The organism is Glutamicibacter sp. AGC84 (genome assembly GCF_053543575.1).
In genome coordinates, this window is record NZ_JBLVOC010000020.1 from 178,788 (window position 1) to 231,271 (window position 52,484).

Genomic DNA, 52,484 nt, shown 5'->3' on the forward strand with positions numbered 1-52,484 from the left:
CTTCCAGCACCAACTCCCTGGTACGTCCGCCCCCTCATGCGAGTAACCAGCTCGCGGCCGAACACCACCACCCTAAAAACTTTCAGCCCGTAACTGTGGGACCTACCAACCCAAAGACATTTACCGGCAGAGATGGAGAACCCTCATGGATAGAGTCATCGATCCAAGCGGACAAAACGCCACCATCAGCTTCGCCGACGCACTCATTCCGGTGATCTACGACCACGGCAAACCACGCATCATCATGAAGCACATCTTCACCGACCTCGGACTGGACTATTCCAGCGCACTCGCGCACTTGAAGAGCAATGCCTGGGCTGAAGTCGACCTGCACCTAGCGCGCGGCGCCGACGGACGAAAATTCCGGATGCAGACAGCCACCCCCGGCACGTTCCTAATCTGGCTCACCAGACTCACCAAGGTTCCCAAGCAGACCGAACCCCGACTCCGCCGGTACCAAGCCGAAACCATGCTCGCACTCACAGAACACGCCAACCATGCGTTCGCATCCCAGGAAAGGAAACTCCCATGACGACCCAAATCTACGGAATGCCGCCCACACCCGAAGAGACCATCAGCAAGGGAATCCGCCTCTTCGAATACTCAGGCCACGACGTCCGCACAGTAATGGTCGACGGCGAACCTTGGTTCGTGCTCAACGATTTGTGCGCAGTGCTCGAAATTTCGAACCCGCGCGACGTCGCAACCCGCATCGATCCAGTGACCGTCGGAAAAACCTACGCTGAGAATTCGCGAGGGCAACTGCGCGAAACAACGATCGTCAACGAGTCCGGCATGTACGAAGTCGTAATCCGGGCCAATGGCGAAATCGCACGCACCTTCCGCCGATGGATCACCAACGAGGTTCTCCCCGCAATCCGCAAGACCGGCACCTACAGCACCCAAGCCGCCGACGAAGACGAGTTCATGGCTCTGGCCGTCGTCAAAGCGCAAAGCATCATCGCCAGAAAAAACCTTGAGCTCGCCGCCAAAGACGAAAAGATCGCAGTCCTGGAACCAAAAGCATCCGCGTGGACTGACCTTGTCTCATCCACCGGCTCACTGTCCTTCCGGGACGCAGCCAAAGTCATCAGCGAAGAAGGCGGCGTGACGATCGGGGGAGACCGGCTGATCAAGAAACTCCTGGACTGGGGCTGGTGCTTCCGGCCCGCAGCCACGGTCGAAGAAAGATCCAAAGGCAAAGTTCGTTCGGTCCGCGCATACCAAACCCAGATTGACGCGAAAACGCTCACCGAAAAAGCCAAAACCTACACCGACCAGCAAACCGGCGAGAAGAAGCTCTCCAACAACCCGCAGACCCGCGTCACCGGCAAAGGCCTAGACCGGATCCGCACCCGCCTACTCAACGAAACGGAAAGCAACGAATGAACACCATCGAGCCAGGAATGACGTGCCGTCTCGGCAAAGCGAAGACCGCCGTCCAATGGGAAGTCATTGACTTCAAACCGCAGTCGCTGACAGTGCAGCTGTCGAAGCTGGGCGGCGACGGATACGTCAACAAGTGGAGCACTGTCCAAGAACTGATCGACCTGCAGCCCCGGCTGCTGCCGGTCACCCTGGCCAGCGTCCTCGCATGGCAGGAGAAAGTCCGTAACCTCGGGGCGAGCCTGAGCGACACCGGACGCTTCTTCGCCAACAGCGGCAAGTGCGTCGACCTGGCCAGCAAGATCAACGCGCACACCGAAGGCTTCCACAAAGCTGTTGCCGGCGACAAGGCAGGCATCCAAGAGCACTACCCACACCTCATCCAGAAGGAGAACTAAGCATGGCAGGCGAGACCGTTATCACCGTCATTGGAAACCTGACCGCGGATCCGGAACTGCGCTTCACCCCGGCCGGGGCTGCGGTTGCAAACTTCACGATCGCTTCGACCCCGCGCGAGTTTGACCGGCAGTCGAATGAGTGGAAGGACGGGGAAGCCCTGTTCCTCCGAGCTAGCGTGTGGCGCGAAGCCGCGGAGAACGTTGCCGAAACCCTCACCAAGGGCATGCGCGTCATTGCCCAGGGGCGCCTGCGTTCACGTTCCTATGACACCAAGGAGGGCGAACGCCGAACCGTCATGGAACTGGAAGTAGACGAGATCGGCCCGTCACTGCGCTTCGCCTCGGCCAAGGTCACCCGCACTCAGCGGGGCAACGGTGAAGGCGCCGCCGGCCGCGGCAACGCCGGTAGTGGAAACGCTGGCTGGAACAACGGGTCCACGGCTGGCGGAAGCCCAGGTGGCGGCTGGAACAGCCCTACAGGCAACGGGGGATGGGGCAACCCGCCGGCCAGCGAACCACCTTTCTAAACTACTTCCCACCTGATGAACCGGGTGCGTGTGACTATGCAACGGTTACGCGCACCCATCAGGAGGAAGTCTTGCAGAAAGAGCTAGCAATCCCACGCTACAACCGCCCGAACGCGGAGTGGCCACGCCACCGGGCCAAGAACCGCAAGCGCAAAAGCATGCGGTCGCGGCTCGCCCGGGAAACGCAGCAACGAATTGATAAAACCACGATGAAAGGGGTTGTGTGACCTTGCCCATCCCAGTGATTGCCCTGAAGCCGCCAAAGCCACGCCTGACACCGGCCAAGGTCCGAACCGACCTCTGCGGTTCGTGCGACCGGCCCGTGTCACAGACCGGCGAATGCGGCGGCTGCAGCGACTAGTTGTCGGATCAACAAGTGATGATTAGTGAGGCCCAAATGGGTCTCACTAATTATTTCCATCCACTCCACTTTTTGAAAGGCCACCACTCGCAATGGAAAACCACGGCAACCAGGCCACCGAAGCAACGCCAGCCGACTCAGAATTCATCGAGAACCTAGCCGACGTAGTTGCACAAATGATCCCTGGCGTAAGCCCTGCAGAAGCGACGCACAAGCTTGAATATGTAGGCCTGGCTTTGGCTCGCGGTGACCTCTACAAGCGCGCCATTGAGATCGTCCAGGGCGTCCCCGGCCCCTGACATTCTGCGGTTAGCTGCTTCGGGTTACCAGGTCGAAGCAGCCAACCGGGCGACACCAGCACCACCTGCACCAAGAGATGGAGACCCCAGCATGAGCCACCGAACAGGTAGCAACCTGCGATGACCAAAGACAAGAAGCTCGACCAACGCCCCTATATCGCCTTGGCCAACGAGTACCACCGGCACCGTAAAATCCGTGGCCTTTCAGATGCCGCATTCCGTATCCACGTGACCCTGCTGCTGGTCGCCAACGAAGAAACCACCGACGGGATCGTAGCAAAATCGGACCTGTTCGCCCGCGGGACCAAGGTCGGAAAAGAGCTCATTGAAGCCGGCTTAGTGCACGAAAAAAACGGCGTGTATATTCTGCACGACTATTTAGAGCACCAAAAGTCCAAAGCGCAGATCCAGGAGCTCAGTGCCGAGCGCGCGAAGAACGGTTCCAGCGGAGGCAAAAAGGGCATGCATCTGCGGCACCACGTGAATAAAGGCGTGCTGAACGACCGATGCGAACTCTGCTTGGAGCACGGTCTGAACCCGGATATTCCGTAAGCAAGTTGTAAGCAAACACTTAGAAATTGGTTAGCAAGCTTAGAAACATGAAACTGCTGGTCAACCCAACTATGACCAGGTTATCCACAGCTAAGAAGCTAAGCAAAAACACGGCAAACCAAAAACAAGACACCCAAGTCACGGCCCGAATATCACGAAAAAACCTAAGCAAACCTAAGTGAATCTAAGCAAAAAATAAGCACCATTTAACCACTACTTACTTACGTAAGTAGGCACGCTCAGTTTCGTAGTACTCATCTTTTAAAAGATCCATCTAAAAAAATCGTCGAATCGTCCAGGACTTAAACGCGAAGCACCACAACGATCGACGATCAAATAATCCCCATCAAAAAACCAACGGACACCAACCAGCGGAAAGAAACTCCCACCATGCTCACCGAACGCCAAGCACAACTCATCGCCGCCACCCTCGAAGAACTCCGCCCCAAAGACTGGCGCGCCCAGCAAACCCTCGACGTCCTCAGCGCCCACCACCAGCCCTACGACTTCAAAACCCTCGTGCAAGTCGCAATCAACGCCGCCCTCAACCCCAGCATCAAATCACCCAGCAGCATCTTCCTCGACGGCAAGCACTGGAACCTCCCCGAGCCACCCAAGCAACGCCCAGTGAACCCCAGGTGCCCCGACCACGACTGGTACGACGCCCACGCCTGCCACGCCTGCGACGCCGACATCCGAGAAGGCAACCGCCCCGAACAATTCCGCGGCCACAAAATGCCAAAAACCCCAGCACCCCGACCAGCGAACTGGAATGAACTAACCCAAACCGGCACCTGACCAACCAGCGCCAACACCCCACAGCAAGCCCAGAACGCCCCACAGGGCGATTTCAACCGTGCTGAATGAGCAACCAATCACCTGAAACATTTCTAACCCCGCAAAACGGCTCACAGCGCCCCAGCCAAAAACAAGCGCATCCCACACCACCACCCATACAACGAGAACGATCAACCCAACAGACCAAACAACCCAGGAACCCAAATGCCAACCCGAACCACCCTCATCGCCCTCGCCCTAATCCTCCTCGGGATCTTCTTGCCCAACCTCGCAGGCTCCCTAGCGTTCATGGCCGGCGCATTCCTCCTAGCTGCCGTCAACTACATCGAACGCGAGCCGTACATCGGCACCGGCTGGATAGCGTTCGCCACGGCTGAAATCCTCGGACTGCTCGCCGCACCAGACCCGGCAGTGTTCATCGCCGCAAGCGTCGGCATCGGCCTCATCGTCTACGGCATGGGCAGGTCTGCCGGCGAACAGCGAGCGTGGCGAAACCTGCTGCGCGTCCTGGCCAATGATTCTGAGAACCAGGACGCCATTCGGCGGGCTCGGAACATTGCGAAGGGCCGGTACTTCAGTGAGTGAGCTGCATGACGAACTGGTTATCCCGTTGACGTCGGCCCAGTGGCAGGCGAATTTCTTGTCGATGAATCAGCGGTTGTCGCATCATCCGAAGAATGATCGGACCCAGTATTGGCGGCAGTTGCTGGGGTCTTTGGCCAGGAGTCAGCGGGTGTTGCGGGTGCCTGGTCGTGGTCGTGTGGAGATTTGGTTCCGGTTTCCGGTGGCGCAGCGGCGCGAGGTGGCCAACCTGCAGCCGACGTCGAAGGCGATTGTGGATGGGCTGGTTGATGCTGGCGTTTTTGAGGATGATCGGGACGAGTTGGTGGTGGGGCCGGATAATCGTCGGACTTGGCCGAATGGTCCTCATGAGGTGCGGGTGAAGATCTTCAAGGAGGGGTCGTGATGACTGTGGAACTGCCGGATTATGTGGTTGAGGAGAATGTTGTGCAAGAGGTTCAGAAGGTGACTCGGGTGGGTTTGCGCCTGCCGGATGGTTCGGTGATTTGGGCTGATGGTGATCAGGTGATCGAGTTGCCTGTGGGGACGGCTTTGCACCGGTATTCGTTGGTGAATGATCCGGAGGTTCGTGCCCTGTTGGTGGCGGCGTTGTGTCGGCGTGCTCAGGGGGTGGGGTTGCCTGAGGCGTCGTTCGTTGGTTTGCATGCGGTGGTGATGCAGCAGCATGTGACTGAGGTTTCTGTGCCGGTGGTGGTTGATTCTTTGGTTTTGTGATTTTTAGTTTGGTGTGAATTTTTCTTGTTTGGTTGTTGCTTGGCCGGCCCATAACGTGTAGTCTGATGTTATCAACTTGTGGTGTACCAGCCACAAGGACAAAGGGCCTCACCAACCCCGAGATGGAGCACCAGCAATGACCTACCTGATCAAGTCGCACCACCACGACGCGACCCCAATCAAATACTCAGAAATCACCGAAGGCGACACCGTCGCCCGGCCAGTCAAAGACACCTACACCGTCGGCGTCGCCGCCAAAAAAGGCGTCCGGAAGTGGGTCACCGAAAAAGGTGAACTCGTCGCCACGCCCAGCCACCGCGCGTTGTTCCGCATCAACCGGAACCACCCGGTGCCGGACATGGAAGAGAACCCGCTGATCCTCGCATACCGGGTCACCGCCGGCATCGACAGCGGATTCCACACGAACGCGAAAGGCTGGCAGCTGCGCGCTACCGGCAACGGATACGCGGCCGTCGATGACGAACCAATCCACGGGGAAAGCTACTTCCTCCCCGAAGAAGTGCACGACTGGGCACCAGCCCAAATCAATCCGGCCTAACCAGCCGGCAGCAACCCACACCGTTCCTCACCAGTTCGGCTCGCACCAAAGGAAACTCCCACATTGAGTCGTTTCAAGATCCTCGTTATCGGCGACAACGTTGAAGAACAGCTCGCGCCCTACGATGAAAACCTCACCATCGAACCACAGGTAGACGCCGGCTGGGACTACCTATCGAACCTGAAAAACGCGCGTAGCTTCTACGCTGAACACCCAGAACACCTGCCGAAGAAGCCCAGCGGCGATACTCACACGCTCTTCACGATCAACGACCTCGATCTCCTCCGTGACTACAACGAAGGCGAGGACATTCGAGAAGAAAACGGCAAGTACGTTCGATACACCACCTACAATCCCAAGTCCAAGTGGGATTACTACGTGATTGGCGGCCGCTACAACGCATGGTTCAAGATCAAGCCCGGCGCCAACCCAGAGGACTATCACCCCAGCGAGCCCCACTGGTCAGAGAACTTCGGTAACGCCTCCAACCATGCCAACGCCTCCGACCAGGCGATGAAGCGAGCCATCGATTTCCCAGCCATGGTCGCCGCACGTCGAGCCGCCGCCGAAGCTGAATGGGCAAAGCTCACCGAAGCCACCAAAGGGATCGTGCCGCCAACCTTCGGCTGGGCGGAATGCCTGGACAAGCACGGCCAGGAGAACATCGACGCAGCCCGCACAGAGTGGAACACGCACCCCTGGAACACGGCAGCACGCAAAGCCGGATTCTGGGATGCCTACGAGGATTTCCACATGCGCGCCGCCAACCCGCGCGCCGCATACATCTCCGCCCAGGAAGACTTCGCCACGACTGGCTTCTACGGCGTAGTCAAAGACGGCGTCTGGTTCGCACGCGGCGACATGGGCTGGTTCGGGATAAGCAACGACAAGGTCAGCGATGCCGAATGGCGGGCCCAGGTCCGTGAACTGATCGAAGGTCTTCCGGATGACACCTGGCTGGCTAACGTCGACTGCCACATCTAAGCAGCCGACCATGAATAGCCAAACCATCGGCTCGCCTGCAAGCATCACCGCCAACCAACAGGCCGGCGGCCGACACCAGGCCTTGCCCCACCCCATCCCCGTCACCCAGCACGCAAGCATCAAGGAGACCCGCCATGAACGTCATTGACCACTTCCCAGACGCCCACCTGATCGAGACCAAGGACCTGCGCGAGGGCGACGTCATCGCCTACACCCCAGTAGGGCAAGCCAACAGTTTCTGTGTTGCCGTGTACGACCATTACGGCCCTGGTGGACAGAAATACACCAGTGACGGGTCCATCATTGGCCCCACCGCGAGCGGGTTCCACCTGATCAACCGACCCTCCCCGCCACTGCCCACCGGTTTCGGGGAAATGGTGCGCATCATCAATCCCGGCACATCCGGCATCTTGCTGCCCGGCGAAGTACTAACCCGCAACGAGTACGGGGACTTCGTGAACCGCCGGAACGGCGTCGGCAAGGACGCGTTCAAGGAGAATGGCGTCACCTGGGAACAGGTCTGGTTCACCAACATGGGACCCGACGTTGACGTGGTGGACGTCGAAATCATGCCAGCCGACGACGAACCAGAACCCGCACCAGCGCCAGTTGCGCTGCCGGTAGGCCCCGTCCTAATCCACATCGCCAGCGGCAGGTACAAGGGTGCGATCGGACGCCGTAACTACACCGACCGGTTCGGCACCTTCAACTTGATCACCGAGGAAGGTGAACACTTCCAGATCGAAGAATCCGAAGTACAAGAGTCCACCTGGGAAGCAGTTGTTCTGCGCCGGAACGACTCGTTCTACGCCACCCCGTCGTTCTAGCCAGCCCCGCACACCGGCCGCCCCGCGTCTTGGGGGCACGAGGCGGCCCCACTATTCAAGGAGTAAGGCATTGTCTGACCGATTCATCGAAACCATCATCGAGGTCGCAACGAAAGCGCCAGGAAGCCGCATCCTGGTCGTCACCCCACGCAGAGCGACAGTCATGCAGGAGATTGACGCTGCGGTGTCCGCCACCAGCCTGAAAACGACCTACCGCGCCCCATACAGTGAATACGCGTTGAGCAACGGCTCGGTGATCCAGCTTGGTCAGATCACCAGCACCCGTGACACCCATCGTTACGCGGGTGCCGAGTTCCAGCTGATCGCATTCGATGACATGGAACGTTACTCGATAAAAGACGTGGCCTATATGGAAAGCCGGTTGCGCGCCGAAGGTAGATTGCGTGAGGACATGGACGCCCAAGGCCTGCAGCTAAGCTCAACGTTCCGCGGCAAGGGCGGTGCCGGTAATGGGTGACCTATTCCCCAAGCCAGGGGAGAAGCCCTGGAACCTCTCAGCGTTCGGCACCAAACCCCAACCCCGCAAGGGATACCGGATCCAGGTCGAAGCACACACCGGTGATCCTGAGCGCGCGCTCACCCGGCTGCACGCCTTCACCAACGCAGTCGAAACCAAAGTCCGTCAGCTGCCCGCCGGCGAAACCCTCGACCCCGGCACCCTGAACATCACCACCATCAACGTCGCCGGCCAAACGATCTACCGGGCCACCTTCGAAACCAAGGAGACCAAATGTCAGACCAGGCCCCGCTAACCCCGGACGCGCTCGAAGCGGGTGCGAAAGCGTTGTTCCTGCGTGAACGGAAGTACCACACGCCGAGCATTGAATGCCCAGAACCGCCTGGCTGGGAAGACCTCACCGAAACCAGCATGGAACACTACCGGGGCAACGCACGCGCTGTCCTCGCCGTCGCCCAGCCGGTAGTTCGCGGGTACATCATCGTCGATAAGAAATCCAACGCGATCGACTGGGACGGTGAACTACACCCATCCATTGAATCAGCCATTGAATCCATGACAGGGCCACACCAGAACATGTGCCGAACTGCCGAGGAAGAAGACGACGCTGCAAACGACGGCAGGACAGCCTGGTGGCGCATCTACTCGATCCATACCGTTACTGACCGCCCGGCGGTGGACGATGTCTAGGCATGGCGAACGGGGCCTCACCTCGAAAGGTAAGACCCCGTTCTGTCGCGCAAACTACGCCTTCTTGCGTGTGATCAGTCCCCAGATAACGAGGACGATCAGCGAGCCGCCGATGGCCAGCAACCACGTAGACAGATCCCAGAATTCGTTTACTCCGACTCCGAAGATCGCGGATCCAATCCACCCGCCAACGATAGCGCCAACAACACCAAGCACCAGGGTAGCGAGCCAGCCGCCACCCTGCTCACCAGGCTTGATCGCCTTAGCGATCGCACCAGCAATAAGGCCTAAAACAATCCAACCAATGAAACCCATAACTTCCTCCTGTTGGGATCGAGTGACTTCGTTCAGCATCAGGACTGAGATGCACAAGGGAAAACAATACAGGTCGAAGCACAGGAATTACTAATCAAAAACATAGGAGGCGATTCCCATGGGCGCCAATGACAAGCATGAAGCCACCTACCACGGCGCAGAATACACCCCGGATACTACGAGAGTCCGACATGGATACGTTGACCATGTTGACTACTCTGCTCAGCTCCATGGACTGCCCTCGAACGATAAGGGCGCGGGTGAAGCTTTCGACCGTTGGCTGGAAACCGTGCGCGCCGAAGCGAAAGCAGAAGCGCTCGAAGAAGCGGCCAGTGCGTACCCCGTGATGCTCCGTGACATGGTGAGCCGAGGCAGCGTAGCGGCCTGGCTCCGTGCCCGCGCCGACCAGCACAAGGAACACCAGGTGCACGAGGCCTCCCAGATGCTGCAGAAGTTGGTTGAGATGGTGCAGGCCAACAAGGATTACATCGTGCCCACCCGGGCACAGGTTGAAGCCCTCTACCAGGAAGCCGCCAACCAGGGGCACGGCCTCATGATCGTTGAGGGGAAACCAGGCACGCTGCGCATTGCACCTGGTGCGGTCCCGGGTGAGCTGATAGTCGTCAACCCGGAGGCTCTGGCATGAGCGCCCACGACGTGCTGCAAGCATTGCGGCATGATCTGATCCGTGACGATTACTTCCCTGGCGGCTTGTTCTATGCCGAGCTGCAGGCGCCCAGCGCTGACCGGCGCATTGATGCCCTGTGGGTGGAGAAGTTCAGCGGCAGGGTTGTCGGCTACGAAATCAAAGTAACCCGCCAAGACCTGCTGGGCGAGCTGCGGCAGCCGGATAAATGTGACCCGTGGAAAAGGTACTGCGACCAATGGTGGCTGGCCGTGGGTGACCCGTCCATCATCGCCGGCCTGGAGGATCAGATTCCGGAGGACTGGGGCATCTGCACCCCACCGACAGCTGCGAACCGGCGCAAAATGACTGTCCTGCGGCCGGCGCCGAAGCTGGCCCCCGTGGACAAGACCCCGCTGTTGGGGAAGATTGCTGGCGTGGTTGGCAGGGACATTGCGGATGCGCGAATGAAGCAGCGCAACGCTGAATCCCAAGAGGAACGGCTACGTACTGAAATTCGGCAACTGCAAGCCGCCCTGAGGGAAGCCGGCGTCACCAAGGAAAGCGCCACCATGACCGACCTGGTGCGCCGCGCCCTAGACATCGCAACCGACAAGCTGAGCTACGGGTCGTATATTTTCAACCAGTACAAGCTGGACCGCGAAGATGGCATGGCCGAAGAATCCGAGCGCCTGGCCGAATTGCTAATGCACGCTCACCTATCACTCGAAGTGGACAAAGACCTGCTGCGGGAAGCCACCGACCGGGCCGAGACCATGGAACGCCTATTCCGTGAAGCCGTGGAGCCGCTACGCAAGGGCTGGCGATCCGGCACCATCCTAAAGAAAATAGACGAACTGCTGGCCGAACGCGCGACACCAGCCGAAGGAACTCTGTTCGAGGTGGAAGTGTGATCAAGGCAACCACTACGACAAGTGTCGCAACTGCGGGGTAAGCGAAGGATTCGCCGAACCGGGCTGGTGCCGGCAGTCGTGCAGGCACCAGCCAAGCAGTTAAGTCAGCGAACGACCGAATAGAGGCACGGCAATGATCTGAACCATCTCCAAGATTGGAACCCCGTGAAGCTGTGCAACTATGAGCAACAGAATAATCACGACGATCAGAAAGAGAAGCACGATGTTCCAGCCTGGGTGCCGCCTTGTCTGCACCGGGACCTCTGCAGTGGATACCGAATTGTTGATTGTTGAGCCATTCGTGGCTATATTGATTTCGAACATGTCGATCTAGTTGTCCTTTCATTGGACGATAAGACCCACAAGCCCCAGTTGCCGCCCTGTCGGATTTCCTGTAGAGTGGCAGTATAGATAAGAGAACTAGTGGGTTTTGAATGAATCTACGTGTTGATGACACAACTACGAGGGTTCTCCCAGTATAGCACATCATTTCAAGTGGTGTGCCTTTTGCTGTTTAACATTGCACGTTGAGCGACTCATCCGTGCGCTTGATTGAATCATTTTCCCGTAAGGCCGACAACCTCTTGCCCTACATGCTGCAGTAATCATGGAGCAGCTAAGCGATGTGTGCTCGGCCCAGGGAATTGCCACCTTGCAGCGGCAAGGAAGCCCAACTCTCGGGTGAGTAGCCCATGGAGACCATGGAGCTGCCGGACGGGTACTGTCCGGCATGCAAGGAACCGATCACGCACCGGCAGAAGAAGCGTGTTATCCCCGGCCCGAACCTGCTCAACCCGTTCGGTGCTGTCGGCGTACAGTTCCACCAGCGCGGGAAATGCCAAGGCGACGCAGCTGCCTACGAAGAGAAATGGATGGCCGCGGAACCAGGCCAGCCCCGGTCATTGCTCACCATGCGCTGCAGCGGCACGGTCACGGTGCACCACAACGGCACCGGCGAATGCCACGGCAGGAACAACGGTAAAGCTTGCCCGCACATCCGGGCCCAGCACCGGGGAATGCAAGCTTGTCATGTTGGGTCTGGGTGTTGTGGTCGGGGGTGCGCGCAATGGGCACCCTGGCCTAACCCCGGACGGACAGCTGAAAGGCAGCCTCTTCTGATCATCAGATGCACCCCTGCGTAGCCAATCCATGTGCAGACTCACCCGGAAATACGAGACCCCACCAAGGGGGAACCCCTCAAACCATCGGCGGCGTAATCCCGTCCATGGACACTTCGAATGAGAAGTTGTCGATAACTCCGTCGATGAGGCTAGGGCACGAGAAACCCCGGATAACCATTGAAAAAACGCAGGAAAAACAGGCATCTGCGACGGGAAACAGGCTCCGGTCTGGAGTTTTCCAAACTGTCTCGGCGACTGGCGAACCTTCAGGAAACATAAGGTTGACTCACCGCTTCAAACCGGCCGTTACGTCACTTAATACCTGCGAAGGAAACCATGCTCACTTTCTGCTCCAACTGCACCGAAATCATCAAGAATGATTCACTGTCGTTCAACGGTTATGTCCATGCAGACACGGATCTTTCCCAGTGCCTTTCGATGACCAGCGCCACTGCAACGTTCGGAGTGCGAATCCTGGAAAACGAAAGCCGCACCATCCACGCACTGGGTGCTAGCACGATCGATGAGGCGCTAGTAGCGCTCGATCGATACCGACGTTATATGTATGACGACACTATTGAGGCACTTGGAATCGAGTCTTTTGCTATCCGCCAAGATTTCGTGCAGGAGGCGCCGAACGAAGACTCGGAGACAGTGAGGCTGGTCCTGGTTCCTGATGCTATCGATCTTGACGGGTACACCCCAATGGTCAGTTTCGAACCATAAATAAGGAAATGAAATGAGGGGTAGCGAAATCGCTGCCCCTCATCTCCTATCCAATTCCAGCTGAACTCAGCCACTACATCTTCAACGAAGCGGCATCCTCACACACTGCAGCGCCCGGGTAATTCATACACGCCACCTGAACATCCGTACTCGATGGAATATAGTGATCAACCATGCCCATGACACCAGGGTTATCTTGCAGCGCGCTAAGCCATTCATTCACGGTGCTGCAAGCCTCCAAAGTCTCCCGAATGAGCAGTTCAGAAGCATCCGAATCAGTCTCCTTCGCCGCAGCAACCGAAGCATCCGAACACTCGGCAGAAACCTCAACCCTCTGGCCACCAGGCACGCCCAGCCAAGCACTGTCCGGATCAACCGCGCTACGCTCGGCGTCCGTTCGCTCAGATGAAATCGAGAAGCACCCGATGTTCCGCATCTCAGCCTGCGCTTCTTCGGAAGCCACTTCACTTGACGGGATCGCCTTCAGCAGTGGGAGAAGCTCGGGACAATTCTTGCCTTCGTCAATGGCACTTCGCAGTTCAGACAGCTGACTCTCCGGTGTGGTGCAGCCCGCTAATGCAAGCAACAACAAGCCCATTGACATGCCGGCGATGAACTTCTTCAAGTTTGCTCCCTACTGATTTTTTGGAAACCACTATTTTTCTAACTGCATCGTTCGTTGAGGATCCGAGCGCTGGCACTGTGCTCAGCTTTCGTCATCCACAGGTCGTACTTGTGCTTCACTTCGATCTGACGCGTGACGTACTCGCACCAGTAACCGCGGTTTGGCGGCAACCAGGTTGCCGCGTCACTATCGCCCTTGGATGAGTTCGTAGGACCGTCCACTGCTAACAGATTGAGTGGATCGTTCGAGAACGCAATCCGACGTTCGGGAGAGAGCTTCTGCGCGCCCTTCTGCCATGCATCCGAAAGCGCCACGACGTGGTCAATCTGCACCGCGTTACTGGTTCCTTGACCGCGCTGGAACTCGATGGTCTTCCCGGTAAAGGGGTCGAGCAGAGTTCCTGTAAGAACCACGCAGTCACGGGTTCCAGGCTTGTACGTGTGCACATCCAAATCCCGGGAGAGGATGTCGTTGCGGGCATCGCAACCATTTCGATCCGGGTCACCCCAACCGTTGCCGAACAAGTCACGGTCGTAACCGGTCTTTGGTGCGCGACCCTTGATGGGAACCTCACTCAAAAGTACGGATGCTTTCGTGCTGCCAGTGCTGGCGCCGTCTGTCGAATTTGGCAGGGCCTCCGATGACCGTGACGGTGTCGGCTGCGAGTCATTGGTATCGGGCTGCTCTGACGGAGCCTCCGTGCTGATCGTAATCGGCGGAGCCTCTGAACGGATCACGATCGGTGGCAGCGTCTCCGAAGCAACTTCTGTGTCTGCAGCAGCGTCAAACGATTCGGCCGGCGCGGGTGCGGTACCAGTTGCAGTTCCGCACCCGCACAGAACCAGCACCATCATGATGGCGCCAGAGACCTTAGGTGCTAAGAGTCGCAACCGATCCCGTCCCCATCGCGATCAAGGTGCGAAGCGTAGCCAGGTTCGCCACGGCTGATCGGGGCCGCGCCTGCTGCACGGGCCTCGGTGCAGTTCGCATAGAAGGCACTGGCCGGCGCCGGAGCTTCGTAGGCTTCCTCGATGGCTTCTTGCTCGGCGATCCTGGCAGCCTCTTGCTGTTCAGCTAACCGTTTTTGTTCAGCCTTTTCAGCAGCAGCTGCGCGTTCAGCTTTTTCCTTGACGGCCTTTTTCTCAGCAGCCTTCTTTTCAGCAATAGCCTTAGCTTCTGCAGCTTTTTTATCTGCCGCCGCTTTTTCTTTCGCAGCCTTCTCTTCGGCTACTTTCTTGGCAGCCAGAATATTCTTGTCGTGATCTTCTTGATTCGCCCAGACCAGAACGCCCTCGGCGCTTTCATCGCAGTAAAGCTTTTCCGCACCTTGTTCCATGACCAGCTCGTCACCTTCACATTCCTGGCCTACGAAATCGGCTATAGCGGTTGGCGAAGGCGATTCTGAGGGTGTCGGGGTTGGCGACTCGGTACTGGTGAGAATCGGGTCGCCGCTTGCGGAAGCAGCCGGCGGAGGAGTGGTCTCAGTAGGCCCCATGATGGAACCGCTGATGAACATCATGATGATCATGCCGAATCCGAACCATCCGGACTTGCTGCGTCCCTTGATCGGGAGACCAGGGATTTTACCTTTCACCATGCCAATAATTGCAAGGATTACGCCAACGAGTGCGATCAAGACGAATAATTCTGGGATCAGGAAAAGCAGCAGAACGAGCACAGCCAGGATCGCAAGTATCACCCAAAGAAATTTACGGTTCTTTGGCTTCCGGGTCGGAGGTCGGTCGGGCGCAATGGGGCTGGGAAAGTCGGTCATGGGTCCTTCTAAAGAAGTTGCGAGTGTATACCGATACTTAGTTTGACGAAGCCCGTGATTAAAGGCAATTTAAAGGTTTATTGTTAAATTTCGTCAAAAAACGTATACCCGCCAAAATAGAAAGTGAATCGCCTCCCGAAGCATCTAAACCAAAGGATGAACCCATGAAACATCTGACTAATGCTGTGCGAATGTCAGTCAGCCACGGTAATTGGTACTCAGCTCTAACGCTCGCACTCGTGTTGCCTGACATCTGTTCAAAAGTGGCTGAACCAAACGAGAGATTGGTGAAAAAGAGATATACCCGATGGGCAGACCAATACTTCACGCCAAAATACACCCACGCCATGGGACCAGAACGCACAGAACACGTTTTTTTGTCCAGCAACGACTTCTATGCTCTCCGCTGCGCGGTAGTTCATGAAGGTTCCGACTCGGTCATGGAGCAAAAAGCGAGAGAAGCACTCGACCGCTTTCAATTCATCGCGCCGCATCCGGACGGGCACATCATTCACTGCAATCTTTTGAATACTCACCTTCAACTTCAGGTCGACATATTCTGCGCAGACGTCTGCGCAGCTGTCGATGAGTGGCATGCCAGCATATTGGAAGGCTCAGATCAAGCAAAACGAATCTCGGAGTTGATGATCATTAGAGACTTTTCCGCTGGCGAAGGGTTCTCATTTTGAAAACATCTGACATGACGGCAGAACAGTTCGAATGTCTGATCCCGAGCCCCGACGCGTTCAAAGAGGGTGTCCTCTACTGCTCCACAAATGCGACAAATGCCGTGGATATTTGGGTTGCAGCGGGCACCATCGGCTCCGCGGTAGCTGCGGTAGGTTTGGCTGCTTGGACCGTTTATGACTCACGAAAGAAGATAAAGCGCGAAGATCAAACTGTACGCCGTACTGTGTTGACCCAAGAAGGCGATTTGGTCACCCAATCTCTAGACGAAGTCGATCGTTCGAAGCCCGAAGAGCTTTTTAGATCGCTCAGTAAAGCTGCGGCAGCGGCAAGGAAATTTCAAGTACGCGCGGCTTCTTTCGGGCCGTCGGAAAGGGAATTCTCAGCCGATCTATCTGACCTAGTGTTCGGCCTTGGTATGAAAGTACACAACATTGTTGTCGCATTTGAGCATGATGCTGACTACAAACCATCTATGTATGACCTAGAGATCGACTTTGGATTCAAATTTGATGCAGCCAAACACCTTATCCAAAAAGGAGTAATTCAGGTGTCTGACGCGACTACGAAGGGTGAGGTTGTGAAAGTGGTGGCAGGATTCGGAGAAGAATCACGAAAGATGCTGGAGAATCTCTGAAAGCTTATTTTCGCAAAGCAGTACGCCAAACCATAATATGAACCTATGGAAATTAGTGTTTGGTTGCCTTCCGCAGCCGCTGTCTTCGTGGGGCTAGGGAGTACTTGGATCACCACTAGAGCTTTATCGAATTCCGCCCAAAGAATACGCGAGGAAGCAAGAGTAGACGCTCTACGTAGCTATGAGTTGGCACTATTTGATATGGCTGAGTATTGGTACTCGGAAGCAACGTCAGGAGTTGGAAGGCACAGTCAGCCGGGAGATCGACTTGAACAGGCTCGAATTAATGCGTACCCTTACTTACCTGAATTCGAGGACACCAAAGTGAGAGGTGCATTGTTTTCGCCGGAACCGTTCATTTCTGATGGATTCTTTCCTGGTACCGTTGCTGACCATTTCTATAAGCTCGGACAGAAGGTCGAAGACCATCTTCGTAAATTTCCAAAAGGTGCTGACAAAGCAGTGAAACGTCGCAAAAATGATGACCAGCCAAAGTAATTGTTTGCTATGCTGATGTTATCAACCCGGTTCTAACCAAGCCACAGGGGTTGCACCCACTCCCTCGTCTTACCAGCGAGGATCACCCACTAGAAGGAAACTCCCATGTCGCATTTGACGACCCCGCACACCCAAGCGCTGCCAGCACCAGTATCGGCCACCGCCCACGCGAGCATGCCCGAGCCACCCAGCCCTCAGCCGCTGCACTACAAGCCGAACTGGCCATTCTCCGCCGGCGCCACCACTCAGGAAATCGAGAACGTCACCTGCCGCGCCTGCCTCGAAGCGATCCAGACGGAACTCGACGTCACCTGCCACCACCAGCTCTCGAAGAACACATTGTTCGAGCCGGGGGAGTACTGCGACCTGATCGCCCTGCCCGCCGCCGAATACTGCTTCCAGCACGCGGCAGACCACGGCGCGCACGACGCCCTGGCCCAATGGGAAGAGGCAATCTGATGGCCGGCGACATCGAATACCTCCTCACCCTCGGCCTCACCATTGACGAGATAGCCCACCGGGCAGGACGAACGCCCACCGCCATCCAGCACGAGCTCGACGAACACCGGGCAGCAGTCAAAGAAGAAAGGCGTGTTTCACCAGATTGAAAGTAATTCAATCTGGGTAGAATGGGTAGTGGACTCACCACCACTCGCACACAGGGGGACCGTTGCGGAAAATCTGCCCAGCCTGCCACACCCGAACAGACCACATTATCCACCCGGACTGCGTTGTCTGCGAAGGGAACGGATACATCGTTCTCGGCGAAGGAGCAGTCAGCCTCTACACGCCAGAAGCAGTATCCCAAGCCGTGGAACTAGGCCTCGAAGCCGTGGCACGAACCGCCGACATGACGCTCACCCTGTCAGACGACCGCGCAGCTTGCATCCGCTCAGCAATCGAGAAGATGCAAGTTGCCGGCCTGCTCTGTGCGGAAGAATCGCCGTACATCAACAAGGTCTGGTGGAGTAAGCCGCCGGCCAAGCAACCCCGTGACGAACACGGCAAGTTTGCGTCATTCATCGACGCGGGGGAGCTGGCCGAACAAGCCGTACAAGAATCGTTGATCCCGATGGACTTCGTTCTCGCAACTGCTGCACCCTACGAATACCAGGAAGGCGAACGCCCCAACGCGCGCGGCCTGCCGGTACTCTCCGCCAACGGGCATCCATCGCACCTCGCCCGAGTCGCGGATCCCCAGGAGCCGGGACGGGACACCACGGAATGGGTTCGAGAGCGGAAGCTCAACGAGCGACGGGCGATCATCTTGGAAGAAGCTGCGATCAAAGCGGCGCAGAAGAAACTACGCAAAGCGGCACGAGTGTAAAGAATGTGGCCATCTGACAGGTAAGAGTTCCGAGCCGGCGGTGAACACGGCGCATTGACGCAGATACAGCGGAACCACCACATACCCAAGGCCACCACTGGCCCCCAACCAGTGGTGGCCTATTCTTTTGCCCTCCCACAAGGTGGTGGGGTTCAAAGCCACAATATGTTTTCCGTCCACCCACCAGAGGAAAACAACCATGACCATCCCCACCCTCAACATCAACCACACCACCGTCCACGTCAACGACCTCAAACCGTACGCAGGCAACGCACGCCAAAGTGACATGGACAGCATCAAAGAATCAGTCCAAACCCACGGACTCTACAGATCCATCGTCGTCCGCAAAACCACCATGGAAATCCTCGCCGGCAACCACACCTGGCAAGCCGCCAAAGAACTCGGCATCACCCACATCAGCGTCGGAATTATCGACGTTGACGAGCACACCGCCCTCAAAATAGTCCTCGCCGACAACGGCACCAACGACAAAGCAACCTACGACGACCAAGCACTAGCCGAACTCCTCGCAGCCCTTGACGGCGACCTGACTGGCACCGGCTTCATCGACCAGGACTACGACGACCTGCTCGACGCACTCAACGACGCCGACCTCGCCACCCAAGACACCGACCTCCTTGGAGACCCCGACGACGCACCAGAACCACCCATCACGCCACTATCCAAACTCGGCGACGTGTTCACCCTCGGCCGGCACCGGGTCATCTGCGGTGACTCCACGGATCCCGACACCTTCACCCAACTCATGGACGGCGCCACCGCAGCATGCATGTGGACAGACCCGCCCTACGGCGTCGAATACACCGGTGGCACCGCGGACCAGCTGACCATCCAGAACGACGGCGCGGAAGACCTTGACCAGCTCCTGCACGCTGCGTTCGCTGCAGCGCTCCCAGCACTCAAACCCGGAGCGCCTGTCTACGTGGCCCACTCCGACACCCGCCGCATCAGCTTCGAAACAGCCATGGCCAGCAACGGGTACCTGGTGCGACAGAACCTCGTGTGGGTGAAAAACACTCTCGTCATGGGCCGTTCCGACTACCACTACAAGCACGAGCCGATCCTTTACGGATTCACCCCGGGCGGTGAAGGGCGGCTGGGCCGCGGCGGAGAACGCTGGTACGGCGACGACAAGCAGACCACCGTCATCGAAGTTGATAAGCCACAGCGCAACGGGATGCATCCGACTATGAAACCAACTGAGCTGATCCTCAAAAACCTCGAGAACAGCCTTCAGTCAGGCGATACCGTGCTGGACCCGTTCGGCGGTTCCGGATCGACGCTGATCGCCGCGCACCAGCACGGGTCAAGCGCGCGCCTGATCGAACTCGATCCGCGCTACGTCGACGTCATCTGCCTGCGCTACCAGATGCTCACCGACGACCTGCCGCAAAGAAATGGTGAGCCACAAGATTTTGTGGCCCACCATAACGTCTAACGATTCTGCGTGTTGCGCCGCCCAGGGTCCGGGCGCGCAGCAACCCATCGCTCAATAGTTGAACGCAACCACAAAGGGCTGCGCCCCTTGTCAATGTCGGGGTCGGGTACATCACTTGGCGTGAGTGTGCCCGGCTTGCCGGCCAAACGCTCAGCGGCAACACGGCTGTTAGTTCGGGCTCGCTTCACACTCAACGCACGCGTGGTGATGCCAATCATTTCCGCAACTTCAGCACTGTCGATGTACTCGTCTTTACTCATGATCCAATCCGTTCAAGGTAATCCCATGTTATCAACATGAGTCGACGAAACGCCCCTGATCCCACAAAACCAGCACCAACTCACGCATGCTGACGATTCCAGAAGAAAGGCGGACCAGTGGCGCAGAAAACCAGCCCAAGCGACGTGAAAGCGCACGCACGCCGAATCAAGGCACTCCAACTCCGAGCCGCACGCCTCACCTACCAGCAGATCGCCGACCGGCTCTACAACGGCGACCGCGGCAACTGCTGGCGGGACATCCAGAAAGCAATCTCGGCACAGGAAGCAGAAGCTGTCAACGAAGTCCGGGCCCAGGAGGTCCTACTCCTCGACGAGCTGGCACGGCCACAAATAAAGAAAGCGTTAGAGACCGGCGACGACAAAGCCGTGATGGCCGTCCTGCGCATCATGGAACGCCGCGCCAAATACCTTGGTCTGGACGCACCAACGCAAGTAGAGCAGACAGGAACCGGCGGATTCGCGGTCATGGTCAGCCCCGACATGCTCCCGCCCGGGGCTGACCTCAGCGCACAAGAAGCCAGCGGAGAAGTTGCTGAGGGGGAAGAAGTCACCCAATGACCGCCCCTGCCGTCAAGGTATGGCGGTACCCGTTCAAACCGTATGCAAAGCAACGCCAAGCACTCACCTCACCCGCGGATGAAGTGCTCTTTGGTGGTTCCCTCGGCGGCGGTAAATCAGAAGTACTCCTTGCCGCCTGCGTGACGGTGTGCACCCTTGTGCCTGGCGCGAAAGCGCTTCTTGTACGCCGAAGCTTTGGCGAGCTATCAGAGCTCGTAAAACGTCTCCGCGAACGCCTGCCCGCAGAAATTGCGAAGTACAACAAGTCTGAGCACGTGTTCCACTTCGCCAACGGTGCCGAACTGCACCTCGGCTATCTGGAACGCCCCGAGCATGCGACCCGCTACCAAGGGCACGAATTTGTTCTAGTCGCCTTTGACGAGCTCACCCACTACGACAAAGAGTCCTACGTGCTGCTCATGTCGCGCCTGCGCGCCACAGGGCGTGTAGCTGAGCGGATGAAGCAACTCCGGTTGCCGTTACGCACCCTCTCCGCATCTAACCCTGGCTCCAAAGGCCACGGTTGGGTGAAAGCGCACTTCATCGACCCAGCACCACACAACACGCTGTTCACGGATGAAGAATCTGGTGCGCGGCGTATCTTCATCCCGTCAAGCCTCTACGACAACCCCTACATTGACCACGCTGAATATTTGAAAAAACTGGGTGCCATGGACCCAGACCTGAAACGCGCCATGGTTGATGGTGACTGGGACATTATTTCCGGCACTAGGTTTAACCAGTGGCGTACGAAACATCATGTGATCAGCCCGTCGCAACTGCCTATCCCTGCGCTCACTGGCCGCAAGGTGATCGCGGTCGATTACGGTTTCTCTGCGCCGTTCGCCGCGGTCTGGCTGTGCCTCCTGCACGATGGGCTGGTGGTCCAGTACCGGGAAGAATACGCCACCGAGCTAACTGCCCGGCAGCAGGCTAAGCGCATTCTTGAACTGTCAGCTGAGGAGGAAGCGATAACGGGGGAGAAGATTCCCATTGTGATGGACAAGGCCATGTGGCGACGCAACGACGCGACCACGAAAAAGAACCTGAACTCGGATTTACCACCCGTCGGGTCGCCGGCACACGACTACATGAAAGTACTCGGGCGGGTGCCACATAAAGGTGTGAACGATCGTGTTCATGGGTGGGCTCAGCTCGATGAGAAGCTTCTTGTTCGTGAAGACGGGTTTGCGCGGTACATGGTTTATGACACGTGCCGGGACACCATCCGTACTTTGCCCGCGTTGCCGCGTGATAAGCGGAACCCGGAAGATGTGGATACTCATGCGGAGGATCACCTGGCCGACGGGATCCGTTATGGGCTGATGTATTTGGCGGGCAAGCGGGTGGGACAGAAGACGGCTGATCATCGGCGCAAGCCGTTGTCTCCGATTACTGGTGGATTGCGGTCGAACGAGTTCTGAGGGTTGCGCCCAAACACGGTAGTTGATAACATCAGACTACACGTTCGGTTCTTACCAAACTGAACAAACAACTTGTACGATTGAACCCCGGGTCACCAACCCGGGCACAAACGGGGCGTGTAGGCAGGCGCAACGGGTCCACAAGCTACTGGAACCCATAAGCCTTAGTCACAACCCACCGCGCACCTGGTTCGAATCCAGGACGCTCCACAAATAATCGAGCGGCTCACCACCGCTACCACCTACCAAGGAAACTCCCACATGATCAGCATCCGTGCAACCAAATGCACCCCCACCAGCAACGCAGCCAATGTCTGCCACCGCTGCGGCATCGGCCACCAGCCCCGTTCCACCATCACAGGCGAACGCGCCAACTACTGTAGCGCCTGCCGGCCAGAAGCAGTACGCCTTGGCTGGTGCGAACCCACCGAGCGCCAAGCCCAGGCCGCCGCCCGCCAGCTCCAAGCAGCATAGGGGCGCGCCATGAGCTACGACCTGACTATTACTGACATGTTCTGCGGTGCCGGCGGATCATCCACCGGGCTGCTAGAGATTCCCGGTGTGACCGTGAAAACGGCGATGAACCACTGGGAACGCGCCGTAGAGACCCACAGCCTGAATCACCCGTCGACTGACCACGTGCTCGCGGATATCCAGGTGACTGACCCGCGCTACGTCGCATCGTCGGATATCCTCTGGGCTTCACCGGAGTGCACCAACCACTCGGTGGCCAAGGGTAGGAAGCGGATCACCAACCAGCCGGATTTGTTCGGCGATTCCATCGCTGACGAAGCAGCGGAGAAATCCCGGGCAACCATGTGGGACGTGCCCCGGTTCGCTGAACAGCACAAGTACAAGCTGATCATCACCGAGAACGTTGTGGACGCGGCCAAGTGGGTCATGTTCGACGCTTGGCTGATGGCTATGAGCTCCCTCGGCTATAACCACCACATCGTGTACATGAACTCGATGCATGCCCAGCTTGGCGGCCTGCCAGCTCCGCAGTCGCGTGATCGCATGTACGTGATGTTCTGGCTGAAGGGCAACCCTCGACCGGACTTCGACAGGCTACGTCCCATGGCGTACTGCCCAACCTGCGATGAAACAGTGCGGGCCATGCAGATCTTCAAGAAACCCAACGAGCGGTGGGGCCGTTACCGGGCCCAGTACAACTACCGCTGCCCGAACACCTCCTGCCGGAACCAGATCATCGAGCCTGGCTGGCTGCCGGCAGCGCACGCCATCGACTGGTCGATTCGTGGGCAGAAGATCGGTGACCGTGCACGACCGCTGGCAGATAAGACCATGGCGCGCATCCGTGCAGGGCTGGAAAAGTACGGGCAGACTGAGCCGTTTTTGTCTCTCATGCGGTCCGGGCGTGCCCGCAACTACTCGACCAACGACACCTTGCAAACTCTCACAACTGAAGGTGCCGGGCACTGCATGGTCGATCCAGTCGGTCTAGCCATCGACGCGGTACGCGGTTCGCACATCATTACCCGCACCGATGAACCATTCGCGACCCAGACCACAAGCTATACCCGTGGCCTGCTGGTTCCAGTCGAAGGGCGCAATGGAAAGTGGGCACAAGCATCCGATGAAGTGATGCGCACGCCTACCACCCGCAACGAAACCGGATTGTTGACCACGCCTGGGCATCACATGCTGATGGAGTACTACGGCAACGGGGTGACCCACCCGGTATCGAAGGCGATCCCGACGATCCCCACCGTGGACAGGTTCGCCATGATCACCACCATGCGCGGCACCAACCCGCAGCAGGTTGAAGGTAGCTCTCGCCCAGTCTCAGATCCTCTCCGGACACTGACGGCAGGCGGGATACACAACGGAGTAGCTGAGTGGACCGTGGAGGACATCAACCAGTGCGAGTTCCGCATGCTGGAGCCACACGAAATCATGGCAGGCATGGCGTTCCCCAAGACCTACCAGATGACCGGGAACAAGCGCGAGCAGGTCAAGCAGTCCGGCAACAGCGTCACCCCGCCGGCAGCCCGCGACTTGGGCACCATCGCTGTAGAAAGCCTGTTAGCAGCATGATCTTTGAAGGGCAACTCGACATCTTCGAGCTTCTGGAAGCAGCAGAAGCACGAGCACCACAGGCGCACATGAGCGCTGGAACCTTCATGGTTCCCGGGTGCCTTGAAGCCATGTTCGAGAAGAAGGAAGCACACCACCGGAAATTCTCAGTGACCAAGGGGAACTGGAAGCCTTACCAAGGATGGGGGCCTTGCGCCACTAGCGGACACGGGTCCCCGCATTGGGCTCAGAGCTTTGACGCTGATCTGCGCTGCCAGCATTACGGACGGTCGGAATGCTCATGCGTCGGCTCGTTGGTTTACCGGGTGTACTGCCACAACTGCGATCACTGGACCGGTATTCACGCCCACGAAAACTTGGCGTGGGAAGAACACCTGGATCACTGCTGGCCAGGATGGCGTGACTTACCGGTGCTAGAAGGAAAGCGATCAGGGTTCGGCTACAAGTTCACGTACCCGGATGGCTACCCGGAAAGCTTCATGATTCCAGGCTCACCGATTCTCGATTGTCGAGGTGCTAGTTCAATCGGCGGCAAGCACGTTGCCGGACACTCGCCGTTCGGTGGCGTCAAAGTCGGCGTAATCCAAGAATGCAAAGCGCACGACAGGGGAGGCGGGCAGTGAGTGGCTATAGGCATCGTGAGCCGGGCCGTGTGCGCCGTGCAGTAGCCGTCAAATCACACACCGTCTACAACCAAGCGGTGCAAGAGGCAGCACGCATCATCAGCAACGCCCGGGAGCAAGCGCACCAGATACGGCAAGCCGCCCTCATGGAAGCCGAGCGTGATGCGAGCGCTATCCGAGAAGCAGCGTATGCGGAGGGCTTGGCCCTAGCTAACCCTGAGTTTGCCGCTAGCGAAGCCGAGCGACGAGCTGCCGGGCAACGGCGCCTGCGTGAAGCCACCAACGAAATCTACGGACTGAAACTAAAGGACGCATCATGAATCTAGATCACTTCCGCAAGGCAACGCACGTCACCGAAGCCCTGGTGGAGCAGCTGGCCATTGTTTCCTGGGAGGACATTCGCAAGCGCGCGAATGCGCCCCTGCCGTCCTGGGAAGTTGCACCAGCTGATGAAAAGAATCAGAACCGCGCCAACGTCCTGGCCGTGCTGAATATGATCGTTCCCGTCCTGATCGAGCAGGGCTGGCTCCCGGCCACCGTGAACGATGGAATTCGGGAGGCAGTTCGTGACTTCAGCATCCACGATCTGCACAAGTCCCTCATGAACTCGATCATGATTGACCGGGAAGCCAGTGGCCACACCACCCAGGAGGGCCTAGCCGGGTATTCCGAAGGCGTGGAACACGGGACCGTCAGCCTTGCCATGCGTATCACGGACGCCCTGAACGGTGTGCCGTCAACCGTGGCGCAGGACATTGCCGAAGCCAACGCAGCGAAGGTGCGCCGCCTGGAAATCCTGCGTGACCAGCTGGACGCCGAAGGCATGAACGCGAGCGTCGTAGGCCGCATGTGGGAAGCCTTGGACGTCGCCAAATGAGCAACCTACCCGGCAACCCGCACGCTGAGGCAGTGCGGGAAGCATACAAAAACGCGGCGAACCACCGGGCGCAGATCGAAGCCACCCTTGCCCTCGCATACGAGCATCGCTTGGCTACCTTGGCAACGCTGTTCAACCTCCCCGATGACAGTGCGATTCCCGGCGTGGACTACACAGAAGCTGCACGACAGCTTGCCGAGGGACTCGGTATGAGGGCAGAAAAGTGAGTGAGCATGTCACCAAGGTCGAGAACTTCGACAACGGTGTGAAAGCGTCCTGCACCTGCGGATGGATCGACCGCTGGCCAGTAGCCGACGGATCAGCCCAACAATCAGCCTACGCACACAAGGAAAGGAACCAAGCCTATGCCTAACCAGCCCCCGCTAAACCCGGACGCGCTTGCTGAAGCGATCGAAACGATAGGTCGGCTGAACGTGGCAAGCGTTGAGCCAGCGATTGTGGGGAGGCTTGCCATTGAAACGTACCTTGCCGTCGCCCAGCCGGAACTCAAAGCGAAGTCAAAACCAGAACCAAATTTGGAGTTAGTCACACCGGCAGTGACTGGTGAGCAGATCAATGTCGCCGGGTGGACTTGCAATGGAATTCACGAATCGGGCGACTACTCAACCTGTGAAGAATGCCGGGATGCCTGCGACGATCTTGCCCGATTTTACAACCACATGATGCAGAACCCTCGACAGTTCAAGCATTGGACGGGCCGCCCGGAGGTGAACGATGCCTAGCCAAGGAGTTATTGACGCTTCATGGGGTTGGGGTATCGCGCTGGTTGTGTTCACCTGGCTGACGATCCTCACGCTGACGGTCATGTATTGCGCGAAGAAATGGAGCCGGTACTAATACCTAAGCTACAGCCGCCGAGCGAAACGAGGGCGCGCGCGTTGGAGGACGCAGCCGACGCTTTTAGCTGCCTGCAGGACGCACCCTTGATTGCGTGGGACGGCCTGGTGAATGTGGCCCAGGTGCAGGAGCAAGCCGACGATGCATTAGAGGACCCGGCTGAGTGGCTGCGCGCCCAGGCCCGGAAGATTAGGGAGAACCAGGCGTGAGATTTCAGTTGTTGCCGTGGGTTCATGCCCAGGAAATTAGCCAGGTGCTGCGGAAGGCAGACTGGTGGTGCCGCCACCTGACCATCGGACGGCTGGTGATTATGTGGGACGCACCGAAGCATAGGAAACCACCACGTGAAGCCAATATCTGGGGAATCGAGCCAACACGGCTGAAGGTCCCCAACAGGGAGGCTGAAGTGCCGAAATGTGTTTGTTGCCCGGCTCCGGGAACAGGACGGCCATTGTTTTGCGAAGTGCATGACCAGCCAATGGGGACAGGAGAGTGACCGTGGCATCTGTTAGGCGGCCCGTGTGGGCGAGAGCATTGCCATGGCCGATCAGTGAGATGGCGAAGCAGCAGGAGGCGCTGACGACTTTGTTTGGAGCCGACCTGCACATGACCCAGCACGGCCAGCACATCGTGCTCTACACCCCCGGCGAGGATTGCAGCTGCCGACGCTGCTCCTACGAGCTGGCCAAGGTGAAAGAGGTGGCCCGTGGCGAGGAATCCTGGCTACCTGGTTTGCAGATGTATGTCTGCGCGAGGTGCGGCTCCAAGCGGTGCGGCCAGGCTGATGACCACCGGCTGGCCTGCGACGAGGACCCGGACGTGAAAGCACTATTCGAAGGGCCCCAGTGAGCAAGAGCCAGGGCCACCCGGCCAAGCAGATAGACCAGGGCAAGAAGCTGGAACGCCGGGTCAACGACCTGATGCGGCAAGCGGTCTACCTGAACCAGGAGATCCAGACCAACCACGACCTGCCGCAAGACATTATCGAACACGCCCAAGCCAGCGCAGCCAGCCTCATGGCCATCTACTCCCACCTCACCGGCCTACCAGCGCCATGGGACATACGCGCAGCCGAAATGGGCTGGAACAAAATCTAAGGACACACCATGACAATCGAGCGTCAAGCAAAATACCTGTCAGCGAACGACTTCGGGAAACCAATAACGATCCATGGGAAAGAATCAGCCATCACCGGCGTGCTCGTCGGAATCGACGCCCTCGCCGACTACGCAGTAGATCGAATGAACCTGACAGCGGTCAATGCGACCCTCGGTCAGACCGACATCGCTCTGGCCGTCTTGGTCGAAACAGGACGCGTCGACGTCCCAGTCAAGCCGAATACGCAGATCACCATCGATGGCACACCCACCCCACCTGGGCTGAACCTCCACCAACCTGTCACACAGCAGGACCATGGAGGCCAAGGTGGGTAGGCGCCGGCACCCCACGCAGCGCGCGGCCCGGGAAGACAAGTTCTCCTACGCCGGCCGCTGCATGACCACCGGCAAAGTCATCTTCATCAGCCGGCGCGCAGCCAAACAAAACAGAGAGTTCTACAAAGAGGCAGGATCCAGACCCTACCGGTGCCAACACTGCAACGGCATCCACCTCGGCCACGCCGGCGGATACGACCGCCAACAACACCGAAAATGGAACGCGGATAGAATATGAAAAGGCTGGGCTGCACAATAAATTCTGGCCAAAGTGAGGACACCCAGAGCAGGCTAATTACGTAAAAGAACCATAAGGAGCGGTTTGTCTGACAACGATGAGGGCCTAACTCAGGTGGAGCAATCGCTCATGTGGCTAATAGTCGCAATGAAACGAATCGATTGGGCTGCCGAGCACTTCCATAAATTTCAGTCTTTCCCCGAATGGGAAGGGCTCGAAGAGCATACGGCATCCGGTGATCTGCGCAATGAAAACGGCGCGAACATTTATTCGTTCTTCGTCACCAGGGGGCTTAAAACCGCTGTTGGTGCTGCGAGTCTTGCGTTACGAAACTGGAATGGTCCGGATGGGTTCATCCCTTGCGAGGCGTTACTGCGCACAGCCCTTATCGGATCCTCTAAGGCGCTTTACTTACTTGGTCCCGATGAACCCTCAAAGAGGGATCGAAGAATTCAGCTTGTTTACGAATCCGATAGGAACGCCAAAGACTTTGCAATAGACAAAGACCGCAGACTTCGCGGCGAGAAGCTAGATCCGTTGCCCAGACCTCGGGGCGGAGTAGATGATTCTAAGATCATCAGAGACGCGCTAGATGGATTCGTTGACAAGGGCAATTGTCAATGTGGATTGCCAGAATGTCCACAAGAAGATCTTGAAGGACTTCGACACCGTTTACTGCAGGTCTGGTGGATCTATAGTTCCGTGTCGCACGCCAACCTTTGGCATCTGGAGTTAGCTCGCAGTGTTTCGTTGGATGGTGAACAGTTCCCAGCTGGCGATTTTGGAACGATGGCAGCTGATATCACGTGGGTGATATGCAAAGCTGTCGAGACTCTCTACCGTCGTTATGACGTAGCCTCCCGAATTTCACCTCTAACAATCGACTTCAGTGAGATCATTACACAGCTCAAAAATACCTAGAGTAAGCCCGGTTCCCACATGGGGGCCGGGCTTTCCCGCACCCTGTGGGGTATGGCGAACAACGAGACAGCTCCGGTGGCGAATGTAAAAGAGGCCGGCAACCCGGGCGGAATAATCACGGTCAAGCGTGGAAACGCGAGCGTCACTACGGTTGAGCCGCTAGAACGCAACGGGGAGCTAGCTTTCCCCAATAGCATCGCCGTGTATGACCGGGTCCGCACTGACGCGCAAGTAGAGTCCGTCCTCAACGCAATCAGCCTGCCGATCCTCTCCGCCCAATGGGACCTGAACGTCGAAGGCGTCGACGGTAGCGTCGTGGCACTGGTACGCACCGAACTAGGACTACCAGAACCCGGCAAAGCCATGGCCGGACGGCAACGCCGCCAAGGAATCTCCTGGCTCGAACACCTCGAACAAGTCCTCACCATGGTGTGGGCCGGATTCATGTGCTTCGAGCAGGTCTACGAAATCGCCCCAGCACGACCCGACCAAACAGACATTGGCCTTGCGGAGATCATCCACCTGCGGAAACTCGCGCCGCGCTTGCCCCGCACCATCGCCGAGATTCAGGTTGAAAAAGATGGTGGCTTGAAAGCTGTAGTGCAGCAAGGTGATGGCAATGAGAAAGACGTCAAAATCCCGGCTGAGAACCTGGTCATGTACACGCACCGCAAGGAAGGCGCCGACTGGTCTGGCCGGTCGATTCTCCGTGCAGCGTACCGGCCTTGGTTCATCAAAGAAACACTCGTGAAACTGGACGCGCAAGCGGGTGAGCGTAACAGCATGGGCATCCCTGTAGTCACCTACGATGACAACTCAGAGGGCAACGCAGACGAAGCCGACCGCATCGCCCGCACCATGCGCGCAGGAGAAACCGCAGGCCTCTCATACAAGAGCGGGCAGTACTCCGTGGAGATTCTCGGTATGAAAGGCAGCGTCGTCGACCTGCTGCCCAAAATCAATTACCACGACCAGCAAATCGCCAAGTCCGCTCTGGCCATGTTCCTGGACCTCGGGCATGATGCTGGCGCACGCTCCCTCGGTGAGACGCACCTGCAGCTGTTCATCCGGTCCATCCAGCATTTGGCCAACAAGCTCGCAGAAACAGCAACGGAGCATATTATCCGTGACCTGGTCGAGCTGAACTTCGGCGAAGGGACCCCATACCCGGTGTTGACTCCCGGCAATCTGGCCGCGAACGAGGGAGTCACCGCTGAGGACCTTGCCTCCTTTGTCAATGCTGGGGTTATCAGTGTCGATGAGAAGCTCGAAGACTACATTCGCGCCAACAACGGCCTACCCGTCTCAGACCCGGCCACCCGCCGTGAGACCAGCAAGAGTCCGCTCTCGGATCTAGGCATGAGCCTGAAACATGAAGAGAACATTGACGCGTTGGTGAATCGGGTCGCTACCGTCCGCGCCCGTCGCGCCGCGGCAGGTGATGAGAGTGTGTGAGAACTGCACCGAGCTGTTGGCCACCCTTGCTATTGAGCAGCTCACTGACCAGCTCATTGCGGAGGAACAAGCCGCCGGCCTCTCACCCCGCGTAGCCACGCGCGCATTGTTCGAGCATGAATACCGGGCGCAGGCTCACTTCGGCGAGATGGAAGTCAACCTCGATCAAGCAGTCGGTGAAGTGACCCGAATTGTCGAAACCACGCACACCAACCTGCTCACCAAACTCTTGGCACTCATCTTCGGTACACGGTCTACCGTCACCGCAGGCGAAGCACTCGAAGAACTCTCGGCCATGATCGCAGAAACCCCAGAGCAGATCCGCAAGCTCCTTGACGACGCCGCGACCGAACTGCGCGACGCGCTGCAGGCCGTGTTTGCTATGTCCGCTGGTACCGCGTACCAAGAGTACGTCCGACAAGGCGGTGGCAAAGGGCTACCAGTGTTAGAGCTGGGACCGCGCGCCGACCTGCTCGCCGCCCCACCTGTCAACCGGTCTTGGACGTGGATCACCCAGAAAACTCAGGAACACCTCGCGCAACCTGCCATCGCCCTCGGTGGGCGACTGACCAGAGAAGCACTGGTCGAGGAACTGGTGGAGAAGATCAAACCGGCGGGTGCGGTCGATCAAGCACGCCAGTCCGTTCACGCGGCCACCGGCATAGCCCGGAACGAAACCGGCACCGATCTGGAAGCGTCAGAGTGCTATGCCTCGGAACTCCTAGACGGCGCCACATGTCGTCGTTGCGCTGCAGTCGATGGGAAGAAATACGAGTCGCTCGAAGAAGCCACCAACGAGTACCAGTTCGGTTACTACGGTGCCTGCCAAGGCGGCGGCCGGTGCCGCGGAAGCCTGCTCTTTATCTACGACGTATCCACCGAATAACCACCCAGCCCGCGCATCCCACACAGGGAGCCCGGGTTTTCCCATGCTCATCCCATGGCTAAGACAGAGACCACCAAAACGTACACAACGGTCACAGACGTGCCCTTGTTCCGTGTCGGTCAGTGGCATCCCATCCAAGGTGATGGGACAGTCACGCTCGAACTCCTGGAAGCGATCTACGCCGCATCGCAAGACGCGCGCCTGGATCCGGGAGTGATCAAACTCGGACATGCTGACAACCGATTCGACAACCCCGACTATTTCGCAGGCGATGGTGAACCAGCCTACGGGCAGGTCAACAACTTGCGCATCACCGATGACGAGGGCGGCACCCTGCTAGGTGACTTCATCAACGTTCCCGAAGAGCTCGCCACCGTCATGGCATCCGCGTATCCGTTCCGTTCGGTGGAGATCACTCCGGCTGTGGTCCTGCAGGAGGCAGAAGGTGATGTGATCGCGGAATTCCCGTTCGTGCTGACCGCGGTTGCCCTCCTGGGGGAGTCGCCGCCGGCAGTGTCCGGACTCGGAGCAATCCATCAAGCGTTCTCCGGGAAACACAAAGTCATCCGGCACGTAGTGGACGCAACAGGACACTACGCCCTAGCCGGTGGCCACACATTCGAATCGTTGCGCAACCAACTACGCACCGCGCTGGACAGCCGGGTAGGAGCCAACGAGTACGTGTGGGTCGCTGACCTAGATGACTCGATGGTGATCTACGAGAACGAAACCACTGAGGGTTCCGCATACCTGCGTGAGACGTTCACTATCAACACCGACGGCACCGTGACGCTCTCCGGACAGCCTGAGCAAGTAGTCCGGCGCACCAGTTTTGAGCCCGTTGCACAAAGCAGCACCCTCCCACACTTCACCCGCACTAAAAAGCAATCTGTGAGCGTACAGAAGCCAGCGGCCGTCGTGGTGGCAGGCAAACGCATTACCGACACCCCAAGCAAGGAGGACATCATGACCCCAGAGCAGATCAAGAAGCTGCGCGAGCAGGGCCTGATTTCCGCAGAAGTCACCGACGATGCCGTCCTGGCAGCCCTAACCCCAGCCGACGAAGCTGAGGTCGAAGCAGGCGACACCTCCGACAACGGTGAAACTGCGGCGGCAGAGGAAGCCCCGGCAGGTGCAGAACCGATCGCAGCAGCCAAGGCAACCCCGGCAGCATCCGCACCAGAAACCGTGCAGATGAGCGCCGCGCAGTTCGCAGATATGCAGGCACGCCTGACCGCCGCAGAACGGACAATCCAGGCAGGCGCAAAGGTTGAAACCAGCCGTCGCCACGACGCGATTATCGCCACCGCGAAACGTGAAGGTCGCATCCACCCCAAGGACGAAGCCAACTACCGCACCCTGCTGGCGTCCAACGAGGAACAGACCACCGCGTTGCTGACCACTTTGCAGCCAGTAATCCACACCACCGAATACGGTTCCGCCACCGCAGATTATGCGGCCGGCACCGAGAACGCAGTACTCGAAGCGCAGATGAAAGTCGACGCTGAATTCCTGAACGGAGGGACCAAGTAATGCCAGTCGCACGCCCACTCTTCACTAATCCCGACCATGTCACCGGCACCGTGACCGGTGGCCCGGTACTCGGCAAGCGTTTCGTCAAGTACGCCGCCGGCGGCACCATGTCGCAGCTGAGCATCGCCCCAGCCGGGGCAGGTGAAACTCCTGCCGGTGTTGCCGCACACGATGGCGCCGTTGGAGAAGTCATCCACCTGATCACCCACGACCACATCCCAGTGGTCGCCGCCGTTGACCTGGTCGTAGGCGACCTCGTCAAGGTCGGTGCCGAAGGCAAAGCTGACAAAGCTCTCGTCGATGACCGCCCAGTCGGCATCGTAGCCGTCGCCGCCGCCCCCGGCGCCGACGCTGGCATTTTTCTCTACTAGGAAGGAGGGACAAACCCACCATGTACCCAGATCAGCCGGTCAGCCCTAATTACCTTAAGGGCCTCATCACCAACGTCACTCGCTTGAAGAACGCCTTCACGCCGAACATCGACGGTAAGACCCTTGCCGACTACGCACTAGGCAGTGGAGACGCAGTCGGCGGCGCAGTGATTTACAACCGTGTCACCGGCCGTCATGAGCCGTTGGACGGTCGCGACGTGGCAGAAGTTGCCTACGGTGCGTCGTTCCCGATCCTCGACTTCGGTGAAGGCGCCGACCTGATGGAGAAGGTCAAGCAGCGCGGTGCGGCCATCGAAATGACCGATGCCGCGATTCGCCGCAACGAAACTTCCACTTGGAAGGAAAAGCAGCAGTTCCTCGAAGCGTCATGCCGCCGGAAGAACACTGCGGTTGCGTTGAATGCAATCGTTACTGACCCGGACATCAACGTGTTCACGCCTACCTCCCCTTGGGCTGCTGGTGCGGACAAGATCGGTGACGTGTACTCCGGTGTCAGCCTCGTCAACGACACCTTCGAAGAGTACGGCTACGCCGCTGACTCCGTTCTGATCAACCCCCTGGACGCGTTGGAGCACTTCCTGCGTGACAAGGAAATCCGTGAACAGTTCCCACGCGAAAGCAAGGAACTGAACCCGGTCCTCTCCGGTGACATGGACGGCATTGCGAACCTGCACTGGATCAAGAACAGCAAGGTCAAGCGCGGTGAAATGTTCATCTTCCAGTCGAAGATCATCGGCTCGCTACGCGACGAAATGGGCGGCCTACAGGTCAAGTCCTACGCCGTGGAAGAGCGCAACGTTCAGCGTGTCCAGGCTTGGTACGAGAACGTACCGGTCATCACCAACCCGAAGGCGATCACCAAGCTCGTCTTCTCCTAGGAGGAATTGTGGCCACCACGAAACGTAGTACTACGAAGCCTGCGGACACGAAGGCTGAGGCTGATTCGACCGAGGCAAAACCTGCCGATGGTGTGAGCGCGGATTTGCTTCAGTTCGTCAATCCGGATTTGGCTGCCAAAGCGGTCGTTGACGCGGAAGGTAAGAAAGCAGATCTTCCAGTGGTTCCCGAGCGCACCGGAGAAGATGAGGGTAAGGGACCTTCGGACAGCGACCCAAAGGTCGTGCCGGAGGCTGAAACCGATCCTGCATCCGAACCACAGGCGGAAGAACCAGCACCTGCAAGCGAAACCGTTGACGGCGCTGAGACGAGCGGAGCTGAATACATCGTGCTGGCCACAGCCCTGGGCGGTGCCGACGGCCGGATGCACTCAGCCGGAAGCATCGTCACCTTGGACGAAAAGCAAGCGTCATGGCTGCTCAGCCGTGGCATGGTGAAGCCAGCCTAATGGCAACCATCGGTGAAGGGGTCAGTGTCAGCCGTGTGCTGGGGCTGGCCCCGCACGTCCGTCTCAATACTGAAACACCAGAGCAGGTTCCTGTGCCACCTGCGGGTGTGGATACGTGGGCCAACCGTGCGGAGGATGCCACAGTCACAGAGGCGATGGTCACGCACTACATCGCTGACGTGATCGGCATTGTCGACGGCCGCTTATTGCGCCGTCACTATTTGAAGAATGAGGACTCGCTGTCCAGTGTCCTGGCGACATGCAACGGCATCGTCACGGTCGGCGCGGCCGCAACACTGATCAGCGCCGTGTTTCCCACGAAAGCCGGGATAAACGATCAAGCATCGTACTCCGCGGAGCTTTGGGACCGATTCAATCGTGATTTGGAAGCGCTCGCTTTGATGATCGACAAGCTCCTCAAAGATGAAACCGACCCGAACACCGGCGGAGCCGGGCGCGGCGGATCCATCCGAGGCACATTCCGCGAAGCATCGATAACCGACGATTTGGAGTGGTAACCAATGGGGACAGGGCTGATCTTCGCCGGCGACGGGTTCAAAGCGTTCGGCATGGTGCTCGAACGATTCTCGCAGCGCATCGAAGACCCCACACCCGTCTGGGACGGGCTGGCTGACCGGTTCGTGGAACTGCAGAAGAAGAACTTCTCTTCGCAAGGTTCCACCATGTCCGGCGGCTGGTCACCCCTGTCTCCAAAATACGGGGCATGGAAAGCAACCCACTACCCGGGCCGCCCAATCCTCGTTCGCACCGGTGAGCTGAAAGATTCGCTCGCCGGGAAGTTGGGTATCCGGGAGTTCAACCGGAAGTCCATGACGGTCGGTACGCAGGTCGCTTATGCGGCATTCCATCAGAACGGGACACGGCACATGCCTGCCCGCCGTCTCATCGGGGATATTCCTGTTGATGAACAGCGCGAGTGGGCGAAAGTCCTCCAGCGATACCTAATTGAGGGGAACACTTAATGCTCGGCCACGAAGCCATCACCACACTGCTACATCAGGCGGTTGCCACTCGTTTGCGCCCATTCATGGAGTACATGATCCGCGAAGGGGGAATTCCGGCCGGTGAGCTGCGCATCCCGGCAGTCGACAACATTTATCCTTCGGTGGTTGATGCGGTCGCTTTGAACGCTTTCCCTGCAGCGATGATCGAGGAACTTGAGACCGGCCCGCGCAGTTCTACCCGGCAGATTTCCTCCGATGGGTTCTTTGACGAATACGAAATTCGGTACCAATTCAGAGTGTGGCTGTACGTGACCGGCGCGAATTACACGGCCACGTCCTTGGCCCAGAAACGAACTGCAACGGCTTTGCGAGGCGCATTGCTGATGCACCGTGGCCTGTATGGGAAGAACGGCGAATCAGCGGTTATTGACCCGGCAACTTTCCGTGAGTCATTCAGCGATATCACCGGCAACGACGGCGGGTCCAAATACATTGCTGGCAGCTACGCCGAATTTGAAGTACTCGTCATCGAGAAACTACCAATCACCCTGGACCCGAATACTTTGCCAGGCAAGCTGAACCTCTGGGTGGGGCTGCTGGACCGGGGAAGCGAAGAAGGCGACCCTCCCACACAGGTAATCGGAGAGGAAGCACCCTGAACCCATGAGTGACACGATTCGAGTCCATAATCCTCAGCCTTGGCCGGTGATTTTCACCAGCGAAGGCCACCAGCTAGACGGCAACGCATCCGCGCAGGGAAACCTGTCCGACCCCGTCACGAAGGGATTAGTTGATTCCGGGCGGATCATCATCCCAACGGTAGGGAAGCCGCGCGACCCGATCCTACCCAAGCCAAGCAAGCCAGCCAAGATGAAGGAGGCAACCGATGAGTAAGATCGGTGTCGAAATTTCCACGACCATCCGCTCAGGCCCTGTCAATGACGGCCCGATTTCCGGACGATTCCAGATGGCAGCGATCACCACGACCGGCCCCACGGATCGAGCACTACTGGTCCGCTCCATCGCGGACTACGAAGCCTTGTACGGTGCACGCACCTCGTACAGCGCGACCGGCTACGACACCGCACGCCTGTTCTTCGAAGAGGGCGGCTCCGAGCTGATCGTGTCCCGTGTGGTTGGCCCTGCCGCTATGAAGGACGTCCTGAAGCTTGTCGATGGCGCAGCGGCGGACACGTTGCAGATCAGTGCTGTTAGCCCAGGTTCCTACAACGGTGCCTTGACTGCTGAAGTTACTACTGCTGGCGCAGGCGTGAACATCACGATCCGCCTGGACGGTGAAGTGATGGAAATCCTAACCGGCACCACGCCTGCAGAACTAGTTTCGGCATCGGCAAAGTCCCCGCTGGTCAACATCACCGACCTGGGCTCCGTTTCCGAAGCGCCAGTCAACATGCCGGCCGTAATCGCTGTGACACCGCTTGCTGGCGGATCGGATGACCGCGCATCGGTCACCGTCGAGCACGTGATCAGCGCCTTGGCGCTAGCCGGCGATCTGGGCGAAGGCGGATCGGTAGCTGCACCGGGTTATCCCGCGAGTGTAATCGGTGCGCAGCTGATCGGCTATGCGTCCGCGAACAAGCGCGTGGCTATCCTGGCGCCGGCTATCGAGACTACCGCCGACGACCTGATCCTTGAAGCGGACAACTATGTGAGCGGCGCCGGTGACAGCGCAGGGTTGTTCTACCCGCACTTGGTGATCCCTGACGGCTCGGGTAGCCGCACCATCAGCCCTGAGGGATACGTGGCTGCGGTTCGTGCGCGAGCACATGACCAGGTCGGCTACTGGCGTAAGCCGTTCGGTGACATTGCCCAGTTGCAGTGGGCGATCGGCACCAACGTACCGGTGAATACTGCGTTGAATAACCGGCTGAACGATGCGAAGGTCAACGGCATCGTGACTACCGGCACGAAGGTCCGCTTGTACGGTTGGGCATCGCTCGCGACTAACCCGGAGATGTCCGCCATTTCGGACCGTGACGTGCTGAACAACCTCGGCCGCGAGCTGAAGAATCTCCTAGAACCTTACGTCGGCGAACCAATCGACGGCCTTGGCCATCTGATGGGCCGCGTTGAGGGCGAAGTGGAAGGACACGTCGCGAACATCGCCGATGCTGGAGGCCTGTTCGCCCTGGTGCGCGACGGCGACGAAATCGACCCGGGCTACCAGGTAACCGTGAACCAGTCGAACAACCCTCTGTCGTCCCTGGCCGCGAACATCCTGAACGTGACCGTCATGATCCGCCTGTCGCCGACGGCGGACTGGATCCGCGTCGAAATCATCAAGGTCCCGCTGCAGGGCGCCTTCTAACGAGATAAGGAGATTTGACCTGTGACTACATCAACAAAGAACCAGTTCATTGTCACTATCAGCGGCATCAAGGGGAACTGGAACACCAAGACCGGTGGTAACGGCTCCGGCACCCCGGTGAAGTACCGCAACGGTGGGTCGCTGCGCGAAGAGATCATCGGTACCCCGCCGACCTTCGAGGACCTGGTTCTCACTCGTGGCTTCAATCCTGCGTTCTTCGAGGATTACAAGAAGCTGTCGAAGAACATCAACAAGTCGTACCACCTGATCACCATTCAGCCGACTGACACGAACCTGATGAAAAAGGGCAAGCCGATCATCTACAAGATGTGCCTGCTTACCGGTGTCACGTTCCCGGACGTGGATTCCAACGCGACCGGCGACCGTGCAGAAGTCACCCTGACTTTCGCAACTTCCGGTCCGGCGTAAACGGTGGACCTGGGATGGTGGTCGCTTAGACCAGTCATCCCACACGGACACCCCCACCAATCACATGGTGGGGGTGTCCATTTTTATGCACACACAACTCTCATAGGGGAAAGCATGACCAGCAACCAGGTTGACGAAGAGTACGGTTTCGAAGTTGACGAGGAGAACGGCGCCGCGGCTGAGGAGGTGGCTTACCAGGATCAGGAAGAAACCTTCGACCACTCCGATGACCTTCTCGGCAAGTTCCTCGATGCCGCATCCGAAGTTACCGACAACATCGTGTCCTACCCAGTGACAAACCGCCCTGGCGACTGGTCGCTGGAATTCAACGCGCTCGTCACCGAAGCCGAAGTGAAGGCCTACGACAAGTTCGCACGTGGCAATCGTTCCGCACGCCGTGCAGGTGCAAAGGGCGGCGAGTTCTCCAACGCGAAGATGTCCGCCCGACTGCTCGCTGAAAAGAACACCGCGATCTACAAGGGCACCGGCAAGGACCGCAAGCAAGTCTTCGACCAGGACGGCGAACCACTGCTGCTGAACAGCGACGAATTGCTTGAAGCGACCGGGCACCCTGACGACGTCCAGGCCTCCATTCGCGCGTTCCTCGGTGACGCCGGCACCTCAACGATGGGCGGCGCCGTCCTGCGTGAGGCCGGTTGGGCGGAGGACCTGACTCCGCTGGACCCTACCGACCGCTAGTCGAGTACCTGCGGGAGAGCGCCCAGTTCAAGCACTACGTGCGGATAGCCAAGAATCTGCGCATTGATCCGGCCGTACTCCTGTTAGAGCGCGACTGGCGGGTAAACGCCGCAAGGGAAGCCGCCGCGTACGTCATCTCTGACGATGCGGAAGCGGCACAGAAATAGTAATCGCCGAAAGGGGGCAGAGCATTGTCTGTCAGTAGCAAAGTCACACTCACCGCAGAACTGAAAGACGAAATCTCTGCCCCTTTGGCGAAGGTCGACAAGATCTTCGAGCAGACTTCCAAGCGAATCGAAGACGCAAATAAGCGTCAAGGGGAGTCGGCCGAGTCCGCTGCCGCTGTCATTGAAAAAGCCACGGCCCGGGCCACTGGCGCTCAATCGGATATGGAGAAAGCTGTTGAGCGCGCCACTGGCAAGCGCTCGGATGCCCTGCATAACTTCGAGCAAGCTTCGGCACGGGCCACGATTGCTGAGAAGCGACTGGAAGAAGCCCGCGCCCGCGCCGATGGTGGTTCTGCAACGGTACTGACTGCTGAGAAAAACTTGGAAGCGGCACGGTACCGGCAAGAGAAAGCCCTGCACGCGGTGGCCACGGCGACCGGCGATCTTGAAGAGGCGCAAGCTGGCCTGCTCACTCAGAACGAGGAACTCGCCAAGGGGCCCACGGTTAACTCTAAGCAACGCAACGAGGGCCTAGACAACATCGCACCCGCTGTGACGGCTGTTGGCGGTGCCATGAGCTTAGGTTTCGGCAAGATGCTGAACACCTACGCCGACTTCGACAAGGCCATGTCTCAGGTGAAGGCATTCACCCAGGAATCCGACGCTAACATGGCGTTGCTGCGTGAAGCAGCTATCAGCGCAGGCGCGGACACCGCGTACTCCGCTGAGGAAGCTGCCGGGGCGATCAACGAGCTCGGTAAGGCTGGCGTGTCCACGCAGGACATTCTCAACGGTGGCCTGAACGGTGCCATGTCGCTGGCCGCTGCTGGCGAGCTAGAGGTGAGTAAGGCCGCGGAGATCGCTTCCACCGCAATGACGCAGTTCAAGCTGTCTGGGGACCAGATCCCGCACCTAGCTGACTTGTTGGCCGCCGGCGCTGGTAAGGCCATGGGCTCAGTAGAAGACCTCGGCATGGCTCTGGGGCAAGCCGGACTGGTTGCCTCGGCCACCGGTCTGAACATCGAGGAGACCACAGGTACTCTGGCGGCTTTCGCTTCCAACGGCCTGCTCGGCTCTGACGCGGGCACCTCATTCAAGACCATGCTGCAACGGCTCACCCCGCAGTCGAAGGAAGCCAAGAAGGAAATGGAAGCCCTCGGTATTAGCGCTTACGACGCTAATGGCGAGTTCATCGGCATGTCCGAATTTGCGGGCATCCTCCAAAACAGCATGAAAGACCTCACCGCTGAGCAACGCATGGCGTCCATGGGCATCATGTTCGGCTCCGACGCGATCCGTGCAGCCAACGTCCTCTACGAGCAGGGCGCAGAAGGCATCAGCAACTGGACGAAGGAAGTCAACGACTCAGGGTACGCCGCTAAGACCGCTGCAGACTTGCAGAACAATTTGGCCGGCGACCTCGAAAAGCTCGGCGGTTCCTTCGATACGGTCTTCCTGCAGTCGGGTTCAGGGGCGAATGACGCGCTGCGTGGCCTAGTCCAAACCGCGGAAGACTTCGTAGATATGGTCGGCACCATCCCGGGCCCAGTGCTCTCCTTCATCGGTGTGCTAACCGGCGTGACCGGCGGTGCACTGCTCTTGGGTGGTGGCTTGGTCCTGCTCATGCCAAAGATCATGGACACCATTGGCGGGTTCCGAGACCTGCAGGCCAGCGGTAGCCGAGTACCAGGCGTCATGGGAAAGATTGGGAAGGGCGTTGGATTGGCTACGGCTGCGTTCATCCTCCTACAGGCTGCGGTATCTGCGAACAATGCCCATGCACCGGATGCACGTGGTGTCGAGGACTTCGTAGATGTGTATTTGAAAGCACGTGACAAGGTTGCCAACGTCGGTGACTCGTTCAAGAACATGGACTTTGGCGATAAAAGCAATCTCACCGGCCAGATTGATAACGTCGGCGACGCGCTATCCAAGCTGGATCCCAAGTTCGGCAACATTCGCGGTCACCTGGCCTCGTTCGGCGCCACACACTTGGGTGCTGAAAACGGGTTGCCAGCATTGAAACGCGAACTTGAAGGTATCTCCGATGTCATGGCTACGGCTGTGAGCGACGGGGACTTCGAGGGTGCGTCCTCCGTATTCCGGCAGATGGTTGAATCAGCCGAAGCCGGCGGCAAGAGCATTTCGGATCTGACCCCCTACATGGGCGCTTACCTCGACTCGCTGCGCAATGTCGCTCACGGCGTGGGGGAGACAGTCACTGAGCAGGAACTTTTGAACTGGGCTATGTCCGGTGTCGAGCCTGTTGCTGTCACTGCAGCGCGAGCAACACAAGATGCCGCCGATAGTACCGGTGCACTTGGTGAAGCCGCCGGGCCAACTGCTGAGCAGATCGCGGCCATGGAAGAAGAGCTAGCCGAAGTGGGTCTCACCCTTGACGGCGTGATCGTCGGGATGGAGCAATTCCTTGACTTGCTGTTCGCGACCGGTCTGGCGACTATGTCGTCTCGTGATGCTCAGGCCAGTTACCAGGAAGCGTTGCGTGGAATCGACGAGACCGTGGACGAGCTGATTGAGAAGAACGGCAGCCTGTCCGGGGCGCTGAATCAGAACAAGAATGACTTCGATCTGACAACGGTCGCTGGTGCTGCCGCGAACTCTGCTTTCCAGGACTTGGCGCGCGGAGGCATGGACCAGGTGAAAGCCATGGCCAACGAGGGGCTTGGACAGGACGCACTGCAAGCCAAGCTCAGTGGGACTTACACGGACTTGGTCAACGCGGCTGATGCATTCGGTATTACGGGCAAGGCTGGTGAAGATCTTGCGCGGAAGATTCTAGGCATCCCTGATGGTGTGTCGATTGATTCGTGGATGTCCGAGACGGCGAAGCGCACCGCAGAGGACACCCGCGGTGCGATGGACAAGATCGATGGAAAAACCGTCAATACTTACGTCAACAACCATGTGAACACGCATAATACGCAGACTGTCTCGATCCAGCGTCAGATCACCGAGTCCATCACGCAGATCGATAACGGGCCGATCACTTCCCAGTTCGGTGGGCCACGACAGAACGCTGGCGGTGGGGTCTACCTTGCCGGAGGCGGTGTCATGCCCGGTTACGCGCCGGGTGTCGATGACATTCCTGCCGTGTTGTCTCGCGGTGAGGCGGTCTTGGTGCCTGAGCTCGTGCGTGCCATGGGCCCGTCGAACATCATGGCGCTCAACCATCTCTATTCTGGCGGCCGGCCTGCCGGTGGGGGACCTGCACGGGCGTCCATGGCTGACTTGGTGGCACGGTTCGCCGGCGGCGGCATCCCTGACACGGTACCTGGCGCGTGGGTCGACGAGTTCAAGCCGAACACGGCTCCTGCTTCTGCACCACCTTCGTTGGCGCCATCCCCTTCCAGAGGCAGCTCCGGAGGGAACATAACCCTCAACGAGGGCGCAGTCCAGGTGACGGTCTCGGCTGGTGCGGGAACGGATCCGGAAGAGCTGGGACGCATCATTCAGGAAGCCGTCCTTGCTGCGATGGAAGCCCAGCAGGAACAGATGGAGCAAGCGTACTGATGTCAGTGAAAATCCGGATCCTCTACAACCCGACGGTTCGTCCAGCCAAGCAAATGATGGTCATCGGGTCCAAGGGTCAGAAGATCTCGTTGTGGACCACCCCTGAGCAGTTCAGTTTCGAGCACGTTCCATCGTTCGGTGAAGTGACTCGTGAAGGGAAGCAGCCATTCACACGGATGACGGCGCCCGGGTTGAGGGAGGTTTCGTTTTCGCACCCCGTGGCCAACCTGAATTTCCAGCGGAACATCAACGCCCCGATCTGGAAGCTGCAGAAACTGATTCGGACCGGGCAGAAGGTGCGTTTCATCAACGGTCCGAACTTGTTCGCGTCAACGGTGTGGTTCAACGTCACGGGCTTCCGCATTGAGATCAAGCAGCTGTCGGGTCATAACCAGATCAGCTACGCGGTGCTTCATTGGAAGATCAAGCAAGCGGTGGATTCGCCGGCGTTGATCAAGAAGAAGTCGGCCAAGAAGCCTAAGCCGAAGCCGCGGAAAACGACGAAGAAGAAGGCCAAGAAGCAGGTTCAGAGGACCTACAAGATCAAGAAGGGCGACAGCCTGTTCAAGATCGCCGCGAAGCAGCTGGGCCGGGGATCCCGTTGGCCGGAGATTTGGAAGCTGAATAAGAAGGCCATCCCGAACCCGAACCGCATATCGGTTGGCAAGACCATCAAGCTACCGAAGAAGTAAGGAGAATCCTGCATGTCATCGACCATGGATGGATCAAAGCTGAAAAAGCTGACCATCAGCGGTGCAGCGTTCTCCAACGTCTCTGAAACGTGCGTGAGCGCCAGCCTGGACGTATCCACATCGTCGGTGTCCCAGATGAAGTTCGTTTTCAATGACACGCCCAGCATGCAGCTGTTCCGTTCAGGTTCGCTGAAGCGCGGAACCACGATCCGGTATGGCACCTGGTCTGTGACTATCGATGATGTTGGCACGAAGTCGGGGCCTGCTGGCCCGCAGGTGACAGTTACGGCCCTGTCGTCGTTCGTCACGAAGCTCCGGAAGCAAACGGGTGCAAAGAACTGGGGCAACCAGGACGTATCCGCATGGGTCCGCTCCCAGGCCAAGGCGGTCGGCATGACGTCGTACTGGATTCAACCGGGGCTGGGGAAACGCCAGATTATGCGGGAGAAGCCGGAAGGCTCCCGGCGGGAGTCGACGTGGGACGTGATGACCGCCCTCGCACGGGAACTCGGTGTCTGGCTTTTCGAGTACGGCGGACGGCTCGTGTTCGCACGGCCTACATGGATGATGGGCCAGTCCGGTCGCTCAACATGGCAGCTCACCTGGAACTCGTGGAGCGACTACTCGGCCTCCATGAACGGGCTGCCTAAATACAATGGCGGATCAGAGGGCCGCAAGGATGAGCGTCTAGAAGTTGGATTAGTCGCGGCCAATGGTGACACCGTGCGCCCGGGTGACGAGATAGCTCTGGGCGGCAACGTGGGCGAAATGGGCGGCCGGTGGATCGTCGTGTCTTGCTCCTACCCGATGACGGTTTCAGAGACGGTCAAGGTCGTTTGCGAGCGTCCGGTGAACCCTGAGAAGCAGGCGAAGGCCGGCGCAAAGAAGACAGCATCGACCAAGCGTAAAGAAGCGAAGGGCACTACGAAGAAAACCACGACGACGAAATCAAAGTCCTCATCTTCATCTTCATCGTCGACCAAGCAGAAAACCAGCCAATCACTGGAAGGGAGCCTTTGGTTCCGCCGCTGGGTTGTGAATAAGCACGGCGGCAAATGGGGCGTCGAGGGGTACGGCGTGCAGTGCGTCGGATTGACGAAGCAATACGCCAGGGACCTCTTCGGAGTGTGGCCTCGCGGCAACGGAAACCAGTGGTACGGGGGCAGCGTGCAGCGCCGGTACTTCACCCCTATTAGTAAGCATTCAACTGCTCGCGCGGGTGATATTGCGTGCTGGGGTGCACCATACGGAAAGATCGGCGGACGGTATTACGGCCACGTCGCTGTCGTGATCCGGGATAACGGTTCAACTGTCTATTGCTTGTCCCAGTCGGGTACTCGTGGATTGGGTGCCCACTACGCGACGTTCAACAAGGTTGGCCTGCAGGGTTATTTGCGGCCTAAGGGGCAGACTGCGAGGAACCAGCTGAAATGACGTGGATTTGGATGCTGGTTGCCCGGGTGACTGCGACGTGCGAGCTGACTGTTGATTCTCGTACTGATGTTCTTCTGGAACGGGCAGTGGAGGATGAGGGGACGGCTGAGCTGGCTGAGATTATTTCTTCGGCTGCTGCCGGGTTAGCCGAGTATGCTCCGGACACTGATCGGTTGCTTTTGGCGGTGACTACCCGGGACGGTGTGAAGGTTCCGGTGAATGATTTGCTCGATGCCGGCCTCCTGGTGGTGGACGGTGACGGCGGGCTTGGTTTCACCGTTGGCCGGGGGATGGTCGCGATGATGTTGACTGGGGATCTGGTCACGGTGCGGCACCCTGATTCGTCTGATTATGCTGCGGCGTATCAGCTTCCTGGCTTCAAGTATTGGAGGGCGTGATGGGTTCGCAGTCCGCTGGCCAGGTTTGGCGTGGCACGGTTACTCGGGTTCTTGAAGATGGTTTGGTGTGGGTGGTTGTTCCGCAGCTGATGGGTTCGGAGGCGTTGGGCCCCATGCCCTCGCACGGGTTGACTGCTGTTGATTCTCCGGTCCTGGTGGTGTTGCTGGGTGGTTCGCGGCAGGACATGGTCGCGGTCCCGGATCCGGACGCGCGTTTTGCCGAGGTTGAGGCGACGTTGGCGAAGATTCGTACGCCGGCGAAATCCTGGTGGCCTTCGGGGCATCCCGGCGTCGAGGCCATATCGAATGAGTGGGATCCCGATCGCGGGTGGGTTTCGTGGATTAATCTGACCAAGCTGGGAAGCACTGGTGATTTGGCGTTCGTTTATCCTTTCGCAGCGGGTGTGGCGTCTGTTTCTCGTCCTTCTGGTTGGCAGATGACAGTATTGCTGTCCGGTGTTTCTGGGGTTACGGGTCTGCAGCCGCGGGTGGATTACATGAACGGGGCAACCCGGGACGGTTCCAATGCGATGCTGTCGTTGGCTGTTTGGTCGGATTGGGCTTACCAGGTGGAGCATGACTTCATTCTCCCGGCTGGCCGGGCGGCGCGTCCCACTTTCGTTGCGCTCGGGGTGACAGCATCAAGCGTGGGACGGATCGGTTTGACTGCCCCGAAGCTTGCAGCCAAGTCGGAACGGAGCCAGTAAGCATGACTCTTATTCCGAATCAGCCTTACCCGGACTTGCCAGCGTGGGAAGACCTCGCGTCCATTCTTGTGAATGGATGGGGTGTTCCTGGTGCGGCGCAGTCGTTCCAAGGGTATGCGGAGAAGAACTCGGTGACGGTGTTCGGGCGTGTGCAGATTGGCTCTAGCCACGTTATTGGCGACCTGCCTCAGCATTTTCGTGCGATCCGGCCCCTGTCAGTTCAAGCTCTGATCTTGGGCGGTCCGTCTTGCCTGGTCGAGTTGCAGGGCGGGGCGGCTACTGGCGGTTGGCAGTTAGTAATGTCTGCCTACAGCTTGGGGCTGACCAACGCTCAGATGATTGCAACGTATGGCGGCAAGTATCTCTCCATTGCCGGCAGGTACCCGCGAAAGGCAGTGGCATGACCGAGCTTCCGCGTCTCGCGCAGCCGTACCCGGATAGCAAGCCATGGGTTGATCTGATGGCTTTCGTTGAACCGTCCTGGCTCACGGGAATGAACACTTCCTCGTTTCATTTCAATGGGCTGATCGAGGGCAACACGGCGCACCTGCATTTGCGCACGCGCCGCGGTACCAATTCAATCGTTGCGCTGAACCTGCCGGAGATGTTCGTGCCGGAAGGCAACAAGATGCTTCAAGCATTCTCGCCGTGGCATGACTTCAGCATCGGAATGCACCTGCGCACGGATGGAACGCTACGACTTTATACGCCGGGGCGAACGCTATCCGACGGCTCACTAGAGGACCTGTCTTTCCAGTACTCCTACACGCGAAAGGCGGGGTGAAGGTGGCTATTGATCTTCCGCTGATGCCGGTACCTTATCCTGATGCGAAGCCGGCCTACCAGATCGGTTCCTTGCTTGAAGTTGGAATCACGACGTTGGGCGGTTCAGGTTCATGCTGGGTGCAGATCACGGAGAATCTGATCATCGCTTCAATCCGTGTCAATCCGAGCGGCGCGATTGGCACACAAGGCTATATCGCATCGGGCCTTCCCAGTGAATTCTGGCCGTTGGTAAATACCCCAGACACCGCGCAGCAACAAGTGTTCTTGATGAATGATGGACGGATCTTCATGCGTCCTGCTGCTGGACGGTTGCAAGACATGACCGAGCTGAACGCGACCATCATCGCAGCACGGAAGGGATGAAATGAGCCTTGCAACCATCCCTCAGCCATATCCGGACCGTGAGCCATGGCTGGATCTGCACGAGTATGCAATCAATAACTGGTACATGCTCGGCGCTAATTCGTCGTTCAATTTCCTGGCCAAGGTCACGGCCAACGAAGTTACGATACAGCTGCACACTCGCGGTGGAACGGCACGGCAAATCACCTCGCCGCTGCCCACCGCGCTGTTACCCGAAGTTGGCGGCTCAGCGGTGCGCTACTGGACGCTCCCAGCATTCCAAAAAGATCTTGGCGCAGTAGTCCTAGAACTCCACTCAGATGGAACGCTCCACCTTCCCGCGTGGGGCAACGGCATTGCGGACGGAACGAATAAGAACATCGTCTGCCAAGCAACCTACGTTCGGAGGGCAGCATGAGCAGCATCTATGACTTCCCAAAAATGCCAATGCCCTACCCAGAGCAGAACCCTTGGTATGACCTATCGAGTCTCGTGCTCAATGGGTGGGCCGCCGACCCGGTGAACTTCCCGTTCATGGCGAAGATCGACGGGAACGAAATCAGCATCTATCTCCGCAGCCGGCGCGGAACTGATCGGTTCATCACGAGCGAATTACCGGACGAGATTATCCCTGCCGGCGACCGTGTATTCGGTGCGTATGGTGCCGCTCCTGGCGATATTGCGTTCTGGATGCGGACGGACGGACGCACGCAAATATTCTCGATCACCGGAGATTATGCAACGCTGACGGATGGCACGCTCAGCAACTACGTAGTTGAATCGACGTACCTACGGAGGCTGTCATGAACTTAGTTCGATACCCCGATAAAGCACGCCTCGATCCGCTGGCCGATAAGTACGTTTCAGGCATTGCAGCGCGTGGCCCAGGCGTTCGTACATTCCTTTACGTGGAAGCGAACAAGGCGACGCTGCATTTCGCGGCTGACGCGGTTTCTCCCGCATCCTCGACGCTACTCTTGCCGACCGGAACAATCGCCCCGGAAGATGCCCCGGCCAGCGCTGAGCGCGGCCTATGCGCGCTATCCGGCGAACCAGTGTTCGCTGTGATCGGGCCTTCAGGTTCGCTCGCCGTCGATTCCGCTTCACCTCGAAAGCTTGTTGCGGGCGATTGGATCATTGGCAAAGTCGAATGGGTGAGGAAACCAACATGAGCCTCGATCTGCCACCCGTTTCGCAGCCGTTCCCGGACTCTCTGCCGTTCTTTGATGTTCGGCAATTCCTGGTCAATGGTTGGACTTCAGCCGGTGTGCATACGTTCGCCATACGCCCGGACGGCAACGCACTTGACCTGATGCTCAGAGTCCGCGGAGACAATGCAAACGGCTTCTATATCGCCGAAGGCATCCCGATTCTCCCACCGTATGTCGTGCGCTTCCAGGGGTACTACAGCGAAACCGGGGGATCAGTATGGCTGGCGTTCAATAACGCTGGCGGGCTTTCCGTTAGCGGGCTAGGCGGCGGCCCATTCCCCGGTGAAATCTCGGCGATCGTCCGAATGCCAATGAAGAAATGAGGGCACCATGACCGAGCTAGCACTTTTGAACACGGCGTACCCGGACAATAACCCTTGGTTCGACCTGCGCGAGTACCTGGTCAACGGGTGGCGTTCAGCAGGATCGCAAACATGCGGAGTCTCAGCGTTGCCAAACCTATTGTTCTGGTCCATGCGACTAGTCGGAGACGACGCAACGAGCAACCAATTCTTGGCCAACATCCCGCTAGCATTGCTGCCACCTCAAAACCTACCGTTGCCCATCTACATGCCAGTCGGTGCAGCTTACTGCTACGTGAACCGCTCGAGTCGGCTCATAAGCTATTCGTCAAGCACCATGGCCGGACTGCCAGCTTGGGATCGCAAAGGTGAACTAATCGTCACCGGGATGACACCCAGAGGGACACCCGTCTAACTCCTCCCACACGCGGCCGCCGGTTTCCTGCACCCTAGGCGCATGGCTGTTGAACAGACTTCGCCCCACGGGTTGAAAAAGTACACGGCCGGTACGGACCCTATCCCGGGGCGTGTCGGCCATAACCTCATGGTTGACCAGATCAACATGATCCCTGGCCTCGGCATCGGGCCACTATCGTCGCGCCCTGCACCGTCGTTTGGACTACGGTTCTGGGTTGAAGAATCCACGAAGCGGCTCAGCGTGAACCTTGGCACCGAGTGGGTCGGCATCGCTAATCTGGGCGGCATCGTAACCAGCGGCGTGATGATCGGCGGAACGTCGTCGGAGGGTGTTTCCGATCGAGCCGCGCGCGGGGACCACGTCCATGCCCTCCCACTGGCAACGAGTACGGCGCCTGGCGCCATGTCCTCCGATGACAAGGCGAAGTTGGACGCAGCGTCATCCGTTGCTGGCCCTAATACGCTTCTGCGAGCAAACGCCAACGGTGATTTCTCGGTGCGCACACCGACTGCCGGCTCTCATCCTGCCCACAAGACGTACGTCGATGGCCTTGTAGCGCCGCTCGCGGTCAAGCAACCAATATCCCTTGGTGGGGCAGTCAACCTCGACAACCTGCGAACCACCGAAGATTACTTGCAGACTCAGAACGCTAACGCGGCGTCGGGCGCCAACTATCCGCTGCCGCTTGCTGGACGGCTCAGAGTAGTGGCGGCAACTAACGGACTGATGGTATGGCAGTACTACACAACCTACGGGCTCGGTACACGTCACTTCTGGCGGGCCTACTACGAAAACACGGGTACCGACGGCGCTTGGTCGGCCTGGAATGAGTCCCGCACGAACGTTGCGACCACTAGCGAGCCTGGCCTGTTCTCTCCTGAGGACAAGACCCTGTTCAATAATGCGACGGCGCTGCCATCAAATAACTCGTTGTGCCGGCGCAATGAGTACGGTGGTATCCAATTCCACAGTATTCTGCTCACCGCACCACAACAGGCCGACATCAACGCTGTGGTACGCAAAGACTACCTGGACGCCCAGATCAGCGGACGAGCCCCGGCATCGCATACCCACTCGGCGACACAGACCACCAGCGGCGTTTTTAGCTCGGCTCGCCTGCCTGACGCGTCATCGTCAGCGAAGGGCGCCATGTCGATTACCGACAAAAACAAGCTGGACAAAATGGATGTACGTTCCATCAGTGCGGGGTCGGGCACCTTCCCAGCGTTGGCTGCAACCGGGAACCAGGGCCCCTACACGCACCGCGCCAGCGTGAACATCACCTTCCCGACAGGTCTATTTGCTGCAGCACCCACAGTCGTCGCTCAGCTGCTTATCTCAAACCCGGGCCAGTTCTCCGCAGTAGGCGTCAGCAACATTTCCTCAACTGGCGCCACGCTGTGGGTCTCCGGAATCGGAACAGCTCCTGTCGGCTTCCACTGGCAGGCGGTGCTCCAAGCATGAAACGAATCTTGGTTGAGCGCCGGATAAGAAAGGTGCGTCATGCCTAACCACGTCTATCATCCAGTCCGGAACCCGCCCCGATGGTGGGACCGGCTGCTCGTGCACCCGCTGGACACTACGGTCGCGGTCGTCGCGGTGATCTTCGGGCTGATCGTCATTTTGTCCTTATTCCTGCCGGACTTCACCCCCTCAAAGAGCATGGACAAGATGCCCGGCCCCATCATCGTGCTAGTGTCCGGTTTCCTCGGCACTGGCGGGTTGCTCGCCCTCGTCGGATTGAATTGGAGCGGGGACAACGTATCAACAGGATGGGCGCTCGAACAGTTCGGCTGGTGGCTTGCCGCAGGCGGTTTCGTGACCTTCGCCTTGTCCGTGTCCTGGCATTACCCGGGGAGCATGTTCTCCTGGGGGATACCTCTTGCACTCGGCGTGGGGTCCGTATTGCGGGCGGTGTCGATCATCATGATCGAACGTGGAGTGCGCCGCACTTTGAAGGAAGTTGAGTCTCACGCCCATGAGTGAAACGTCGATCGTAGCAATCATCCTGGGGGTACTGACATTGCTCACGGGTGGCGGCTTCTGGGGATACCGGCAGTTCAGCCGAGAGGCGCCCATCAAAAAGCGTGACGCGGACATTGCGGCGGCTGACACGTCAGTACAGATGGCGTTAGCTATCGCGAAATCCGCGAAGGAGCACAGCGAGGGGCTCGCGAAGGAGCTCACCACAGAGCGCGGAGAACGCCAGAAACTTTCAGGCCGTGTCGATGGGCTGGAAAACCACATACGTGAGCAAAACAAGACGATCGAACGTTTACGGAACGCGATCAGCGTTTTCGCTGCCGCATGGGATGACCTGACACACCGGTGGGAGCACTACCGAAAGTCGGATCATCCACCTGCCCGGCCAAATATCAACATCGAATAAGGGACCCCTATGTCTGGAACAATCCGATTCCCGTTCCGCCTCACGCCATCAGGGCAGATTGCCACCGCCCCGTACGGTTCTGACCAGGAAATCAACGATGCAATAGCCGCCATAGTCCTGACTGATATTGGCGAACGGCCCCTTTCGCCCGGATTTGGTGTCACCGACCCTGTTGGCTTGGCGATAGGAGACGTGGCAATCGACGCGGACATTCAATCAGCACTGACTTCCTACGGGTTCGAAGACATCATGATTACCGATACGACCGTGCTGCCGGAACCTGGCGGGCGCGCGGCAGTCCAAGTCGAATGGGAACGCGAAGAACCAGACACTGACCCGCTGGAAGAGGAAGAGGACGACGAGTAATGAGCATTGAATTCCCTGAAGATACGAGCATCCCCGAACTTGAGAACCTTTCTCTGCTCGAATACGGGGGAGAGCAGGACCTGGTGAACACGGCTGTTGCTCACGCGCAGGTCGCTTTGCCGGAGTGGCAGCCTCGCGAATCGAACACCGAGCTCGTCCTGCTCGAATCGTTGGCCCTGATCTTGGGGGTGGAAGCGCTCGCGTTGCAGGTCCTGCCGTCGCAAATCGTTGAACAGCTCATGGGCCTATACGGTGTCACCAGGCACAACGGTTACTTGGCCGAAGGGCAGGCGCGGTTCCAAGTATCCTCGTCGGCACCGTTGCACTCCATTCCCGCAGGTACGCGCCTCCGGTACACGTTGGAGGACACGGACGAGACCGTGGATTTCCTCACCATCGAACAGGTGGAGATCGTCACCCAGGAATCCTTGTTCGGTACTGCGAGGATCGAAGCTGAAGAGTCCGGAATTGAAAGCAACGGCATTCCCGAAGGCGCCGTGTTGGAAGTGGTTGACCCGCTTGCGTTCGTTGATGAAGTGACCGTCTCGATGGCCACTAGTGGTGGCGAAGGCGA

General features: G+C 58.4%; 78 protein-coding genes (1 of these 78 only partly in view). 72 read left to right on the plus strand and 6 right to left on the minus strand.

What is annotated here, in order from left to right:
- Positions 1-145: 145 nt before the first annotated feature.
- The 17 genes from ACNPN0_RS13165 (at position 146) to ACNPN0_RS13245 (ending at position 9,155) form a co-directional block, all read left to right on the plus strand.
- Positions 146-532 (plus strand): phage antirepressor N-terminal domain-containing protein, encoded by a 387-nt coding sequence (locus ACNPN0_RS13165; RefSeq protein ID WP_448938633.1) that lies wholly within the window; start codon positions 146-148, stop codon positions 530-532.
- Positions 529-1,389: a BRO family protein gene (locus tag ACNPN0_RS13170; protein WP_448938634.1), complete on the plus strand. Its 861-nt coding sequence runs from the start codon at positions 529-531 to the stop codon at positions 1,387-1,389. Before ACNPN0_RS13165 ends, ACNPN0_RS13170 begins: the two co-directional genes overlap by 4 nt.
- A complete protein-coding gene (locus ACNPN0_RS13175; RefSeq protein ID WP_448938635.1) occupies positions 1,386-1,784 on the plus strand; it encodes a hypothetical protein in 399 nt (132 codons plus the stop codon). The genes ACNPN0_RS13170 and ACNPN0_RS13175 overlap by 4 nt, the downstream gene beginning before the upstream one ends.
- 2 nt (positions 1,785-1,786) lie before the next feature.
- Positions 1,787-2,311 (plus strand): single-stranded DNA-binding protein, encoded by a 525-nt coding sequence (locus ACNPN0_RS13180; RefSeq protein WP_448938636.1) that lies wholly within the window; start codon positions 1,787-1,789, stop codon positions 2,309-2,311.
- Between the two features lie 453 nt (positions 2,312-2,764).
- Positions 2,765-2,971, plus strand: coding sequence for a hypothetical protein (locus ACNPN0_RS13185; RefSeq protein ID WP_448938637.1), 207 nt, complete (start codon positions 2,765-2,767; stop codon positions 2,969-2,971).
- Between the two features lie 120 nt (positions 2,972-3,091).
- Positions 3,092-3,523 (plus strand): hypothetical protein, encoded by a 432-nt coding sequence (locus tag ACNPN0_RS13190; protein ID WP_448938638.1) that lies wholly within the window; start codon positions 3,092-3,094, stop codon positions 3,521-3,523.
- A 390-nt stretch (positions 3,524-3,913) separates the two neighbouring features.
- Positions 3,914-4,321: a hypothetical protein gene (locus ACNPN0_RS13195; protein WP_448938639.1), complete on the plus strand. Its 408-nt coding sequence runs from the start codon at positions 3,914-3,916 to the stop codon at positions 4,319-4,321.
- Between the two features lie 204 nt (positions 4,322-4,525).
- Positions 4,526-4,906, plus strand: coding sequence for a hypothetical protein (locus ACNPN0_RS13200; protein ID WP_448938640.1), 381 nt, complete (start codon positions 4,526-4,528; stop codon positions 4,904-4,906).
- Complete coding sequence (locus ACNPN0_RS13205) at positions 4,899-5,288, plus strand: hypothetical protein (protein ID WP_448938641.1); 390 nt, start codon at positions 4,899-4,901, stop codon at positions 5,286-5,288. Before ACNPN0_RS13200 ends, ACNPN0_RS13205 begins: the two co-directional genes overlap by 8 nt.
- Entirely contained in the window at positions 5,288-5,617 is a 330-nt protein-coding gene (locus ACNPN0_RS13210) for a DUF7316 family protein (RefSeq protein WP_448938642.1), read from the plus strand. The genes ACNPN0_RS13205 and ACNPN0_RS13210 overlap by 1 nt, the downstream gene beginning before the upstream one ends.
- A gap of 136 nt (positions 5,618-5,753) precedes the next feature.
- Positions 5,754-6,176 (plus strand): hypothetical protein, encoded by a 423-nt coding sequence (locus ACNPN0_RS13215; RefSeq protein WP_448938643.1) that lies wholly within the window; start codon positions 5,754-5,756, stop codon positions 6,174-6,176.
- 63 nt (positions 6,177-6,239) lie between these two features.
- Entirely contained in the window at positions 6,240-7,160 is a 921-nt protein-coding gene (locus tag ACNPN0_RS13220; protein WP_448938644.1) for a hypothetical protein, read from the plus strand.
- Positions 7,161-7,170: 10 nt separating this feature from the next.
- A complete protein-coding gene (locus tag ACNPN0_RS13225) occupies positions 7,171-7,308 on the plus strand; it encodes a hypothetical protein (RefSeq protein WP_448938645.1) in 138 nt (45 codons plus the stop codon).
- Complete coding sequence (locus ACNPN0_RS13230) at positions 7,295-7,987, plus strand: hypothetical protein (protein WP_448938646.1); 693 nt, start codon at positions 7,295-7,297, stop codon at positions 7,985-7,987. The genes ACNPN0_RS13225 and ACNPN0_RS13230 overlap by 14 nt, the downstream gene beginning before the upstream one ends.
- A 70-nt stretch (positions 7,988-8,057) precedes the next feature.
- Entirely contained in the window at positions 8,058-8,465 is a 408-nt protein-coding gene (locus ACNPN0_RS13235) for a hypothetical protein (protein ID WP_448938647.1), read from the plus strand.
- Positions 8,458-8,760, plus strand: coding sequence for a hypothetical protein (locus ACNPN0_RS13240; protein WP_448938648.1), 303 nt, complete (start codon positions 8,458-8,460; stop codon positions 8,758-8,760). Before ACNPN0_RS13235 ends, ACNPN0_RS13240 begins: the two co-directional genes overlap by 8 nt.
- Positions 8,739-9,155, plus strand: a complete 417-nt coding sequence (locus ACNPN0_RS13245) for a hypothetical protein (RefSeq protein WP_448938649.1) — start codon at positions 8,739-8,741, stop codon at positions 9,153-9,155. The genes ACNPN0_RS13240 and ACNPN0_RS13245 overlap by 22 nt, the downstream gene beginning before the upstream one ends.
- A gap of 54 nt (positions 9,156-9,209) precedes the next feature.
- Here the strand turns inward: ACNPN0_RS13245 and ACNPN0_RS13250 are convergent, their stop codons facing one another.
- On the minus strand, positions 9,210-9,470 hold the full coding sequence (locus tag ACNPN0_RS13250) for a GlsB/YeaQ/YmgE family stress response membrane protein (protein WP_105661338.1): 261 nt from the start codon (positions 9,468-9,470) through the stop codon (positions 9,210-9,212).
- Positions 9,471-9,588: 118 nt separating this feature from the next.
- Here ACNPN0_RS13250 and ACNPN0_RS13255 point away from each other — a divergent pair, with 118 nt between their 5' ends.
- Together ACNPN0_RS13255 and ACNPN0_RS13260 are read left to right on the plus strand one after the other, a co-directional pair.
- Complete coding sequence (locus ACNPN0_RS13255; protein ID WP_448938650.1) at positions 9,589-10,116, plus strand: hypothetical protein; 528 nt, start codon at positions 9,589-9,591, stop codon at positions 10,114-10,116.
- The gene (locus ACNPN0_RS13260; RefSeq protein WP_448938651.1) at positions 10,113-11,009 is read left to right on the plus strand and encodes a hypothetical protein; all 897 of its coding nucleotides are present in this window, start codon (positions 10,113-10,115) and stop codon (positions 11,007-11,009) included. The genes ACNPN0_RS13255 and ACNPN0_RS13260 overlap by 4 nt, the downstream gene beginning before the upstream one ends.
- Before the next feature lie 899 nt (positions 11,010-11,908).
- On the opposite strand, the gene ACNPN0_RS13265 is transcribed toward ACNPN0_RS13260, so the two are convergent.
- Positions 11,909-12,040: a hypothetical protein gene (locus tag ACNPN0_RS13265; protein ID WP_448938652.1), complete on the minus strand. Its 132-nt coding sequence runs from the start codon at positions 12,038-12,040 to the stop codon at positions 11,909-11,911.
- 426 nt (positions 12,041-12,466) lie between these two features.
- Between ACNPN0_RS13265 and ACNPN0_RS13270 the strand changes: the two genes are divergently transcribed.
- Complete coding sequence (locus ACNPN0_RS13270; RefSeq protein WP_448938653.1) at positions 12,467-12,856, plus strand: hypothetical protein; 390 nt, start codon at positions 12,467-12,469, stop codon at positions 12,854-12,856.
- Between the two features lie 73 nt (positions 12,857-12,929).
- On the opposite strand, the gene ACNPN0_RS13275 is transcribed toward ACNPN0_RS13270, so the two are convergent.
- Genes ACNPN0_RS13275 through ACNPN0_RS13285 form a run of 3 tightly spaced genes read right to left on the minus strand, consistent with a single transcriptional unit; the run spans position 12,930 to position 15,255 of the window.
- Positions 12,930-13,481 carry a hypothetical protein gene (locus ACNPN0_RS13275; RefSeq protein WP_448938654.1) on the minus strand — a complete coding sequence of 184 codons (552 nt, stop codon included), beginning with the start codon at positions 13,479-13,481 and terminating at the stop codon, positions 12,930-12,932.
- A 38-nt stretch (positions 13,482-13,519) separates the two neighbouring features.
- Positions 13,520-14,335 carry a GmrSD restriction endonuclease domain-containing protein gene (locus ACNPN0_RS13280; protein WP_448938655.1) on the minus strand — a complete coding sequence of 272 codons (816 nt, stop codon included), beginning with the start codon at positions 14,333-14,335 and terminating at the stop codon, positions 13,520-13,522.
- A gap of 23 nt (positions 14,336-14,358) precedes the next feature.
- Positions 14,359-15,255 carry an excalibur calcium-binding domain-containing protein gene (locus ACNPN0_RS13285; protein WP_448938656.1) on the minus strand — a complete coding sequence of 299 codons (897 nt, stop codon included), beginning with the start codon at positions 15,253-15,255 and terminating at the stop codon, positions 14,359-14,361.
- Positions 15,256-15,419: 164 nt separating this feature from the next.
- On the opposite strand from ACNPN0_RS13285, the gene ACNPN0_RS13290 reads away from it, so the two are divergent.
- The 7 genes from ACNPN0_RS13290 to ACNPN0_RS13320 all read left to right on the plus strand — a co-directional run bounded on the left by ACNPN0_RS13290 (position 15,420) and on the right by ACNPN0_RS13320 (position 19,863).
- A complete protein-coding gene (locus tag ACNPN0_RS13290) occupies positions 15,420-15,944 on the plus strand; it encodes a hypothetical protein (RefSeq protein WP_448938657.1) in 525 nt (174 codons plus the stop codon).
- A gap of 11 nt (positions 15,945-15,955) precedes the next feature.
- A complete protein-coding gene (locus ACNPN0_RS13295) occupies positions 15,956-16,579 on the plus strand; it encodes a hypothetical protein (protein ID WP_448938658.1) in 624 nt (207 codons plus the stop codon).
- Positions 16,580-16,624: 45 nt separating this feature from the next.
- A complete protein-coding gene (locus tag ACNPN0_RS13300) occupies positions 16,625-17,077 on the plus strand; it encodes a hypothetical protein (RefSeq protein WP_448938659.1) in 453 nt (150 codons plus the stop codon).
- Positions 17,078-17,182: 105 nt separating this feature from the next.
- Positions 17,183-17,536: a hypothetical protein gene (locus ACNPN0_RS13305; RefSeq protein ID WP_448938660.1), complete on the plus strand. Its 354-nt coding sequence runs from the start codon at positions 17,183-17,185 to the stop codon at positions 17,534-17,536.
- The gene (locus tag ACNPN0_RS13310) at positions 17,536-17,685 is read left to right on the plus strand and encodes a hypothetical protein (RefSeq protein WP_448938661.1); all 150 of its coding nucleotides are present in this window, start codon (positions 17,536-17,538) and stop codon (positions 17,683-17,685) included. The genes ACNPN0_RS13305 and ACNPN0_RS13310 overlap by 1 nt, the downstream gene beginning before the upstream one ends.
- Positions 17,686-17,888: 203 nt before the next feature.
- The gene (locus tag ACNPN0_RS13315) at positions 17,889-18,404 is read left to right on the plus strand and encodes a hypothetical protein (protein ID WP_448938662.1); all 516 of its coding nucleotides are present in this window, start codon (positions 17,889-17,891) and stop codon (positions 18,402-18,404) included.
- A 199-nt stretch (positions 18,405-18,603) separates the two neighbouring features.
- Positions 18,604-19,863: a DNA methyltransferase gene (locus tag ACNPN0_RS13320; protein WP_448938663.1), complete on the plus strand. Its 1,260-nt coding sequence runs from the start codon at positions 18,604-18,606 to the stop codon at positions 19,861-19,863.
- On the opposite strand, the gene ACNPN0_RS13325 is transcribed toward ACNPN0_RS13320, so the two are convergent.
- On the minus strand, positions 19,860-20,123 hold the full coding sequence (locus ACNPN0_RS13325) for a hypothetical protein (protein ID WP_448938664.1): 264 nt from the start codon (positions 20,121-20,123) through the stop codon (positions 19,860-19,862). The genes ACNPN0_RS13320 and ACNPN0_RS13325 overlap by 4 nt on opposite strands.
- Positions 20,124-20,240: 117 nt before the next feature.
- On the opposite strand from ACNPN0_RS13325, the gene ACNPN0_RS13330 reads away from it, so the two are divergent.
- From ACNPN0_RS13330 to ACNPN0_RS13550, 45 genes are all read left to right on the plus strand, one after another.
- Positions 20,241-20,702 carry a hypothetical protein gene (locus tag ACNPN0_RS13330; RefSeq protein WP_448938665.1) on the plus strand — a complete coding sequence of 154 codons (462 nt, stop codon included), beginning with the start codon at positions 20,241-20,243 and terminating at the stop codon, positions 20,700-20,702.
- The gene (locus ACNPN0_RS13335; protein WP_448938666.1) at positions 20,699-22,126 is read left to right on the plus strand and encodes a phage terminase large subunit; all 1,428 of its coding nucleotides are present in this window, start codon (positions 20,699-20,701) and stop codon (positions 22,124-22,126) included. Before ACNPN0_RS13330 ends, ACNPN0_RS13335 begins: the two co-directional genes overlap by 4 nt.
- 261 nt (positions 22,127-22,387) lie before the next feature.
- A complete protein-coding gene (locus ACNPN0_RS13340; protein ID WP_448938667.1) occupies positions 22,388-22,600 on the plus strand; it encodes a hypothetical protein in 213 nt (70 codons plus the stop codon).
- Between the two features lie 9 nt (positions 22,601-22,609).
- The gene (locus tag ACNPN0_RS13345) at positions 22,610-24,184 is read left to right on the plus strand and encodes a DNA cytosine methyltransferase (RefSeq protein WP_448938668.1); all 1,575 of its coding nucleotides are present in this window, start codon (positions 22,610-22,612) and stop codon (positions 24,182-24,184) included.
- Complete coding sequence (locus ACNPN0_RS13350; protein WP_448938669.1) at positions 24,181-24,807, plus strand: DUF6349 family protein; 627 nt, start codon at positions 24,181-24,183, stop codon at positions 24,805-24,807. Before ACNPN0_RS13345 ends, ACNPN0_RS13350 begins: the two co-directional genes overlap by 4 nt.
- Complete coding sequence (locus tag ACNPN0_RS13355; protein WP_448938670.1) at positions 24,804-25,127, plus strand: hypothetical protein; 324 nt, start codon at positions 24,804-24,806, stop codon at positions 25,125-25,127. The genes ACNPN0_RS13350 and ACNPN0_RS13355 overlap by 4 nt, the downstream gene beginning before the upstream one ends.
- Positions 25,124-25,684 (plus strand): hypothetical protein, encoded by a 561-nt coding sequence (locus tag ACNPN0_RS13360; protein ID WP_448938671.1) that lies wholly within the window; start codon positions 25,124-25,126, stop codon positions 25,682-25,684. Before ACNPN0_RS13355 ends, ACNPN0_RS13360 begins: the two co-directional genes overlap by 4 nt.
- Positions 25,681-25,911 carry a hypothetical protein gene (locus ACNPN0_RS13365; protein WP_448938672.1) on the plus strand — a complete coding sequence of 77 codons (231 nt, stop codon included), beginning with the start codon at positions 25,681-25,683 and terminating at the stop codon, positions 25,909-25,911. The genes ACNPN0_RS13360 and ACNPN0_RS13365 overlap by 4 nt, the downstream gene beginning before the upstream one ends.
- Positions 25,908-26,057, plus strand: coding sequence for a hypothetical protein (locus ACNPN0_RS13370; RefSeq protein ID WP_448938673.1), 150 nt, complete (start codon positions 25,908-25,910; stop codon positions 26,055-26,057). Before ACNPN0_RS13365 ends, ACNPN0_RS13370 begins: the two co-directional genes overlap by 4 nt.
- Positions 26,050-26,427: a hypothetical protein gene (locus tag ACNPN0_RS13375; RefSeq protein ID WP_448938674.1), complete on the plus strand. Its 378-nt coding sequence runs from the start codon at positions 26,050-26,052 to the stop codon at positions 26,425-26,427. The genes ACNPN0_RS13370 and ACNPN0_RS13375 overlap by 8 nt, the downstream gene beginning before the upstream one ends.
- 156 nt (positions 26,428-26,583) lie before the next feature.
- The gene (locus tag ACNPN0_RS13380; RefSeq protein ID WP_448938675.1) at positions 26,584-26,751 is read left to right on the plus strand and encodes a hypothetical protein; all 168 of its coding nucleotides are present in this window, start codon (positions 26,584-26,586) and stop codon (positions 26,749-26,751) included.
- Positions 26,752-27,097: 346 nt separating this feature from the next.
- Entirely contained in the window at positions 27,098-27,391 is a 294-nt protein-coding gene (locus ACNPN0_RS13385; RefSeq protein ID WP_448938676.1) for a hypothetical protein, read from the plus strand.
- A complete protein-coding gene (locus ACNPN0_RS13390; protein WP_448938677.1) occupies positions 27,388-27,639 on the plus strand; it encodes a hypothetical protein in 252 nt (83 codons plus the stop codon). The genes ACNPN0_RS13385 and ACNPN0_RS13390 overlap by 4 nt, the downstream gene beginning before the upstream one ends.
- Positions 27,640-27,648: 9 nt before the next feature.
- Positions 27,649-27,975 (plus strand): hypothetical protein, encoded by a 327-nt coding sequence (locus tag ACNPN0_RS13395; protein ID WP_448938678.1) that lies wholly within the window; start codon positions 27,649-27,651, stop codon positions 27,973-27,975.
- Positions 27,976-28,297: 322 nt separating this feature from the next.
- Positions 28,298-29,134 carry a hypothetical protein gene (locus ACNPN0_RS13400; protein WP_448938679.1) on the plus strand — a complete coding sequence of 279 codons (837 nt, stop codon included), beginning with the start codon at positions 28,298-28,300 and terminating at the stop codon, positions 29,132-29,134.
- 51 nt (positions 29,135-29,185) lie between these two features.
- Positions 29,186-30,589, plus strand: a complete 1,404-nt coding sequence (locus ACNPN0_RS13405) for a phage portal protein family protein (protein ID WP_448938680.1) — start codon at positions 29,186-29,188, stop codon at positions 30,587-30,589.
- A complete protein-coding gene (locus ACNPN0_RS13410; protein WP_448938681.1) occupies positions 30,582-31,475 on the plus strand; it encodes a hypothetical protein in 894 nt (297 codons plus the stop codon). Before ACNPN0_RS13405 ends, ACNPN0_RS13410 begins: the two co-directional genes overlap by 8 nt.
- Before the next feature lie 54 nt (positions 31,476-31,529).
- A complete protein-coding gene (locus tag ACNPN0_RS13415) occupies positions 31,530-33,008 on the plus strand; it encodes a phage protease (RefSeq protein WP_448938682.1) in 1,479 nt (492 codons plus the stop codon).
- A complete protein-coding gene (locus ACNPN0_RS13420; protein WP_448938932.1) occupies positions 33,008-33,379 on the plus strand; it encodes a hypothetical protein in 372 nt (123 codons plus the stop codon). Before ACNPN0_RS13415 ends, ACNPN0_RS13420 begins: the two co-directional genes overlap by 1 nt.
- A 20-nt stretch (positions 33,380-33,399) precedes the next feature.
- Positions 33,400-34,278 (plus strand): hypothetical protein, encoded by an 879-nt coding sequence (locus ACNPN0_RS13425; protein WP_426734374.1) that lies wholly within the window; start codon positions 33,400-33,402, stop codon positions 34,276-34,278.
- Positions 34,279-34,286: 8 nt separating this feature from the next.
- The gene (locus tag ACNPN0_RS13430; protein ID WP_448938683.1) at positions 34,287-34,745 is read left to right on the plus strand and encodes a hypothetical protein; all 459 of its coding nucleotides are present in this window, start codon (positions 34,287-34,289) and stop codon (positions 34,743-34,745) included.
- Positions 34,745-35,263: a hypothetical protein gene (locus ACNPN0_RS13435; protein ID WP_426734370.1), complete on the plus strand. Its 519-nt coding sequence runs from the start codon at positions 34,745-34,747 to the stop codon at positions 35,261-35,263. Before ACNPN0_RS13430 ends, ACNPN0_RS13435 begins: the two co-directional genes overlap by 1 nt.
- A gap of 3 nt (positions 35,264-35,266) precedes the next feature.
- The gene (locus ACNPN0_RS13440; protein WP_426734368.1) at positions 35,267-35,728 is read left to right on the plus strand and encodes a phage virion morphogenesis protein; all 462 of its coding nucleotides are present in this window, start codon (positions 35,267-35,269) and stop codon (positions 35,726-35,728) included.
- Positions 35,728-36,369, plus strand: coding sequence for a hypothetical protein (locus tag ACNPN0_RS13445; RefSeq protein WP_426734367.1), 642 nt, complete (start codon positions 35,728-35,730; stop codon positions 36,367-36,369). The genes ACNPN0_RS13440 and ACNPN0_RS13445 overlap by 1 nt, the downstream gene beginning before the upstream one ends.
- A gap of 4 nt (positions 36,370-36,373) precedes the next feature.
- Complete coding sequence (locus ACNPN0_RS13450; protein ID WP_426734365.1) at positions 36,374-36,604, plus strand: hypothetical protein; 231 nt, start codon at positions 36,374-36,376, stop codon at positions 36,602-36,604.
- Positions 36,597-38,039: a hypothetical protein gene (locus ACNPN0_RS13455; RefSeq protein ID WP_448938684.1), complete on the plus strand. Its 1,443-nt coding sequence runs from the start codon at positions 36,597-36,599 to the stop codon at positions 38,037-38,039. Before ACNPN0_RS13450 ends, ACNPN0_RS13455 begins: the two co-directional genes overlap by 8 nt.
- A 21-nt stretch (positions 38,040-38,060) precedes the next feature.
- Complete coding sequence (locus ACNPN0_RS13460; RefSeq protein ID WP_426734362.1) at positions 38,061-38,468, plus strand: hypothetical protein; 408 nt, start codon at positions 38,061-38,063, stop codon at positions 38,466-38,468.
- Positions 38,469-38,582: 114 nt separating this feature from the next.
- On the plus strand, positions 38,583-39,167 hold the full coding sequence (locus ACNPN0_RS13465) for a hypothetical protein (RefSeq protein ID WP_448938685.1): 585 nt from the start codon (positions 38,583-38,585) through the stop codon (positions 39,165-39,167).
- A gap of 191 nt (positions 39,168-39,358) precedes the next feature.
- Entirely contained in the window at positions 39,359-42,865 is a 3,507-nt protein-coding gene (locus ACNPN0_RS13470; RefSeq protein ID WP_448938686.1) for a phage tail tape measure protein, read from the plus strand.
- On the plus strand, positions 42,865-43,557 hold the full coding sequence (locus ACNPN0_RS13475) for a LysM peptidoglycan-binding domain-containing protein (protein ID WP_426734358.1): 693 nt from the start codon (positions 42,865-42,867) through the stop codon (positions 43,555-43,557). Before ACNPN0_RS13470 ends, ACNPN0_RS13475 begins: the two co-directional genes overlap by 1 nt.
- A 12-nt stretch (positions 43,558-43,569) precedes the next feature.
- On the plus strand, positions 43,570-44,991 hold the full coding sequence (locus tag ACNPN0_RS13480; RefSeq protein WP_448938933.1) for a CHAP domain-containing protein: 1,422 nt from the start codon (positions 43,570-43,572) through the stop codon (positions 44,989-44,991).
- Complete coding sequence (locus tag ACNPN0_RS13485; RefSeq protein ID WP_448938688.1) at positions 44,988-45,389, plus strand: hypothetical protein; 402 nt, start codon at positions 44,988-44,990, stop codon at positions 45,387-45,389. Before ACNPN0_RS13480 ends, ACNPN0_RS13485 begins: the two co-directional genes overlap by 4 nt.
- Before the next feature lie 113 nt (positions 45,390-45,502).
- Entirely contained in the window at positions 45,503-46,096 is a 594-nt protein-coding gene (locus tag ACNPN0_RS13490; RefSeq protein WP_448938934.1) for a hypothetical protein, read from the plus strand.
- Between the two features lie 2 nt (positions 46,097-46,098).
- Complete coding sequence (locus ACNPN0_RS13495; RefSeq protein WP_448938690.1) at positions 46,099-46,500, plus strand: hypothetical protein; 402 nt, start codon at positions 46,099-46,101, stop codon at positions 46,498-46,500.
- Positions 46,497-46,880: a hypothetical protein gene (locus tag ACNPN0_RS13500; protein ID WP_448938691.1), complete on the plus strand. Its 384-nt coding sequence runs from the start codon at positions 46,497-46,499 to the stop codon at positions 46,878-46,880. The genes ACNPN0_RS13495 and ACNPN0_RS13500 overlap by 4 nt, the downstream gene beginning before the upstream one ends.
- Positions 46,881-46,882: 2 nt before the next feature.
- Entirely contained in the window at positions 46,883-47,245 is a 363-nt protein-coding gene (locus tag ACNPN0_RS13505; RefSeq protein WP_448938692.1) for a hypothetical protein, read from the plus strand.
- 1 nt (position 47,246) lies between these two features.
- Positions 47,247-47,642 (plus strand): hypothetical protein, encoded by a 396-nt coding sequence (locus ACNPN0_RS13510; RefSeq protein WP_448938693.1) that lies wholly within the window; start codon positions 47,247-47,249, stop codon positions 47,640-47,642.
- Complete coding sequence (locus tag ACNPN0_RS13515) at positions 47,639-48,031, plus strand: hypothetical protein (protein WP_448938694.1); 393 nt, start codon at positions 47,639-47,641, stop codon at positions 48,029-48,031. The genes ACNPN0_RS13510 and ACNPN0_RS13515 overlap by 4 nt, the downstream gene beginning before the upstream one ends.
- Positions 48,028-48,396, plus strand: coding sequence for a hypothetical protein (locus ACNPN0_RS13520; protein WP_448938695.1), 369 nt, complete (start codon positions 48,028-48,030; stop codon positions 48,394-48,396). Before ACNPN0_RS13515 ends, ACNPN0_RS13520 begins: the two co-directional genes overlap by 4 nt.
- On the plus strand, positions 48,393-48,758 hold the full coding sequence (locus tag ACNPN0_RS13525; protein WP_448938696.1) for a hypothetical protein: 366 nt from the start codon (positions 48,393-48,395) through the stop codon (positions 48,756-48,758). The genes ACNPN0_RS13520 and ACNPN0_RS13525 overlap by 4 nt, the downstream gene beginning before the upstream one ends.
- A gap of 436 nt (positions 48,759-49,194) precedes the next feature.
- The gene (locus ACNPN0_RS13530; protein ID WP_448938697.1) at positions 49,195-50,619 is read left to right on the plus strand and encodes a pyocin knob domain-containing protein; all 1,425 of its coding nucleotides are present in this window, start codon (positions 49,195-49,197) and stop codon (positions 50,617-50,619) included.
- Positions 50,620-50,658: 39 nt separating this feature from the next.
- Positions 50,659-51,141 carry a hypothetical protein gene (locus ACNPN0_RS13535; protein WP_448938698.1) on the plus strand — a complete coding sequence of 161 codons (483 nt, stop codon included), beginning with the start codon at positions 50,659-50,661 and terminating at the stop codon, positions 51,139-51,141.
- Positions 51,134-51,544, plus strand: coding sequence for a hypothetical protein (locus ACNPN0_RS13540; RefSeq protein ID WP_448938699.1), 411 nt, complete (start codon positions 51,134-51,136; stop codon positions 51,542-51,544). Before ACNPN0_RS13535 ends, ACNPN0_RS13540 begins: the two co-directional genes overlap by 8 nt.
- Before the next feature lie 9 nt (positions 51,545-51,553).
- Complete coding sequence (locus ACNPN0_RS13545) at positions 51,554-51,910, plus strand: hypothetical protein (RefSeq protein ID WP_448938700.1); 357 nt, start codon at positions 51,554-51,556, stop codon at positions 51,908-51,910.
- Positions 51,910-52,484, plus strand: the 5' portion of a protein-coding gene (locus ACNPN0_RS13550) for a baseplate J/gp47 family protein (protein ID WP_448938701.1). It continues 568 nt past the right edge of the window; the window shows 575 of its 1,143 coding nt (coding positions 1-575); the start codon lies at positions 51,910-51,912; its stop codon lies beyond the right edge, outside the window. The genes ACNPN0_RS13545 and ACNPN0_RS13550 overlap by 1 nt, the downstream gene beginning before the upstream one ends.

Excerpts from the sequence above, each read along its gene's own strand:
- ACNPN0_RS13165 (WP_448938633.1), top strand. The coding sequence starts at position 146 with ATGGATAGAGTCATCGATCCAAGCGGACAAAACGCCACCATCAGCTTC.
- ACNPN0_RS13170 (WP_448938634.1), top strand. The coding sequence starts at position 529 with ATGACGACCCAAATCTACGGAATGCCGCCCACACCCGAAGAGACCATC.
- ACNPN0_RS13175 (WP_448938635.1), top strand. The coding sequence starts at position 1,386 with ATGAACACCATCGAGCCAGGAATGACGTGCCGTCTCGGCAAAGCGAAG.
- ACNPN0_RS13180 (WP_448938636.1), top strand. The coding sequence starts at position 1,787 with ATGGCAGGCGAGACCGTTATCACCGTCATTGGAAACCTGACCGCGGAT.
- ACNPN0_RS13185 (WP_448938637.1), top strand. The coding sequence starts at position 2,765 with ATGGAAAACCACGGCAACCAGGCCACCGAAGCAACGCCAGCCGACTCA.
- ACNPN0_RS13190 (WP_448938638.1), top strand. The coding sequence starts at position 3,092 with ATGACCAAAGACAAGAAGCTCGACCAACGCCCCTATATCGCCTTGGCC.
- ACNPN0_RS13195 (WP_448938639.1), top strand. The coding sequence starts at position 3,914 with ATGCTCACCGAACGCCAAGCACAACTCATCGCCGCCACCCTCGAAGAA.
- ACNPN0_RS13200 (WP_448938640.1), top strand. The coding sequence starts at position 4,526 with ATGCCAACCCGAACCACCCTCATCGCCCTCGCCCTAATCCTCCTCGGG.
- ACNPN0_RS13210 (WP_448938642.1), top strand. The coding sequence starts at position 5,288 with ATGACTGTGGAACTGCCGGATTATGTGGTTGAGGAGAATGTTGTGCAA.
- ACNPN0_RS13215 (WP_448938643.1), top strand. The coding sequence starts at position 5,754 with ATGACCTACCTGATCAAGTCGCACCACCACGACGCGACCCCAATCAAA.
- ACNPN0_RS13225 (WP_448938645.1), top strand. The coding sequence starts at position 7,171 with ATGAATAGCCAAACCATCGGCTCGCCTGCAAGCATCACCGCCAACCAA.
- ACNPN0_RS13230 (WP_448938646.1), top strand. The coding sequence starts at position 7,295 with ATGAACGTCATTGACCACTTCCCAGACGCCCACCTGATCGAGACCAAG.
- ACNPN0_RS13240 (WP_448938648.1), top strand. The coding sequence starts at position 8,458 with ATGGGTGACCTATTCCCCAAGCCAGGGGAGAAGCCCTGGAACCTCTCA.
- ACNPN0_RS13245 (WP_448938649.1), top strand. The coding sequence starts at position 8,739 with ATGTCAGACCAGGCCCCGCTAACCCCGGACGCGCTCGAAGCGGGTGCG.
- ACNPN0_RS13250 (WP_105661338.1), bottom strand. The coding sequence starts at position 9,470 with ATGGGTTTCATTGGTTGGATTGTTTTAGGCCTTATTGCTGGTGCGATC.
- ACNPN0_RS13255 (WP_448938650.1), top strand. The coding sequence starts at position 9,589 with ATGGGCGCCAATGACAAGCATGAAGCCACCTACCACGGCGCAGAATAC.
- ACNPN0_RS13260 (WP_448938651.1), top strand. The coding sequence starts at position 10,113 with ATGAGCGCCCACGACGTGCTGCAAGCATTGCGGCATGATCTGATCCGT.
- ACNPN0_RS13265 (WP_448938652.1), bottom strand. The coding sequence starts at position 12,040 with ATGACAAGCTTGCATTCCCCGGTGCTGGGCCCGGATGTGCGGGCAAGC.
- ACNPN0_RS13270 (WP_448938653.1), top strand. The coding sequence starts at position 12,467 with ATGCTCACTTTCTGCTCCAACTGCACCGAAATCATCAAGAATGATTCA.
- ACNPN0_RS13280 (WP_448938655.1), bottom strand. The coding sequence starts at position 14,335 with ATGATGGTGCTGGTTCTGTGCGGGTGCGGAACTGCAACTGGTACCGCA.
- ACNPN0_RS13285 (WP_448938656.1), bottom strand. The coding sequence starts at position 15,255 with ATGACCGACTTTCCCAGCCCCATTGCGCCCGACCGACCTCCGACCCGG.
- ACNPN0_RS13290 (WP_448938657.1), top strand. The coding sequence starts at position 15,420 with ATGAAACATCTGACTAATGCTGTGCGAATGTCAGTCAGCCACGGTAAT.
- ACNPN0_RS13295 (WP_448938658.1), top strand. The coding sequence starts at position 15,956 with ATGACGGCAGAACAGTTCGAATGTCTGATCCCGAGCCCCGACGCGTTC.
- ACNPN0_RS13300 (WP_448938659.1), top strand. The coding sequence starts at position 16,625 with ATGGAAATTAGTGTTTGGTTGCCTTCCGCAGCCGCTGTCTTCGTGGGG.
- ACNPN0_RS13305 (WP_448938660.1), top strand. The coding sequence starts at position 17,183 with ATGTCGCATTTGACGACCCCGCACACCCAAGCGCTGCCAGCACCAGTA.
- ACNPN0_RS13310 (WP_448938661.1), top strand. The coding sequence starts at position 17,536 with ATGGCCGGCGACATCGAATACCTCCTCACCCTCGGCCTCACCATTGAC.
- ACNPN0_RS13320 (WP_448938663.1), top strand. The coding sequence starts at position 18,604 with ATGACCATCCCCACCCTCAACATCAACCACACCACCGTCCACGTCAAC.
- ACNPN0_RS13325 (WP_448938664.1), bottom strand. The coding sequence starts at position 20,123 with ATGAGTAAAGACGAGTACATCGACAGTGCTGAAGTTGCGGAAATGATT.
- ACNPN0_RS13335 (WP_448938666.1), top strand. The coding sequence starts at position 20,699 with ATGACCGCCCCTGCCGTCAAGGTATGGCGGTACCCGTTCAAACCGTAT.
- ACNPN0_RS13340 (WP_448938667.1), top strand. The coding sequence starts at position 22,388 with ATGATCAGCATCCGTGCAACCAAATGCACCCCCACCAGCAACGCAGCC.
- ACNPN0_RS13345 (WP_448938668.1), top strand. The coding sequence starts at position 22,610 with ATGAGCTACGACCTGACTATTACTGACATGTTCTGCGGTGCCGGCGGA.
- ACNPN0_RS13350 (WP_448938669.1), top strand. The coding sequence starts at position 24,181 with ATGATCTTTGAAGGGCAACTCGACATCTTCGAGCTTCTGGAAGCAGCA.
- ACNPN0_RS13360 (WP_448938671.1), top strand. The coding sequence starts at position 25,124 with ATGAATCTAGATCACTTCCGCAAGGCAACGCACGTCACCGAAGCCCTG.
- ACNPN0_RS13365 (WP_448938672.1), top strand. The coding sequence starts at position 25,681 with ATGAGCAACCTACCCGGCAACCCGCACGCTGAGGCAGTGCGGGAAGCA.
- ACNPN0_RS13375 (WP_448938674.1), top strand. The coding sequence starts at position 26,050 with ATGCCTAACCAGCCCCCGCTAAACCCGGACGCGCTTGCTGAAGCGATC.
- ACNPN0_RS13385 (WP_448938676.1), top strand. The coding sequence starts at position 27,098 with ATGGCGAAGCAGCAGGAGGCGCTGACGACTTTGTTTGGAGCCGACCTG.
- ACNPN0_RS13395 (WP_448938678.1), top strand. The coding sequence starts at position 27,649 with ATGACAATCGAGCGTCAAGCAAAATACCTGTCAGCGAACGACTTCGGG.
- ACNPN0_RS13405 (WP_448938680.1), top strand. The coding sequence starts at position 29,186 with ATGGCGAACAACGAGACAGCTCCGGTGGCGAATGTAAAAGAGGCCGGC.
- ACNPN0_RS13415 (WP_448938682.1), top strand. The coding sequence starts at position 31,530 with ATGGCTAAGACAGAGACCACCAAAACGTACACAACGGTCACAGACGTG.
- ACNPN0_RS13420 (WP_448938932.1), top strand. The coding sequence starts at position 33,008 with ATGCCAGTCGCACGCCCACTCTTCACTAATCCCGACCATGTCACCGGC.
- ACNPN0_RS13425 (WP_426734374.1), top strand. The coding sequence starts at position 33,400 with ATGTACCCAGATCAGCCGGTCAGCCCTAATTACCTTAAGGGCCTCATC.
- ACNPN0_RS13435 (WP_426734370.1), top strand. The coding sequence starts at position 34,745 with ATGGCAACCATCGGTGAAGGGGTCAGTGTCAGCCGTGTGCTGGGGCTG.
- ACNPN0_RS13440 (WP_426734368.1), top strand. The coding sequence starts at position 35,267 with ATGGGGACAGGGCTGATCTTCGCCGGCGACGGGTTCAAAGCGTTCGGC.
- ACNPN0_RS13445 (WP_426734367.1), top strand. The coding sequence starts at position 35,728 with ATGCTCGGCCACGAAGCCATCACCACACTGCTACATCAGGCGGTTGCC.
- ACNPN0_RS13450 (WP_426734365.1), top strand. The coding sequence starts at position 36,374 with ATGAGTGACACGATTCGAGTCCATAATCCTCAGCCTTGGCCGGTGATT.
- ACNPN0_RS13455 (WP_448938684.1), top strand. The coding sequence starts at position 36,597 with ATGAGTAAGATCGGTGTCGAAATTTCCACGACCATCCGCTCAGGCCCT.
- ACNPN0_RS13465 (WP_448938685.1), top strand. The coding sequence starts at position 38,583 with ATGACCAGCAACCAGGTTGACGAAGAGTACGGTTTCGAAGTTGACGAG.
- ACNPN0_RS13475 (WP_426734358.1), top strand. The coding sequence starts at position 42,865 with ATGTCAGTGAAAATCCGGATCCTCTACAACCCGACGGTTCGTCCAGCC.
- ACNPN0_RS13480 (WP_448938933.1), top strand. The coding sequence starts at position 43,570 with ATGTCATCGACCATGGATGGATCAAAGCTGAAAAAGCTGACCATCAGC.
- ACNPN0_RS13485 (WP_448938688.1), top strand. The coding sequence starts at position 44,988 with ATGACGTGGATTTGGATGCTGGTTGCCCGGGTGACTGCGACGTGCGAG.
- ACNPN0_RS13490 (WP_448938934.1), top strand. The coding sequence starts at position 45,503 with ATGCCCTCGCACGGGTTGACTGCTGTTGATTCTCCGGTCCTGGTGGTG.
- ACNPN0_RS13495 (WP_448938690.1), top strand. The coding sequence starts at position 46,099 with ATGACTCTTATTCCGAATCAGCCTTACCCGGACTTGCCAGCGTGGGAA.
- ACNPN0_RS13500 (WP_448938691.1), top strand. The coding sequence starts at position 46,497 with ATGACCGAGCTTCCGCGTCTCGCGCAGCCGTACCCGGATAGCAAGCCA.
- ACNPN0_RS13510 (WP_448938693.1), top strand. The coding sequence starts at position 47,247 with ATGAGCCTTGCAACCATCCCTCAGCCATATCCGGACCGTGAGCCATGG.
- ACNPN0_RS13515 (WP_448938694.1), top strand. The coding sequence starts at position 47,639 with ATGAGCAGCATCTATGACTTCCCAAAAATGCCAATGCCCTACCCAGAG.
- ACNPN0_RS13520 (WP_448938695.1), top strand. The coding sequence starts at position 48,028 with ATGAACTTAGTTCGATACCCCGATAAAGCACGCCTCGATCCGCTGGCC.
- ACNPN0_RS13525 (WP_448938696.1), top strand. The coding sequence starts at position 48,393 with ATGAGCCTCGATCTGCCACCCGTTTCGCAGCCGTTCCCGGACTCTCTG.
- ACNPN0_RS13530 (WP_448938697.1), top strand. The coding sequence starts at position 49,195 with ATGGCTGTTGAACAGACTTCGCCCCACGGGTTGAAAAAGTACACGGCC.
- ACNPN0_RS13535 (WP_448938698.1), top strand. The coding sequence starts at position 50,659 with ATGCCTAACCACGTCTATCATCCAGTCCGGAACCCGCCCCGATGGTGG.
- ACNPN0_RS13540 (WP_448938699.1), top strand. The coding sequence starts at position 51,134 with ATGAGTGAAACGTCGATCGTAGCAATCATCCTGGGGGTACTGACATTG.
- ACNPN0_RS13545 (WP_448938700.1), top strand. The coding sequence starts at position 51,554 with ATGTCTGGAACAATCCGATTCCCGTTCCGCCTCACGCCATCAGGGCAG.